Genomic DNA, 54,872 nt, shown 5'->3' with positions numbered 1-54,872 from the left:
GGTGGCCTTTCTAACCCGGTGCCCCGGCTTGATCTCCCGGAACTTCCATTCCTTCAGCTCCTCGAGGTTGAGGAGGTGCCATATCCTCTCGCTCGCATCGGGGAGGAAGGGCTCGAGGAGTATGCCGAGGGCCTTGACTATCTGGAGGGAAACGTTCACGGTCGTGGCCGTCCTGACGGGGTCCACCTTTGAGGTCTTCCACGGCTTCCTGTAGTCGAAGTAGCGGTTGCCGAAGATGGCCAGCTCCATGACCCTCTTCAAAGCGTCCTTGAACCTGTACCGGGCTATTAAATCTCCCGTCTCCTTCAGGGCCCTTTCGATCTCATCGAAGGCCCTTTCGTCGAGCTCGTCCATCTCACCCCTCTCGGGTACGATTCCCTCGAAGTAACGGTTGGCGAAGCTCAGGGCCCTGTGGACGAAGTTTCCGAGGTTGTTCACGAGCTCTTCGTTTATCTTGCTCTTGAAGTCCGCGAAGTTGAAGTCGCTGTCGTGTGTTTCGGGCATTATGGCGGTTAGGTAGTAGCGCAGGTAATCCGCCGGGAAGACGTCAAGGAACTCGTGAACCCATATCGCCCAGTTCCTGCTCGTGGAGAACTTCCTGCCCTCGAGGTTGAGGTACTCGTTCGACGGAACGTCGTAGGGCAGGAGCCACTCGGCCTCCACCTCCCCGTCCCGGTATTTTCCGTAGGCCATCAGGAAGGCCGGCCAGAATATGGCGTGGAAGGGCACGTTGTCCTTGCCCAGGAAGTGTATCACCCTCGTCTGGCCGTCGAGGTTCAGCCAGAACTTCTTCCACTCCCCCTCCCTTCCCTGCCTCCTGAAGTGTTCGACCGTTATCGAGACGTAGCCGATGGGGGCCTCGAACCAGACGTAGAGGACCTTGCCTTTAACGTCCTCATCATCCACCGGAACGGGTATGCCCCAGTCGAGGTCCCTCGTGATGGCCCTGTCCTCGAGGCCCTCCTCTATCCACGCGAGAACCGTGTTCCTGACGTGGGGCTTCCAGTGTTTCTGAGCCTCAACCCACTCCTTCAGTTTTTCCTCAAAGTCCTTCATTCTGATGTAGTAGTGGGCGGAATCCCTGAAGGTTATCGGGTTGCCGCAGATGTTGCAGCGCGGGTTGATGAGCTTTTCCGGGGTCAGGGGGCGTCCGCAGACCTCGCACTGGTCCCCCCTCTGGTTTTCGGCACCGCAGTAGGGGCAGGTGCCCACCACGTACCTGTCGGGCAGGAACATCCTGTCGTGCTCGCAGTAGGCCTGTTTGCTGACCTTCTTGACCAGATGGCCGTTCTCAAGGGCCTTTAGAAAGAACTCCTGACTTATCCTGTAGTGAACCGGTAGCTCGGTCCTGCCGAAGTGGTCAAAGCTTATCTTGGCCCTTTCAAAGGTGGTCTTTATGTGCTCGTGGAACTCGTCCACTATTTCCCTCGGGCTTCTGCCTTCCTTGAGTGCCCGGAAGGTTATAGGGGTGCCGTGTTCATCCGTTCCGCATACGAAGAGAACCTCTTCACCCTTCAGCCTCAGGTAACGCACGAAGATGTCCGCCGGCAGGTAAGCTCCGGCCAGATGTCCGGCGTGAATGGGTCCGTTAGCGTAAGGAAGGGCGGAAGTTACCATGTACCTGACCATTTCAACCACCGTCCCGGGATGTTCCCGGCCCCTTATAAGACCTGCGGGTTTTAAACATTACGGTGGGTTATTAAATAGGAAAAAAATATGCATGATTTAACATATTGCCAAAAAGGTTTAAGGGAGCTCCTCCAACGCTTCCCGGTGGTGGCATGAGGGCTAGGATAGTAGAGCGCTTCAGGTTCGAGGCCGCCCACGCGGTGGTGATAGACGGAAAGCCCGAGGAGATTCACGGTCACACCTTCCACCTCGAGGTTGCCGTCGGGGGAGAGATGAAGGGAGGCTACGTTATGGACTTCCTCCTGCTGAGGAGGATAGTGAACGAAGCGATCGAAAAACTCGACCACAGGAACCTCAACGAGCTCTTCGAGAACCCCACAACGGAGAACATCGCCCTCTGGATAGCCGGGGAAATCGGGGAGGGCCTTCCCGAGGGTGTAAGGGTCGAGAGGGTAACCCTCTGGGAGGGAGAGGACAACGGCGTGGAGCTGGAGTTTTAGGGCCTCAGGCCCCTTCCTCCCCGACTGCTTCGGTTCTCACGAGGTTGTTTGAAGATTCGAAGGATACCTTCCCGGGCAGGGGGATCGTCATGGGCACCGCCTTCCTCTTCTCTTCGTCGGCCTGCCAACTTATCAGGTCCCCCCTTGAAACCTCGAGGGCCTTAACCAGCCCGACCGGTCCCTCGATTACGTACCTCGCGGGATTATCCGGGATGTAGAGGCGCCATCTTCTGGCCCTCCTGAAGTCAACTACCCTCCTCGAGGAGTCGAGCCAGATCACGTCTATATCGCTGAGCATGAAAAGGGTGTGGATCGAAGCGCTGGCCCTCGTCTCAGCCGGAAGAAGGAATACGAGGGCGTAATCAACGTTTTCGACAAGCATCAGGCCCCTGAACCGCCTGAAGAAACTGTCGGCGAGCCTGACCTTCCCGTGCCACACCCTGCCTCTGGTCTCGTTTATTATCATGGTTAAAGAATCGGAAGGGGAGTTGATAAATTTTTGGGAAAGGAGGGAAACTAAAGCTCCCCGTTCCGGGCTTTTAGGCCAAGTTCAAACCCCCTGTGCAGTGCCTTCAGGTTGATCTTTTCGGTTCCCTTCGGAACCGCATCGACGACGGCCCTCTCCATGGAGTCCTCCTTGACCAGCCCCGTCCACGCCGTGAGGATCCCGAGGGTGAGTATGTTCATCGTGAGGCTCAAACCCGTGGCCTCTTCCGCAATCTCCGTCAGGGGAAGGGCAACCACGTTTAGCCTCTTCTCGAAGTCGAGATCCCTCCGGGGGACGAGTTCCTCCTCGATTATGACCCTCGCCCCCTCCTTCAGCGTCCGGAGGTACTTGCTGTAGGCTTCCTGAGAGAAGAAAACCGCGTAGTCGGGCTCGAGGGTCTTGGGATAGTCTATGGGCTCGTCGCTTATGACCACCTCCGCCCTGCTCGCTCCTCCCCTTGATTCCGGCCCGTAGGCCTGAGTCTGAACCGCGTAGAGGTTCTCGTAAACGGCAGCCGCCCTTCCGAGGATGACGCTGGCGAGTATGACGCCCTGCCCGCCGAAACCGCTGAAGAGCACTTCCTTCCTCATTCTTCCCACCCCATGGCCTTCTTTGCCCTCCGTTTGTAGGCCTCGTATTCCCTAACGAGGCCCGGCCTGTCCCTGTCCACGAACTCGCCGATGACGACCTTGCCCTCGAGCTCCTCTGGTTTCATCTTCCTCGCCTTCGCCAGAGGCACGGTTATCTTCTGGTACCAGCGGAGCAGTTCGGGAGCCGTTTTCATCCTGTTCCTCCTCCCGAAGCTTATCGGACAGGGCGAGAGGAACTCCACGAGCGTGAAGCCCTCCTTCTGAAGGGCCTTCTTGATGCTGTTGATGCCCTGAAGGTAGTTGAAGACGCTCCACCTTGCGACGTAGTTGGCGCCCGCGGACACGGCCAGGCCGGCTATGTCAAAGGGGTTTTCGAACTGCCCGTAGGGAGCGGTGGTTCCGCGGAGGCCCTTCGGGGTGGTTGGAGCCACCTGCCCGCCGGTCATCCCGTAGGTGAAGTTGTTGATGAGGATAACCGTAACGTCGAGGTTCCTCCTGATGGCGTGAATCAGGTGGTTTCCGCCGATGGCCGCGGCGTCGCCGTCGCCCATGAAGGCTATAACCTTGAGATCGGGATTTGCGAGCTTTATGCCGGTTGCAAAGGCCAGTGCCCTTCCGTGGGTCGTGTGGAGGCCGTCGAAGTTCACGAAGCCGGGAACCCGGGAACTGCAGCCGATTCCGCTGACCCAGACCATGCTATCCGGATCCAGATTGAGATCGTCTATCGCCCGAAGGGTGTACTGTAAGGCCGAACCTATCCCGCAGCCCGGACAGAATATCGTCGGGAGCATGTCCTTCCTCAGGTACTTATCGCGAATCTCGTAAGCGGACTTAAGGTGCATCATCCCACCACCCTCTCAACTATCTCCATCGGGGTGTGAACCTCACCGCCGATCTTTGGTATGGGCTCAACGCCGGCCTTTCCGTTCGCCCCCTCCCTGACGAGGTGGTAGAGCTGGCCGAGGTTCATCTCGGGGACGTATATCCTCTCGACCCTCTCCGCGAGCTCCTCGATCATCTCGAAGTCGAAGGGCCATATGGTGTTGAGCTTGAGCATCCCGGCCTTAACTCCCCTCTCCCTGAGAACCTTAACCGCCCTGAGGACGGAGCGCGAGACTATTCCCGTGCTCACTATCGCCACGTCCGCATCCTCGAGCATGAACTCATCGTAGGAGAATATGGCCTTCCTGTTGCGCTCCAGCTTTCCGATTATCCTCCTGATGAGCCTCTCGTGGACTTCAGCCTCCACCGTTCTGGGCCTTCCCCTCTCGTCGTGGGTTAAACCCGTGACGTAGGTCCTGTAGCCCTTTCCGAAAATCGGCATGGGTGGAACGCCGTCGCCGTAGGGGTCCCCGAAGGGAAGCCTGGCATCCTCCTCACCCGCGGGAAGCCTGCGGTTAACGATCTCTATCTCGGAGGGCTCCGGGATGTAAACGCGCTCGCGCATGTGGGCTATCTCCGCATCGGCGAGGAGAACAACGGGAGTTCTGTACTTCTCGGCCAGATTGAATGCCCTTATCGTGAAGTCAAAGGCCTCCTGAACGGTCGACGGGCTCAGAACTATAAGGGAGTGATCCCCGTGGGTTCCCCAGATGGCCTGCATAATGTCCCCCTGAGAGGCCAGAGTCGGCTGGCCCGTCGAGGGACCGCCGCGCTGAACGTCAACGAGAACGAGCGGCGTTTCGGTCATGACCGCGTAGCCGAGGTTCTCCTGCATAAGACTGAAGCCCGGTCCGCTCGTTGCCGTCATAGCCTTTGCTCCCGTCCAAGAGGCGCCTATCACCGCCGCTATGCTCCCTATCTCATCCTCCATCTGTATGCTTACACCATCAACGAGAGGCATGTAGAGTGCCATGGCCTCGAATATCTCGCTTGCGGGCGTTATCGGGTAGCCCGCGTAGAACCTGCAGCCGGCCAGAATGGCGGCCCTTGCTATGGCCTCATCACCCTGAATGAAGTCCGATTTCCCAACCGGAAAAGGATACCTCATGATATCACCCCTCTCTCGTAACCGGCCCTGAAGGCCCTTATGTTTATCTCCTCGGTTCCTCTGGGAACGCGTCTCCTTATCGCTTCCTCGACGCTCTCCTTCTTCACCACCCCGGTTTTCGCCACGAGGTAGCCGAGGGCCACCATGTTGACGGTCAGGGCAAGCCCGGTGCTCTCCTCGGCCAGCCTCGTGAACGGGGCACCCACGTGATCCCTTTCGGGTTTCACGAGGTCTGTATCGACGATCAGGAGTCCGTCCTTCCTGAGCACGTCCTTTGCAGTCTCGTAACCGAGCTGGGCGAGTGCCACCAGAACGTCCGCTTCTGTAACCATGAGGTCGTAAATCGGCCCCTTCGATATTATGACGTCCGATATGGAGTGACCGCCCCTGCTAGCCGAACTGTAGTCCTGCGTCTGGAGAACGTTCAGGCCCTCTATGGCCGCGGCCTCTCCAAGTATGACCCCGGCCAGAACAACGCCCTGACCGCCTATTCCGGCGAACCTTATCTGCATGATCATCCCTCCCTGAGTCCAAGCCTCTCCTGAACCTCTTCGATGATGCCGTTGAGTTCATCCGTGAACTCGGGTCTCTTCCTGCTGACGATCTCCCCAACGATGAACTTCCCCTCGAGCTCCTCTGGTTTCATATTCCTCGCCCTGGAAACGGGCACCGAGTTCTTCAGGAACCAGCGGAGCATCTCGGCGGGTTCCTTCATCCTGTTCCTCCTTCCGAACTGGACGGGGCACTGGGAGATGACCTCCACGAGGGAGAACCCCTTAACCTGAAGGGCCCTCTTGATGCTCTCTATGAGCTGGTAAACGTGAGCCGTGGTCCATCTGGCAACGTAGCTCGCTCCAGCGGCGGCCACGGTCTCGGCGATGGGGAGCGGGTGCTCAACGTTCCCGTAGGGGCTGGTGGTGGTCTTCGCTCCCACCGGCGTTGTCGGTGCCACCTGTCCGCCCGTCATCCCGTAGGTGAAGTTGTTCACGAGGATAACCGTGATGTCCACGTTCCTCCGGGCCGCGTGGATGATGTGGTTTCCGCCAATGCTCGCCAGATCACCGTCGCCGCTTATAACGACCACCTTCTTATCCGGCAGGCCGACCTTGACGCCCGTTGCAAAGGCTATGGCCCTCCCGTGGGTCGTGTGAAGGGTGTCGGCAAGGAAGTAGGGCGACGCTATCCACGCCGAGCAGCCTATCCCGCTGACCACCACGAGATCCCTCGGGTCGATCTTCAGGGCATCGACGGCGTTGGCGAAGGCGTTGAGAACCGTTCCACCGCCACAGCCGGGACAGAGTGCCGTGGGAAGGGCCTCCCGCCGGAGGTACTTAACCATCGGGTAAGTGGAGTAAATCTTCTTGACCATCAGGCAACACCCCTTATCTCGCGGAGTATTTCGTCAACCGTTAGCGGCACGCCACCTATCCTGTTTACCCCCCGGACGAGAACGTCGTCGTTAACGTAGCGCTCAACCTCGAGCCTCATCTGGCCGAGGTTCATCTCGGGAACGAGTATGGCCCTGACGCGCTTTCCGAGCTCCCTCATCCTCTCCCCGGGGAAGGGATGGACCGTCTTCGGCACGAAGAGGCCGGCCTTTATGCCCTCCTCCCTCGCCCTGAGGACGGCCCCGAGAGCGGGCCTCGCCGTTACCCCCCAGCTGACGACGAGCACCTCGGCATCGTCGGTGAAATGCTCCTCGTTGCGCTCATAAACCGAGCGGTTCTTCTCAATCTTCCTGTGGAGCCGTTTAACGAGCCTGTCGTGGACCTCGGGGGTGTAAACGTCCCTCAGGCCGTTCTCCATGTGGGTGGAGCCCGTTACGTGGGTGAAGTAACCGTGACCGAAGAGGGGCATGGGTGGAACGCCGTCGCCGTAGGGGTCCCCAAAGGGAAGCCTGGCATCCTCCTCACCCGCGGGAAGCCTGCGGTAGGTTATCTCGACCTCGGAAACGTCAGGTATCCTCACCTGCTCCCTCGTGTGGGCCAGAACGCCGTCAAAGAGGAAAACCACGGGGGTCCTGAGTCTCTCAGATACGTTGAAGGCCCTTATGATCTCCCAGAACGCGTCCTGAGCGCTGACCGGGGAGATGGCAACGATCGGATGGTCGCCGTGGGTCCCCCACCTCGCCTGAAAGAAGTCTCCCTGAGCTCCCTTGGTCGCCTGCCCGGTGCTTGGCCCGCTCCTCTGGACGTCAACGAGAACGAGCGGTGTTTCGGTCATGACCGCGTAGCCAAGGTTTTCCTGCATAAGACTGAAGCCCGGCCCGCTCGTTGCGGTCATGACCTTGAAGCCCGTCCACGAGGCACCTATCATGGCCGCTATGCTCGCTATCTCATCCTCCATCTGGAGGTAGTAGCCGCGAAGCTTCGGGAGCTCCCGGGCCATGGTTTCGGCGATTTCACTTGAGGGGGTTATCGGATAACCCGCGTAGAACCTGCAGCCCGCGAAAAGAGCCCCGTAGGAGAGGGCTTCGTTGCCCTGAAGGAAGTAGTTTCCCGGTTTGTAGAGCTTCCTCAGGAGCCCGAGCTGTTCGGGCTCGTCGCCTCGGACGATCATAACTCACCACCTTACGGATATCGCGAAATCCGGGCAGAGGAGCTCGCAGAGCTTGCACTTGACGCAACGCTCAGCCTTGACCGGAACCGGATAATGAACGCCCTTTTCACTCAGCTCCTCGCTCCACTCGAAGACCTTTCTCGGACACATCTCAACGCATATTCCACAGCCCTTGCAGAGAAAAGTGTCCACGTCGATCTCAACCACGCCGGTGGCCCTGCCCGTAACGAGGTAACCCTCCTTTTCAACAGCGGTTTTTGAACCTTCGGCCATAAGCATCACCCGTGACCCGTTTGATGATTTTACGTTTGTCAAAATTTAAAGGTTTCGCTTATGTCCTTAAGGGTTCACCACAAAAAACGAAATCCGGCCGAAGAGGGGAATAAAAGGGTCTACCACGTCACCAGCTGCCAGTCGAGGAGGCCCTTCTCCACGATGTAACTCCACCTTTCCCTGCACTCCGGGCGGAGGTTCTCGAGGTAGCTCAAATCCTGAGTGGCGGAGAACTTCTTTATGGCCCTTCCTATGACCCTGTCGTACTCCGTGAGGCAGTTGTGGGGGCCCCTAACGGAACCGGCTCCAACGGGATCGCTGAGGATCCTTTTGTCGGGAAACCTCTTCTTCGCCCAGATGAGGACATCGACCGCACTCCAGAGCCACGGCGGGCGGTACTCGTTCCTCTCCCAGAGCCTTTCGTAGAGGGTTCCCCTCTGGATGTCCGTTATGTTTATCGAGAAGGTGTCCGTGTAGGGTTCCGCCCTGAGGATGCTCTCCCTGACGTCGACCATGCCGTCGCGCTCGGAGAGGAAGATGGGCTTCAGCAGGAGGTAGGTCTTAACCCTCGCACCGGCCTTTCTAACCGTCTCCGAAGCCCTCACGAAGTCGGAGAAAGTGTTGCCCTTGTTGATCGAAACTTCCGCCACGTCGTCGCTGGCGGTTTCGAGGCCTATCGCAACCTCAAAGTGCCTGTCAGGGACCACATCAGCGAGCTCCCTCACGGCATCGTAACGGACCAGCTCGCTCCTGCTCTCCACCACTATCTCCTCGACGTTCTCCATCCCAGAGAGGAGTTCAAACATCCTCCTCCTCGTTTCAGGTTTCAGCTCGCCGTTGTCGAGGAAGGAGCCGGAGGTGAAGATTCTCACGGCAAAGGGCCCCTCCCTGCCCTCGATCTTCCTCAGGGCTTCCCTCAGGTAGTTAACCAGCTCGTCCTGACTCCACTTAACCTTTGGAGCATCAGCCGGGTAGGAGCACATGTAACAGGCCTTGCCGATCCTGAAGCGATAGCATCCAACGGTTGGGAGTATCACAAAGAGCGCCGTTCCGGGTCTTCCGGCGACGTTGTCTTCGGCAGTCCAGTAGGTCATTCTCTCACCTGAAGCCGGCTGGGGGTCAGGGTTTTTAAATGTGAGGTAGATTCAACCCCATGCCAAGAATATTCGTAACGAACGACGACGGGATATACTCAAAGGGCATCCGGGCGGCGGTTGAGGCCCTAAAGGATCTCGGCGAGGTTTACGTCGTTGCCCCGCTTTTCCAGAGGAGCGCCAGCGGCAGGGCCATGACGCTTCACAGACCGCTCAGGGCAAAGCTCGTTAACCTCCCCGGGGCGAAGGTTTCGTACGGTCTCGACGGGACGCCGACGGATTGTGTCATCTTCGCCCTCGCCCGCTTCGATGACTTCGACCTTGCCATAAGCGGCATCAACCTCGGCGAGAACCTCAGCACGGAGATAACCGTCTCGGGCACGGCATCCGCGGCCATAGAGGCGGCCACCCACGGGATTCCGAGCGTTGCCATCAGCCTCGAGGTCGACTGGAGGAAGACCCTCGGAGAAGGCGAGGGGATCGACTTCTCAACCGCGGCGTACTTCCTCAGGAGAATCTCAAAGAGGATCCTCAAGAGAGGCTTTCCCGAAGGGGTCGACATGCTCAACGTGAACGTGCCGGGGAATGCAACGCCAAGCACGAAAATAGCAGTAACGAGGCTCGCGAGAAGGAGGTACAGACCGACGGTCGAGGAGAGGATCGACCCGAGGGGGCATCCCTACTACTGGGTGGTCGGAAGGAAGTGCGAGAAGTTCGAACCCGGAACGGATAGCCACGCCCTCAAAGTGGAGAGAAAAGTCAGCGTCACGCCCATAAACATAGACATGACCGCCCGCGTGGATCCGGAGGAGATAAAGGAACTCCTTTAAGATTCCCCGAAGATCCTCCCGGCGAACCACTTCTCGTCGAAGGGCCTCAGGTCATCGTAGCCCTGCCCGACGCCGACGAAGAGTATTGGCGCGCCTATAACGTGGCTTATGCTCAGGGCTGCCCCGCCCCTCGCATCGGCGTCCAGCTTCGTGAGGATCACCCCGTCGATTCTGACGGCGTCGTTGAACTGCCTCGCCTGTTCGACCACCGAGTTGCCGGCCAGACTGTCGCCGACGAATATCACCAGATCGGGCTTCGCAACCCTCGCTATCTTTTTCATCTCGTCCATGAGGTTCCTGTTAAGTTCGTTCCTTCCGGCGGTGTCTATGAGGACAACGTCAACGCCCCTCGCCCTGGCGTGCTGAATGGCATCGTAGGCAACCGCCGCGGGATCGGCGCCGTAGGAGTGCTTTATGACCCTCACCCCAAGGCGCTTTGCATGCTCCTCGACCTGCTCTATAGCTCCGGCCCTGAACGTATCGCTCGCCGCTATGACGACGCTCAGACCATTCTTCCGGAGCCAGTGAGCGAGTTTGGCTATGGTGGTAGTCTTTCCCGAGCCATTGAAACCAACGAAGGCTATAACGAAGGGCTTCTCCTCCTTCGACCTGATCATCTCCAGAAGGTCTATCCTATTTTCGGGCGTGAGGACCTCGAGGACAGCCTCTCGAACGGCCTTTTCGACTATCTCCCTTTTGTTCGTCCCTATCCTGACCTTCTGACCGACGAGCTTCCTTTTTATCCTCTCCTTCAGCTCCTCGACGGTTTCGAGGGCTACGTCCGCCTCGAGCAGCTCTATCTCCAGATCCCAGAGGGCGTTCTCAACGTCCTTTTCGCTTATTTCAGTCTGAGAAACCTTATCCACAAAGGAGTTTAACTTCTCCCTGAGTTTTCCCAGCACCTTCATCACCCAATGAGCGAAGACTTAGTCATATATAATTATTATGAACTCCCGGGAAGTGACCGGCCCGGGCATCCTGGTAAACCTCAGTGCTTCCTGACGTAGGTTCTGCTCTCGACGACCCTTCCGCCCTCGAACCTCATAACGTCGATCCTCTCGAAACCGACCGTCTCCCGCCTGTACGCCACCAGATAATCGAGGAGCTCTCTCAGACGGTAGCGGGTTATCGAGTCCTTCACGTACCTGCGCTCGTAGAGCAGGACGAGTCTGTCCCTGTGGGAGGAAATCCACTCCCTCAGCGTTTTCCTATCTGCCTTCGAACGCGAAAGGGGGTCAATCAGCAGGTAAACGTCGAATCCATCGTTCTCAAAGGGGGAACCCAGGTAAACCTCGCCCTCTATCCGAAAGGGCAGGCCTTCGGCGAGTATCCTCTTGCCCCTCTTCGCCCAGGAGTTCAGGTACACCCTCGCGATCCTCTTTCCATCTCCGGTTATTAAAACGACCCCCTCATCGAGCCCGGCGATCTCCTTCAGCATGCTCCTCACTGAAACTCCCGGGGAGGGGTTAAAAATCCTTTCCATCTCTGGAAGTCAAAATTGGTATGGCAACATGCATCCTATTCTGCTTTTATGCTGTAAGTCCATGAAGAAGACCGTAAATGTTATATAAAAGCTAACGTATGTTGAAGTATGGTAACAATGGACAGAATCTTGAAAGAAGAGCTTTTACGTTCCATAGGGATTTTTCCTTATATTTTTGTTGGAATTGGCTGGTGGTATCTGCATACAAATCAGAGCTATCCACTCTACCTAAATGTTGTGCTACCCTTAGTTATTACTCTCCTAACCGTCCCGATTCGCGTTTGGTACAGGAGGAGAAAATTGGGTGGGGGTGAAAAGAAATGAAGAGTAAGCCTATCCTACCACTTCTCGGATTTATCCTCTTTGGGTTCAGTTGCTATATAGAAAAGAGTCTGTTACCTGAGATACTCAATAGCTTTCCCCTTGAAATCGCAGTCTTCATAGTAGGGGTTTTATCTTTCATACTGATTTCCTTCCTTTTCTATAATCGATTAGAGGAGATTAAAAAAGGCCCGAGAAACTTCCTTTGCTTTTTGCGTTAACTTCCCTGCTATTCTTAACTCGGAGGATTTATATTGGCTACGGCATCATGGAATTGGCTTTGGAGCTGTTTGTTTTGAATTTAATAATTTTTCTATGGATTGCATTTTCAAAAAATGTTCAGAGGAGAGTTGCTGCTCTATCACTTATCAGCATTGCCTTGATTGGTGTTATATTTATAATTTCAACCCAGATAGAGTTTTCAGACCCAAAAATTATTCTCGAGGAGGTAAAATTAAAGTTTGAGAATTCAAGGGGATATGAAGTTACCATTCATGAAACTGCATCGGTTCTTGGTAAAAGGGAATCGAATGTTTACAGATACACATTCAAAAAGCCAGACCTGTTCAAAATCAAATATGCAAATAAAACTATAACCTGCAACGAGTCCAGTTCTTCATATGAGCATCTAAGGGAGATTGAAATAACGCATATACTTTCCTACTTTGAGAACGCAAGAGTCTCTGAGGATTTAAAAGAATATAAACTGACGGCTCATCAGGGCAATACTACGCTTATATTGACCATAAGAAAGGCTACATTACTGCCGATGGAGTTTGATATTGTGTCCCATAGCTTTAATTACACCTTGGTCTTTCGAGAATTCAAGATTTATTAAAAGTTGTTGAAGTTGATGGAATAGGAGAAGAATGTAGCGACGGTGTTTATGTTAAAGGAAGGGTCCAGTTCAGGGAAATAAAAAAGTTCAAAGGGTTACCAGTGGAAGTACACCTCATAACTCGCCTTATCGTTGTTCTTGTACCAGTACTTCGCGCCCTCTGCACCGTACACTCTGACGTACGGGGGTTTGGAATCGGGGTCGGAGATTCCAGAGACCCTGTAGAGTGTTACGCTCACATCTGCCTTTATTGTTTCGCCGCCAAGTCCAAAGGTGAACGTAACTGATTGCACTTTCCATGCAGTATCACGGGGTTTCAATACAGTATTGTGGGTGTTCTCTATAAAGTTTATCCACGTTGGGGACTGATGGATCGTCCCGGCGTAGCTCGGAACAGGAGGTACTGAATCCATGCTTATGGCCCCTTCAGCTAAGTTCATTATCCATTGGGGAACTATCACATACTCTATCACCGGCCAATCTGGAGGCCCGAGGTAGTATGCATCGATTCTGTATTGGACGGTTGCCAAAACCTCCCTTTTCCTGTAATAGGAGCAATTCGTGTTGTCCAGAACAACGTGGTCGTCAAGGTTTGCCAGTGCAATTTTCCTGCCACCCTTCCTCCACCCATTAGGATCCGGGTCTTGGAGGTAGGGGACATTCTGGTAAAAGGTATCGTACCACAGTCCCGTTGGTTCAGAATCTACCCCCGACGAGATATGCCACTCAACTTTGGTAAAAGGAGCTGCATGGATAACACCAGCCGGTAATGGCTTGGCATCCGCACCCGAGTCTATTGGTGTTGCACTGTACAGAATACCGTCAGATTCCTTCAGGGTTATCCCTTTGCTCCTGAGGTCTGATATTATCTTTGATTTGCTCTCCTTTAGTTTTTTCACAGCCTCTTCACCGATGACTTTTTTGGTAAGGTTCATGCTCAGGTGCAGTCTGGTTACCGGCTTCCGGGGTTCGAACACGAGGAATCGTCCCCCGGAGTAAAGGGTACTCCCATGTACCCCCACAATGGACACGAAGTATTCCCTATTCCTGAACACGGTCCTTGTGACGGGTTTGTAATCCCCGTTAACGTATTGCACACTTTCTTGAACTCCCACGGGTATCCTGTCTATTTTCAACGATACTGAAGCCGACCCCCTAATACGCCTGACCAGTACAACCCGGGGTTCGGGTGAGTTGTAGTCAATCACCGAGACTATCAGCTCGCCGGTGAACGGCTTTCCATCGAGATGAGGTTCAATATTAAACGTTGCCAGCCCCACGGGTTTTCCTTGGAGCCAGTCGTAGTACAAAGAATAGAGTTCTGGTGAGTCTCTGGTCGAAACTCCCTGACTGGCCGGAACAATGGCAAGAATAACAAAAACCACGACACTCAAGACAATAACCTTCTTCCATCTCATTGGGCTCACTTCCCATTACTTTCTCACAATACATTATTTTTGTTTATAATACATAAAACTTTCTGTAGTTATATGTACACTACACTGGGTGACCCTCCACTTTAACATAAGCACCACCCTAAGTTGTAACAGTATAAAAAGCCTGCAATTCACACTTTCTAAGTTTTGATAACCCAGAGGGGACCTCCCGGAAAACCATAAAGTATATATCCCATTTCCCGATATATGCTTGAAAACTTCCGGAGGATTCCACATGAAGAAGTGGTTAAGCCTGTTCTTAATCGGTCTCTTAGCTTTGAGCGTGGTGGCCAGCGGGTGTATTGGCAGTGAAGAGACCACCACAAAAACCAACGGCAAGATTGCCGTCGTCTATGACGTCGGCGGAAGGGGGGACCTGAGCTTCAACGATATGGCCTACCTCGGCGCCAGTAAGGCCGCCAAGGATTTCAACCTCGAGCTCGTTGAGCTCCAGAGCAACACCGAGGACGACTACGCCAAGAACCTCGAGACGCTCGCCAAGCAGGGTGACAACCTCATCATCGTGGCCGTTGGCTTCATGATGACGGACGCGGTCAAGAAGGTCGCCTCGGAGTATCCGAACCAGAAGTTCGTCCTCATAGACGGCTACGATGAAAACATGCCGGACAACGTCAGGATGGTGCTCTTCAAGGAGAACGAGGGCTCCGCGCTCATTGGAGCACTCTCCGGCCTTATAGCGGCCAACAGCGGTAAGGACAAAGTTGGAATCGTTCTCGGAATGGAGATACCGGTTCTCTACAAGTTCGAAGGCGGTTACCGCTTCGGCGTTGCATGGGCCGAGGATTACTACAAGCAAAAAACCGGGAAGGAAGTTAAGATAAACATCCTCTACCAGTACACCGGAACCTTCAACGACCCGGCGAAGGGTTATCAGGCCGCAAAGGCCCAGCTCGATCAGGGTGCATGGGTTATCTATCAGGTGGCAGGTGGAACCGGTATAGGCGTTTTCAACGCCGTCAGCGAGTACCTCAAGGCCCACAACCAGCAGATGGGGCCGCCCTTTGCGGTTGGTGTTGACTCCGCTCAGGACTGGATCAAGCCCGGGGCCATCGTCGCCAGCATGATGAAGCGCGTTGATGTGGGCGTTTACAACGCCGTTAAGGACGCCGTTAACGGCGAGTTTACGGGCGGCGTCGTGGAGCTCGGACTCAAGGAGGGCGGTGTAAGCGTCAGCACCGTTGACGATGTCATGGAGATGTTCAACTCCCTCCCGGAGGACACCCAGAAGCAGAAGCTCAAGGAGCTTGGGTTCAACAGCAAGGACGAGCTCAAGAAGTACCTCGAGGACACGAGGAAGCAGGTCCCGGACTGGATCTGGCAGGCAGTGGACGAGCTCAGGGACAAGATAGTCAGCGGTGAGATAACGGTCCCGATGGCCACGAGCAAGGAGGAGATCAACGCCATCAGGAACGCCAACACGTGGCAGGAAATGATGAAGTCCACTGGTTGATCCCTTTCTCTTTTGTTTTGTTCTAACCCGGGGGTGTTCCAATGGAAGAGACTCCTATAGTGGAGATGAAGGGCATAGTTAAGGTTTATCCCGACGGTACCAGAGCGTTGAAGGGTGTTGACCTGACCGTTTACAGGGGCGAGATCCTCGGTCTGCTCGGTGAGAACGGTGCCGGAAAGACAACCCTCATGAAGATCCTCTTTGGAATGCTTCACCCGACTTCTGGTAAAATCTACATCCGGGGAAAGGAGACCCGGTTTAGGAGCCCGGCCGAGGCCATTGCGGAGGGCATCGGGATGGTCCACCAGCACTTCACCCTCGTGGAAGTTTTCGACGCCCTCCACAACATAATCCTCGGAATGGAGGGCCACGGGCTCTTTTCGAAAATAGACGTCGATAGGGCCCGCGGGAAACTTCAGAGGTTGATGGAGGATTTGAACTTTAAGGTGCCCCTCGACGTTCCGGTGGAAGATCTCCCGGTTGGCGTTCAGCAGAGGATCGAGATACTGAAGATGCTCTTCAGGAACGTTGATGTTCTCATACTGGACGAGCCGACGGCGGTTCTCACCCCGATAGAGGTCGAGGAGCTCTTCGCGGTTCTGAAGAAGTTGAAGTCCGAGGGGAAGACGATAATCTTCATCAGCCACAAGCTCAACGAGGTAATGGAGCTTACGGACAGGATTACGGTCATCCGGAAGGGAGAGGTGGTCAGAAGCGTCAGGACGAGCGAGGCGACGCCACAGCTCCTCGCGAGGTTGATGGTGGGCAGGGACGTCGTCCTCAGGATCAACAAGCCGCCGAAGGAACCGGGGGAGGCAATACTCGAGGTTAAGGACCTGTGGGTCAGGGGCGACCGTGGTGAGGATGCGGTTAAGGGGCTCACTTTTCAGGTCAGGGCCGGAGAGATATTTGGAATAGCGGGGGTGGAAGGCAACGGGCAGACCGAACTCGTGGAAGCCATCACAGGACTTAGAAAGCCGGAAAAGGGCAGGATACTCCTAAACGGTCAGGACGTTACCGGCAGGACTCCCCGGGAGCTTTACGATGCAGGAATGGCGCACATCCCGGAGGACAGGACGCACATGGGCCTGATCCTCGACATGACCGTTACTGAAAACTCCATCCTCGGCATGCAGTGGAGGGAGGAACTCCAGCGCTGGAAGGGGACGATAGACTGGGGTAAGGCGAGGAACCACGCGAGGAAACTCATAGAGCAGTTCGAGATATCGGCCCCCGGCGTGGAAGCCCCTGTTAAAAGCCTCAGCGGTGGAAACCAGCAGAAGCTCATAGTGGCGAGGGAGGTTAGCAAGCGGCCGCTACTCGTTATAGCGGCACAGCCCACGAGGGGCGTTGACGTCGCCTCCACGGAGTACATAAGGAACTACCTGATAAGGCTCAGAAACGAGGGGAAAGCCGTCCTCCTCATCTCGGCCGACCTCGATGAGGTCCTCCAGCTGAGCGACAGGATGGGGGTTATCTACGAGGGTGAGTTCATGGGGATCGTGAGGCCCGGGGAGGTTAGCACTCAGGATATAGGGATGATGATGGGGGGAATACGCTATGAAGAACTCAGGAAGTGATTTAATCGAGCGCCTTAACCTGAAACCGCTCATCGAGAGTCTGATAGCAGTTCTCATAGGCTTCCTGATAGGTGCGATAGTGCTTCTGGCCTTCAACTACAGCCCGTTAGAGGCCTACTACTGGCTCCTCGTGGGTGCCCTCGGATCGAAGGACGACATAGCCAGCACCCTCTCCTACGCAACGCCCATAATGATGACGGCACTGACCTTCGCCATAAGCGCCAGAACGGGGATCTTCAACATCGGTGCCGAGGGTTCCTTCTACTTCGGTGCCATAGCCGCGGTGATCTTCACCAGCATCTGGGGGAACATGTGGTTCGGCCTCGTGATGGGCATGCTCCTCGGCGCGCTCTGGAGCCTTCCCGCAGCCTTCCTCAAGGTCTACCGCGGCGTTCACGAGGTTATATCCACGATAATGCTCAACTGGATCGCGTGGTTCTTCGTCCTCTGGCTCGTCGTCGGCCCCTACGCCAACCCCAGCGATCCCAATAAGACGATAAGGATCCCTGAAAGCGCCAGACTGCCCCTGATAGGCAACACGGACCTTTCAATAGCCTTCGTGCTGGCGGTCGTGGCGGCGGTCCTTTCCTACTACCTCCTCTGGCACACGGAGTTCGGCTTCGGGATGAGGGCGAGCGGTATAAACTCGAGGGCCGCCAGATACGGCGGGGTTAACCCCGACAGGGCAGTGATATGGTCCTTCGTGATAGGTGGTATCATGAGCGGTCTCGGCGGGGCCATGAAGATAATGGGGGAACCCCCAACCTACGCCATAAGTCAGGGGATGGCAAACGTCTACGGCTTCGGTTTCGACGGAATAGGCGTGGCCCTTGTGGGAAGGAACCACCCCCTGGGCATAATCTTTGCGGCCGTATTCTTCGGGATGCTCCGGGCCGGAACCTCGCTCATGCAGGCCAGAGCCATGGTGCCCCTCGAGATCATCAGAGTCATACAGGGCATCATAGTTATCACCGTGGCCATTCCGGGACTGTACGACCTGATTAAGAAGAGCCTGAGGAGGGGAGGATGATGGATGCAGGATCCGTGATCTCGATCCTGATAAACTCCTTCATGGCGATGGTGCCCATAGTGCTCACGAGCGTTGGTGCGGTCTGGAGCGAGAGGGCCGGTGTCGTCAGCATCGGCTACGAGGGAGTGCTCCTCATGAGCGCTTTCTTCGGGGCAATGGTAGCCGAGATCACCGGACACGCGACGGCCGGACTCATCGGAGGAATGCTGACCGGCGCCCTCTTAGGGATGCTCCACGGTATCCTGACGGTTTACCTCAAAGGTGACCACGTCATTCCGGGCATAGGAATCAACCTGCTCGGGATGGGCGTCGTTCCCTTCGGTATAATCGCCTACTGGGGAACGGCCGGCCAGCATCAGGTGGCGGTTACCCTGTGGAGCTGGGACACCAGATACGGAAAGGTAAGCCCCATGGTTCTCGTGACGGTGGCAATAGCGCTCGTAACGTGGTGGGTTCTATTCAGGACCCCCCTCGGCCTCCGCGTCAGGGCTGTCGGCGAGAATCCTGAAGCGGCCGATGCTCTCGGTATAAACGTCGAAAAGTACAGGTTCTGGTCAACCGTCTACGGGCACACTCTGGCGGGCCTTGGAGGGGCCTACATGAGCGTCGCATGGCTCGGGATCGTTCAGAAAACGATGTCGGCAGGAAGGGGCTTCATAGCACTGGCGAACATGGTGTTCAGCGGCTGGAACCCCCTCACCGCTCTGCTCGGTGGCTGGCTCTTCGGCTTCTTCGATACTCTGGCGACGTGGCTGGCACCCCTCCACGTGGTCCCGGGACAGTTCATCCTGATGCTGCCCTACGTGCTGACCCTCATAATCGTGGCGGGGATAATCGGAAAGGCCAGACCGCCGAAGTGGGATGGAAAACCCTACAGGAGGGAGTGAACCCTCCTTTCATTTCTTCAGGATGACCCCTATGATGGTTCCCAGAAGGACGCCCGTTACGAGCGAGAGCAGGACGTAATCGGTAACGTCGCTTCTCTGGACGGGTTTCTGCTGGGGGGCTTCTCCCCCGAGGGCTCTGATTATGGCCGCGCTGTTCTCGATAAGCACCTCGGTGTAGGGCTCGTCCTTCCAGAAGACCTTTATCTCAGCCGTCGGCCTGCCGCTCTTGAGTGAAAGCTCCTTGACGGCGTCTTTCAGCTGGTCGGGGCTTTCCACGGCGTAGACTATTAAGTCCGATCCCTCCGCCTTGGGAACGAGGTCCTCCACCCCTAAGGCCGGGACCTCCTCCTCGGGTTTTATCGAAGCAACCGCCTTTATCCCGAGCCACTCCAGAGCGTACTGATCCGGGGGCATCTGAATGACGGCGGTGTGGTTTGCATCCACAAGCGCCCTGTAAGCCTTTACGATGGCCTCCACTCTATCCCTGAAGTTTTGATAACCGGAGGCGTAGATTTCCGCTCTATCGGGATCCACCTTTTCAAGGGCTCCCTCCGTGGCTTCCGCCATCGCCAGCGCGTTGTAGGGATCGAGCCAGACGCCATGGGGGTTGTCCTTGTTGTTGTACCAGTACTCCGGAAGGTACCTGAACCCATGGCGCTCGTAGTCCTCGATGAAGAGCGTTTCAGCGGTTATGGTTCCCTCCGCCTTCAGTTCGGATATCCTCTTCTCCACGGGCAGGTGGCCGCCCGTTGTAACTATAACACTGGCCCTCTGGAGGAGCTCTATCTGGCTCGCCGTGAGCTGGTACTCGTGGGGATCGGTTCCGGGTGGGATCAGGTAGACAACTTCCACAGAGTCGCCGAAGGCGTCCTCGACTATCGAAGCTATCGGAGCTATGGTGGCAACCACTAAGGGCTTCTCAGGGGAGGCCCCCGCGAAGGGAAGGGCTCCAAGGAGGACAAGGAGGATTACCAGAGATTTCGCCCGCGTTCCCACCACCTCCCCCATCATTCCCGGTCGTTCCCGTTTCTCCGGATGTGGGGCTTGCCGATGGCTATCGTGAACCCCCTGAAGCTGTCGTCCTTTCTGTTGAACTCCATGGCCAGCGGGAGACCGTTGTCCTCGTTGAAGACTATGCGCACTATCCTCGCCCGTGAGTGATCGTTCAGGTAGTCCTCCTTGAGGTCCTCGTACTCCTCGAGCACCCCCTCTATATCCTCGCTGTACATTTTGTAGATCTCACCGGCGTAGACGCTGTGGTTCCTGATCTCCTCAACCATCTTCTCCCTGTCCAAACTACCACTCCCTCAGGCCTTACGCCAGCCGGCCCCTTCGAACTTAAAAACGTTTCTCCTCTCGGCCATGCGGAGGGCCTCTTCAATCCTCTCCCCCGGGATGACTATCCCGTGGAGCTCCTTGAAAAGCCCGATGATTTCCTCCGTGGTCAGGACTTCCTTCTCCTCGAAGAGGTTGTTAACGAGGTTTATCATGTCCTCGACGAAGTTCCATGGGAAGATTATCCACGCCCACTCTATCTCCTCGCCGTAGTAGTCGGGCTTAAAACGGGAGCCTTTTATGGTGAGGAGCGTTGCGACCCTTATCTCCGATGGTCTCTGGCCCTCCACGTAGTTTCTGGCCAGGGTCAGGCTCTCCCCCGTGTCGCTTATGTCATCGACTATCAGAACCTTCTTTCCTGAGAGGTCGTAGTTGCTGCCGTACCTCAGCTTTGCCTTTCCATCGGGGGTGGCGGTGACCCCCCAGTGCTCGACCTTCAGACTGACGAGGTCCTTTACCCCGAGGTAGTCGCAGTAGAGCCTCGCGGCGACCCAGCCACCCCTTGCGAGACCCACCACAACGTCCGGCTTCCAGCCGTCCTCCAGAACCTTCCAGGCGCCTCCCTTTGCCCACCTTTCTATGTCCTCCCAAGAAGCGAGATAGGCCGGAAACTTCTTCATTTGACTTCCCTTAACGGAGCGGGGGGGAGGGTATATTTAAGCGTTACGCCCCGTGAATAAAGCGGAAGAAGGGGAACTCACACCCGGATACGCTTCCACACCGTCCCCTTTGGCGTATCCTCAAGCTGGATTCCAAGCTCCCTGAGTCTGGCCCTTATCTCGTCCGCCAGCTCGAAGTTCCTTTCCCTCCTGAGCCGGGAACGTACCTCCACGAGCAGCTCAATGAAGGCCTCCTCGTTCTCCGCCTTCCGCTCCCGGAAGTAGTCCTCGAAGAGGCCGAAGATCTCGCTTACAGCCTTAAAGAACTCCATGGCCTTCCTCAGAATGCTCTCCTTGGGCCTTTCGACGTCGCTCAGGTACCTGTTTACGGCAGTGCTCGCCTCGAAGACGGCCTTCAGGGCTTCGGCAGTGTTGAAGTCGTCGTCCATAGCCTCGTAGAATTTTTTCCTCGCGTTCCTTATGGATTCGTAGGCCTCAAACTCCTCCTTTTCCCACCTGAACGAAATATCCGCCTCCTTCATGGCCACGCGGATGTTTTCGAGGGTGTTGTAAAGCCTCTCAAGGTTGTTCTTCGCGTGTTCCATGCCCTCCTCCGTGTAGTCGAGGGGCGAGCGGTAGTGCCTCTGGAGGACGAAGAGCCTTATCACCTCGGGATCGTAGCGCCTGAGCATCTCCCTTACCGTGACGAAGTTGCCGAGGCTCTTGCTCATCTTCTCCCCGTTCACCATCAGGAAGCCCGTGTGAAGCCAGTACCTTACCCACTCGTGGCCCGTGCAGGCTTCGGTCTGGGCTATCTCGTTCTCGTGGTGCGGAAAGATCAGGTCGTTGCCGCCGCCGTGGATGTCGAAGCTCTCACCGAGGTACTTGGTGCTCATGGTTGAGCACTCTATGTGCCATCCGGGCCTTCCCTCCCCCCACGGGCTCTCCCACTTCGGTTCACCGGGTTTGGCCTTCTTCCAGAGGGCAAAGTCCTCGGGGTTCTTCTTTCCCTCGCCGGGCTCCACTCTGGCGCCCTTTCTCAGGTCCTCGAGCCTTATCCCGCTGAGCTTTCCGTAATCCCCGAACTTCCCGACCTCGAAGTAAACGCCGTCGCTTCCCTCGTAGGCGTAGCCCTTCTCCTGAAGTTTCCTCACGAAGTCTATGATGTCATCGATGTGCTCCGTAACGCGCGGGTAGACGTCGGCCGGCTTAACCCTCAGGGAAGCCATGTCCTCGAGGAAGTAGCGCAGGAACCTCTCGGCGAGCTCCCTGGGATCCTCCCCCGTTTCCCTCGCCCTCCGGATGATCTTATCGTCTATGTCCGTGAAGTTCATCACCATCAGAACGGTGTAACCGCGGTGCTCGAGGTACCTCCTGATAACGTCGAAGGCTATGTAGGTTCTGGCATGACCGAGATGAGTGTAATCGTAAACCGTCGGGCCGCAAACGTACATCCTGACCTCCCCTTCCCTGATCGGCCTGAACTCCTCCTTCCTCCGGGTTAAGGTGTTGTAAACCCTTATGGCCATTCTTCCACCACCGGACCGGGTTTCTCAACGCGTTTTATTAGGTTTTAGGTCTGCCGGAATTCGAAACCTGCAAAAGCTTAAAAACCACATCCTTCAATCGGGGTTAGAGCGATAAAGGAGGTCACGCCCATGGAGGTTCAGAAGGGAGACGTCATAAAACTCCATTACACCGGGAAGATCAGGGAAACTGGTGAGGTGTTCGACACAACTTATGAGGAGGTCGCAAAGGAAGCCGGGATATACTCCGAGAAAGGCATCTACGGCCCGGTTTCCATAGCCGTCGGTGCAGGTCACGTTCTCAAGGGGCTGGACGAGGCTCTCGAAGGTCTCGAGGTGGGGAAGAAGTACGAGATAGTGGTTCCGCCCGAGAAGGGCTTTGGAAAACGCGATCCAAAGCTCATAAAGACGTTCACCCTCGGACAGTTCAGGAGGCAGGGAATAAGCCCCTTCCCGGGAATGCCCGTTGAGATAGAGACCGGGGGCGGAAGGAAGCTCCGGGGCAGGGTTCTGACGGTAAGCGGTGGCAGGGTGAGGGTGGACTTCAACCACCCCTACGCCGGAAAGCACCTCGTCTACGAGGTTGAGATCCTTGAAAAGATCGAGGACCCGATAGAGAAGGTCAGGGCCCTCATAGAGCTCCGCATGCCGATGGTGGATAAGGACAAGGTCATCATAGAGATAGGCGAGAAGGACGTTAGCGTTGACTTCTCCCAGGTGGCCGGAGAGGTTGACAGAAACACCCTCGTCCTAGGGGAGATCCTGCTCGAGAGCGACCTGAAGTTCATAGGCTACGAGGAGGTCACCTTCAGGCCGGGGGTGGAGGAACTCCTAAAACCGCCCGGAGAAGAGGGGGAGACCGCTGAGGAAACCGAAAAGCCGGAGGAGAAGGACGGCGAAGAGAAGGAAGAGAGCGAAGGGAAGGAAGAAACCGGGGAACCGGAAGTGGAAGGGAAGGAAGAAGGCGAGGAAAGCGGTGAGTGAAAGGCTTTTATTCCCTTCCCCCAACTTTTCTCCATGAGGCTCAGAAGGAACCCGTGGGTTCTCTACATCTCGATGATGCCCTTCATCCTCCTGCTCCGCCACGCCGGAGGTGGAATCTTCCGGTGGGCGGGCTATAACCTCCTCTTCTACTTCATCCTCCCTCTCCCCCTTTCCCTCGCCCTCGGCTTCAAACCGGCCGAGCTCGGGATAACCGCCGGCAGGGGTGGTTACAGGTGGGCCCTGCTGCTCTTCCTCCTCACGGTTCCCCTGAGCCTCTACGGGACCACGGTGCCTTCCATGAAGGCCTACTACCCGAACTTCACCTACTCGAACTGGACCGATTTTTTCCTGAAAGAACTGGCCATCGGGGTGATAATGTTCTCTCACGAGGCATTTTACCGCGGGTTTCTCCTCTTCCCTCTCGCAAAGAAGAACGAGTGGATCGGGATACTGGCCCAGAACGTTCCCTACACCCTCGCCCACATCGGCAAGCCGGAGGTTGAGGTTCCCTACTCCTTTGTGGCCGGGATAGTTTTTTCAAAGCTCGACCTCAGGAGCGGGAGCTTTCTGCCGAGCTTCCTGCTCCACTGGTCTGGGTCGGTCCTCTTCGATCTGCTCTGCGTCCTCCTTTGATGCATAACTTAATCATAGGATTAAAGGAAAGGGTTATAAAAATCGGGCCTTAGGGGGCTAAGGTGAGGGTATGGACCTGGGGGAGAGACTAAAACTCTACGTCATAACCGACAGGCGGCTGAGGGACGAGGTATCGACCGTCCGGGACGCTCTGGAGGGGGGAGCAACCGCGATCCAGATGCGCATAAAGGACGCCCCCACGAGGGAGATGGTCGAGGTCGGGAAGAAGCTCAGAAAGCTCACGCTCGATTACGATGCCCTCTTCTTCGTGGACGACAGGGTGGACGTTGCCCTCGCCGTGGATGCGGACGGCGTTCACCTGGGGCCTGAAGACATGCCCGTCCCTCTTGTGAGGAAGATCGCCCCCGGTCTCATCATCGGGGCCTCCGTTCGCACCCCGGAGGAAGCTCTGAGGGCCGAGAGGGAGGGGGCCGATTACCTCGGCGTGGGGGCGGTGTTTCCCACGAGCACGAAGCCGGACGCACGTTACATAGGCCTCGACGGCCTCAGGGCGGTCCTGAAGGTGACCCGACTCCCGGTGGTGGCGATAGGCGGGATAAACCGCGAGAACGTGAGGGACGTTGTAAGGCTCGGCGTTAGCGGGGTGGCGGTTATCTCGGCCGTGGTTGGGGCCCCCGACGTTAAGAGGGCCACCATGGAGCTCAAACGCGAGGTGATGGGATGAGAACGGCCCTGACGATAGCCGGGAGCGACAGCGGGGGAGGGGCCGGAATAGAGGCCGACCTCAAAACCTTCGCCTCCTTCGGCGTTCACGGGCTCGTTGCTGTAACGGCCGTAACGGCCCAGAACACCCTCGAGGTGCGGGCAATCCACGGCGTACCCCCCGAGGTGGTGGCGGGCCAGATTGAGGCGGTGGTTGAAGATATCGGCGTTGATGCCGCAAAGACCGGGATGCTGGGCAACGGGGCCATAGTCAGGACCGTAGCTGAGGCAGTTGAGAAGTACAGCTTCCCTCTGGTCGTCGATCCCGTCATGGTAGCAACGAGCGGAAGGGCACTGCTCGAGGAAGACGCCGTGGAGGTGCTCAAAAATCGCCTGATACCCCTCGCCTCCGTGGTAACCCCCAACGTCCCGGAAGCCGAGCGCCTCACAGGGATCGAAATAAAAGGCCTGGAGGATGCCAGAAGGGCGGCGAGGTTCATCGTGGAGGAGCTCGGGGCGGGGGCGGCGGTGGTGAAGGGTGGACACCTCCGCCTCAACGAGGCGGTGGACGTTCTCTACCACAACGGGAGATACAGAGAATACAGGGGACCCCTTTTGAGGGGCTGCACCCACGGGACCGGCTGCTCCTTCTCGGCGGCGATAACCGCGAACCTCGCCCTTGGAAGGCCACTTGAGAAGTCCGTTCGGGAGGCAAAGAGGTTCGTTACGATGGGCATAAGGTACGGGATCCCCCTCGGCCACGGCCCCTGCCCGGTGAACCAGAACGCATGGCGGGACGTTCCAGCCCTGAGGTGGCGGATTTACGAGGAACTGAGCTTGGTGATGGAGAAGGTGGGCGATAACGCCATCCTCGCATGCTCCCCTCCCATGCCCTATGGAGCAGACCGGGAGAACGTGGCCGTCCTGAGGAACGGGAGGATAACCTTCGGTGCCCCCGAGGACATCTTCGACCTTCTGCTTCGAGAGGCGAAGAAAAAACCGGGAACGAGATGCCTCCTTCTCCTTGAGGGTAAGCCCATCTTCGGAACCTCGGCACGGGAGGTCCTTGAGAGGGCAGGGCTGGAATCTCGCCGATAGTTTTATCAACGTTACGGCCGTTATCTCAACGGTGGTTCGATGGAGGATCCCTACCTCTGGATGGAGAACCTTGAGGACGAGCGCCTTCTAAGGCTTGTGAAGGAGGAGAACAGGCGCTTCAGGGAGTTCGTGGGTGACCTGAGCGTGGAGCTGTTCCCTGAGGTCTGGAAGTACTATTCCATGCCCACTCTCTACGATGCGAATCTCACGGAGAGGGGAATTCTGGCGATGTACCGGCGGGGAAAGGAGCAGGTCATTCGATGGCTTGAAGGGGAGGAGGTCGTTAACTCCAGAGAACTCGAAAGGAAGATCGGAAAGGAGGTCCTTCTGCAGGGTTTCAACGTCGACAGGAAGGGGCAGTTCCTTGCCTACAGCTTCTCGATAGGCGGTGCCGACGAAGGAACCACCCGGATCGTGGATCTCGAGAGCGGAGAACTCATAGACGAGCTCACCTCCGTCTGGAACGTGACGTTCACGGAGGAAGGATTCTACTTCTCCCGCTTCTACAGACATGGAGAAACGCCCGACGGCGTGAAGGCACCCGCTGTAAGGCTCTTCTTCAAGGACGGGAGCGGGGAGAAAATGGTCTTCGGCGAGGGCCTCGGTTCCGGTTACTTTCTCTCGCTGAAGAAGAGCACCGACGGGAAGTGGGCCCTCCTGACGGTAACCTTCGGCTGGAACCGGGCGGACGTGTACGCTGGACCCATTGAAAGACCCGGGGAATGGAGAAAGGTCTACTCCTCCGATGTTCCGGCCACACCGATCGATGTCCTCAACGGCCGGCCCTACATCCTCACGAAGGAAGGGGGGGGTCTGGGAAAGGTCGTCCGCATCGAGGATAAAGGGGTGGAAGTGATTCCCGAGGGCGATTTTCCGCTTGAGTGGGCCGTTATAACGCGCGGGAGGATCCTAGCCGGCAGACTCGTGCACGCCAGCCACCGGCTCGAGGTTTACTCCCTCGAAGGGGAGAGGCTCGACGAGATAACCTTCGAAACTCCGGGCAGCGTTTATCCTCTCGACGGCGACGGGGAGAGGGTTCTTTTAAAGTACGAGAGTTTCACAGTTCCCTACAGGCTCTACAGCTTTGATGGAAATCTCAAAACTCTGGAGGAAGTTAAAGTCGAGGGCGACTTCACAGTTGAGGAGGATTTCGTACCTTCAAGGGACGGCACGAGGATCCACTACTTCCACGTGAAGGGAAGGGGAGACGAAAAGAAGGTCTGGGCCTTCGGCTACGGCGGTTTCAACATCTCCCTCACGCCAAGGTTCTTCCCGCAGGTCATACCGTTCCTCAAGCGCGGGGGGAGCTTCGTAATGCCCAACCTCCGCGGTGGTTCCGAGTACGGCGAGGACTGGCATCGCGATGGAATGAGGGAGAGAAAGGAGAACGTCTTTGAAGATTTCATAGCGGTTCTCGAGAGGTTCAGGGGCAGGGGTTATAGAATCGCCGCGTGGGGCAGAAGCAACGGGGGGCTGCTCGTTTCCGCAACGCTCACCAGAAGGCCCGACGTTATGGACGCGGCCCTGATAGGCTACCCGGTCATAGACATGCTCAGGTTCCACAGGCTCTACATCGGGAGCGTCTGGATCCCCGAGTACGGAAACCCCGATGATCCGAAGGACAGGGAGTTTCTCCTGAGGTACTCCCCCTACCACAACGTCAGGCCCGCCAAGTACCCGCCAACCCTGATATACACGGGCCTTCACGACGACCGCGTCCATCCCGGCCATGCCTTCAAGTTCTTCGCCCGGCTGAAGGAGCTCGGTGCCCCGGTTTACCTGCGGGTCGAGACGATGAGCGGCCACATGGGAGCATCGCCCGAAACGAGGGCGAGGGAACTGACGGACCTTCTGGCCTTTGTCCTCAGGAACCTTTAATTTTTTAAAACCTCGAAAGGTTCCTACATCGAAATGTTCTTATATCGAAAAGTTGAAGATCGGGGGGAACGATGAGCGACGAACGGATCTCAACGGGTATCCCGGGACTCGATGCCATGCTCCACGGGGGTCTGATACCGGGGAGGGCCTACCTCGTGAAGGGTGCCCCCGGAACGGGGAAGACCACTCTGGCGATGCACTTTGCCATGGCGGGAATAGCCAACGGCGAGGACGTTCTTTACGTTACCCTTGAGGAGCCCATCGATAACCTGAAACCGGACATGAGCAGAATGGGTTTCAGGGTGAACGACATAAGGCTCACCATCATAGACGCGACCCCGACCTCCGAACGCTACGTCCTCGTTAATGATTTCTTCGAGTCCTTCGCGAGCAGTATGGAAAAGATGACGAAGGCCATACTGGAGGAGCTCCAACTCAGGCCCTACAGAAGGATCATCCTCGATCCAATAAGCATGCTGAAAATCACGTCTCCAGAGGAGAAGGATTACAGAAGGGCCTTCCTTGGTTTCGTGAAGAGCATGAGCAAGAGGGGAATAACGGTTCTCATGACGTCGGAGTTACATAAAACGGACATCGAAGAATACCTCGTCAGCGGCGTTATGGAGATGAGGGCCTTCGACATACAGGGGACGCTCTACCGCGGGCTGAGAATCCTGAAGTTCAGGGGAAGCAGCTTCGATCACAGTATGAGGCCCTATGAGATAACCAATAGGGGAATAGTCGTCTACAAGGATCGGATTATCTCGCTACCCTGATATCATGGCCATTATCCTTCTGTGGAGCTGCTTTATCATCTCCCTCCTGTCCTCCATCAGGACCACGTCGCTCGAGCCTATCGCCTCGAGGTTGAAGGCAAAGGGGCTCGGAAGTTCGTGGTGCTCCACAACGATCCTTACCCTACCCTCCCCCACCAGATTGAGGAAGAACTCCGCGTTCTCAACGTCCATGCTGTCCTCGGTTATCTCCCTGTAGGCCTCCCTGAGGAGGGGAAATCCGGGATGGTTCTCCCTGAGGACCTTCAGCAGTGTAACCGCCATGACCTGCTGTCTGCCAAGCCTCTTCCTCCGCCCCACGTACCTCCTGAGGATGAGCAATCCGCGGTTGGCAACGTGACGGAAGCGTCTCTTCAGGAGCTCGGTGTTGTCAAGGGCGTTTTTGAGAACCTCCCGGAGGTCCGCGATCCTGAAGAGCTCCAGCAGTTCCTCCTCAGTCAGCCTTTTATCGGAAGGTAGGATAAGGGCGAAACCGTTGTCGTTTATGGCAACTCCAACGTTCGTTCCCTTCCTCTCGCTCACGAGGTACGCAAAGGCCCTGCTCAGGGCATCGTTGGCCCTCCGTCCTATCAGGGTATGGAAGAAGTACCTGTTGCGTTTATCTCCGAGAACCTCCTCCACCAGAACCGTTCGCTCATCCGGGATAGTTGAGTACTTCTCCTGCTCACGGAAGTAGGCCAGAATGGCCCTCGCGGCCCTTAGATCTATGCCGTACTTCTTCATCAGGAAACGCTCGGCCCGGGGGTTTTTGAGGAGCCCGGCTATTTCCCCCCTAAAGCGCTGAACGTCAAGGGCCAGATCAAAGCTCAGGGGGAGCATCTCCGAGAACCACGCCGGAATCGTGGGCTTCGCCCCCTCGCGGGGGACCACGTATATCCTGTTCCCCCTGCTCCTTAAGAACTCGTAGGTTCTCCCCCCCAGAACGAAGACGTCCCCTGGCATCAGTCTTTCCGCAAACTCCTCCTCAACCGTCCCGATCAACTGTTTATCGACTGTGTAAACCCTGATCTTTGCCTCGTCGGGTATCGTGCCCGTGTTCATGTAGTAGATCACCCTCGTCATCTTACCGCGCCTTCCGAACTTCCCGTCCTCGAGCCATATCTTTGCGTAGACCTTCCTCTCCTCGAGCCCCACGTATTCACCCGCTAAATAGCGCAGAACGCTCATGAAGTCCTCAAAGGGAAGATCCCTGTAGGGATAGGCGCGCTTCACTACTCTGTAGGCTTCTTCCACCTCCCATACCCTGTTTAGGGCCATTCCGAGGAGGTGCTGAGCCAGAACATCGAGCGGATTCCGGGGTATCCTTACCCTGTCCAGCCTTCGGTTTCTGGCGTTGTGGGCCAGAACCGTAACCTCGACGAGGTCATCCCTATCAAGGGCCAGTATTATGCCCCTGCTGACGTCGTGCAGCCTGTGGCCCGACCGTCCTATGCGCTGCAGGGCCCGGTTGACGCTCTTCGGTGAGCCTATGAGGACGACGAGGTCTATCGTTCCTATGTCTATACCGAGTTCAAGGCTCGTTGAAGTGACGACGGCCCTCAGCTCGCCCCTCTTGAGCTTCTCCTCCACATCGAGCCGGACGTCCCTCGAGAGGCTTGAGTGATGCGCCTCTACAAGGCCCTCGAACTCGGGATAGCGCTTCTTCAGGTTGTATGCCACCCTCTCGGCACCGCTCCTCGTGTTGGTGAAGATGAGCGTCGTCTTATGCTTTCTTATGAGCTCCGCGAGGCGCCTGTAAAGGGCGTTGCTTAACGTTCCCGCATCGGTGTAGATGAGATCGTCCACCACGCTCTCAACCCTTATTTCGGTCTGCTTGGCGAAGCTTACGTCAACTATAAGACCCGGTCTGGGCTCCCCGTTATCGTCGAAGCCAAACACGAACTTCGCCACTTCCTCAAGGGGATGGATCGTGGCGCTAAGCCCTATCCTCACGAAACCCTCCTCGCTCCAGCCGGCGAGCCTCTCGATGCTGAGCGAAAGGTGGGTTCCCCGTTTGTTCTCGGCCAGCGCGTGAACCTCATCCACGATGAGGTACCTTACCGTCCTGAGCCTCTCGCGGAACTTGGGTGCGTTGAGGGCTATCGCGAGGCTCTCGGGTGTTGTTATTAGAATGTGGGGAGGCCTCTTCAGCATCCGGGATTTTTCATAGCTCGACGTATCGCTCGTTCTTATCCCCACCCTGATTTCGGGGAGTTCCTGACCGAGCTCTTTCGCGACTTCCCTTATCTCCCTCAGGGGGACCTCGAGGTTCCTTTTGATGTCGTTGTTAAGGGCCCTCAGCGGTGAGACGTAGAGCACGTAGATTTTATCCTCGAGCCTTCCCTCCCTGCCCAGGAGTATGAGCTCGTTTATCGCCGATAGAAAAGCTGAGAGGGTCTTTCCGGAACCTGTGGGTGAGGAGATGAGCACGTTTTCACCCTTATGGATTTCCACGACGGCATAGCGCTGGGGAGGGGTGAAGGTTCCGAACTTCCCTTTGAACCACTCCCTAACCGGCTCGCTCAGTATTTCGAATATCTCCTCGTCCCCGTATTCCCTCTCGGCAAAGCGTATCCTCTCTTCCCCCATCGGTGATCGTTCTGGTTTTTGGTTTTTAAACTATTCGGTTAATCTAATAAACTTTTTAAGCCCAATGGAGAACCAAATTTGGTGGAAAGATGAAGCCCCTGGAAAGGATCGTAAAGGAGTTCAACGAACTCCACGGGAGCGAGGCCCGGGCGAGGATACTCAGGGTGGAAGGGAGAGAAGCCATCATCGAGTTCTCGGGCTCGTTCTGTGCGACCTGCGGCCTGTACGACTACTTCGAGGACATAAAGTGGGAGGCCATGGACTTCGGGCTTAAGATCGAGCCCGTGGAGGTTCTCAAGGGTGAGATGGACGGCTTCGAGCACGGGAGGTACGTGATCAGGTACAGGATCCTCGAATAAAGGTTAAAAATCCCCCGCCGAAGTCAGGGACATGAATCCCCTCCTCCCCTGCCTGCTCATAGTCATCCTGTGGGACGGATACTTCTTTCTCGGTTACCTCAAGGGTCTTTTGAGGGGTTACGCAACGAGGGACTGGACCCCCCGGGTTTCCATACTCATCCCGGCCTACAACGAGGAAAAAAACGTCCTTAAAGCTCTTGAATCGGCCCTTTCACAGGATTACCCCGATTTTGAGGTTATCCTCGTGGACGACGGGAGCGACGACGATACCCTCAGGGTGGCACGCTCCCTCACCTCCCCCCGGCTCAGGGTCTACAAGAAGGAACACGGCGGCAAGGCGGAGGCCCTCAACTTCGGTCTCTCAAGGGCATCGGGGGAGGTAATCGTAACCACGGACGCGGACAGCAGCCTCGAGCCGAAAGCCCTCAGGGAACTCGTGAAGCGCTTCCATTCGGACGATGTCCTCGGCGTCGGCGGGAGCGTCAGGGTGAGGGGAAGCTCCTTCCTCGAGATGGCCCAGGATGTCGAGCACCTGAGGATAGCGATGTTCAGACAAGCTAAGGAGCTCGAGGACCTGAGCCTCGCCCCGGGCCCCGTAGCGGCCTTCAGGAGGGAAGCTCTGGAGAGGATCGGGGGTTTCGTTGATGATGCCGTCGAGGACTACGCCACTACAAAGGCCGTTAAAACCCTCGGAAAGGTCGTCTACGCTCCACGCGCAAGGGTCTGGACCGAGATGCCGAAGAGCCTCTCGACCCTCTGGAAACAGAGAAAACGCTGGTTCCTCGGCGATCTGAAGAACCTCGGCGGCGGCTTCACCAAAGAGCTGACCTTCCTGCTCCTCTCGGATGTCGTGGCGCTTTTCGACCTGCTCATTCCCCTCCTTCTAATTACCGGTCGGCCCGGGCTCTTCGTCCTCTGGTGGTTGTTTGAGACGGCCACGATGCTTCCGGCCACGCTCTTCGAGGGCGGGAGGATCCTGAACCTCCTCCTCTTCCCGCTCCTTCTGTGGTTCTGGGCGGTCTTCTACCTCGTTCTACACCTCTACGGCTATGTCTCCCTTTTACTGGGGAGGGCCTGAGGCGGACACAGGCTTTTAAAGTCCCCGTCAAAGGTTCCAGAGGTGGTGAGGTTGAAGTTCAGGTTCGAGATTAAGGCGCGGGATGCCGCCGGAAGGATCGGAAAGCTTACCGTCAACGGCAGGACCGTGGAGACCCCGGCCATAATGCCGGTTATCAACCCGAAGCAGATGGTGGTAACGCCGGCCGAACTGAAGGAGATGGGATTCGGGATACTGATAACCAACTCCTACATAATCTACAAAACGCCCGAGCTCAGGGAGAGGGCCCTCGAACTCGGCATTCACCGGCTTCTCGATTACGATGGCATCGTCGAGGTCGATTCCGGCTCCTTCCAGCTCATGCGCTACGGGGACGTTGACGTTACGAACAGGGAGATAATCGAGTTTCAGGAGAGGATTGGAGTTGACGTGGGGACGTTTCTCGACATTCCAACCCCGCCGGATGCTCCAAGGGAAAAGGCCGAGGAGGATCTAAGAACAACCCTCGAGAGGGCCAGAGAGGCCGAGGAGATCAAAAATATCCCGATGAACGCCGCGGTTCAGGGGTCGAGCTACCCGGACCTCAGAACCCGCGCCGCCAGAAAGCTCAGCGAGATGAACTTCGAGATACACCCGATAGGTGCCGTGGTTCCTCTGATGGAGAGCTACCGCTACAGGGACCTCGTCGATGTGGTAATAGCCTCAAAGCTCGGCCTGAGGGCAGACAGGCCGGTACACCTCTTTGGAGCCGGCCACCCGATGATATTCGCCATGGCGGTGGCCATGGGGGTGGACCTCTTTGACTCGGCCAGCTACGTTCTCTACGCCCGGGACGACAGGTACATGACCCCCGAAGGAACGAAAAGGCTCGAGGAGCTGGAGTACTTTCCCTGCTCCTGTCCCGTATGCTCACGCCACACTCCCCAAGAACTCCGCGAGATGCCAAAGGAGGAGCGCACGAGGCTTCTGGCCCTTCACAACCTCTGGGTGATACGGGAAGAGCTCAACCGGGTGAAGCAGGCAGTGAGGGAGGGAACCCTGTGGGAGCTCGTTGACGAGCGGGCGAGGGGGCATCCCAAGCTCTTCGCGGCCTACAAACGCCTGCTCGAGTACCGCGAATACCTTGAAAAGAACGAACCCGTGACCAAGCCGGGCGCCTTTCTAAAGGTAAGCGAGGAGGCCATGAGGTGGCCAACGGTTTACCGCGCCAGAAAGAGGGCAGAGAGAGTTGCCGAAAGGTTCCCGGAAAGGATAAACCACCCGGTGTTCGGCGAGATTCCAAAGTACCTGAGCCTCAGCTACCCCTTCGCCCAGAGCGAAGGCGAGGAGGACTTCACGATAGAGAAGCTCTCAGGGGATGAGGTCAGGAACTACATTATGGCCATAGCGGAGTACCAGTTCGGAAGGGGAGCCGGCGAGGCCTTTAAGGACGCCTCCGTGGAGCTTTCGAGGAAGACCGGCATGCCGAGGCAGATAAAGGCGGGAGGAAAGCACCTCGCAACCTTCAGGGCCGAAGACGGGCTTCTGACCCTCGGCATAGAGGGAGCGAGAAGGCTCCACAGGGTTCTCCCCTTCCCGGGGATGAGGGTGGTCGTGAATGAGGACGCGGAGCCCTTCGCAAGGAAGGGGAAGAACGTGTTCGCCAAGTTCGTGGTGGATGCCGACGAAGGGATCAGACCCTACGACGAGGTGCTCGTGGTAAACGAGGAGGACGAGCTCCTCGCCACGGGGCAGAGCCTTCTCAACGGCGAAGAACTGAAGGTTTTCCGGAGCGGTCTTGCGGTTAAGGTTCGCAGGGGGATAGGGGGGTAAAATTTATAACCCCCACCCTTTCTCCTATTTCGGGCGGGCCCGTGGTCTAGTCTGGTTATGACGCCACCCTTACGAGGTGGAGGTCCGGGGTTCGAAGCCCCGCGGGCCCACCAGCTTCTCCCATAGCCTTCGAAGGGCCTTACGGGGAACCTCGAAACGATGCCATAAGGTTTTTATCCTTCCCCACGTTTACCTCACCGTAAAACCCGGGGAGGCATGATCATGGGGGTTGAAAAGGTTCCCAAATACGACATCCCGACCAGGAAGGTTGACTACGTTTTTATCGAGCTCGACCGGATGAAGCCCCACGAACAGCTCGTCCAGAAGGAACTCGAGGCGTTTATTGAGAGCGTCACCGGCTCCGGGATCTTCTGGAAGCCCATGCTCCTCGCAAAGGTTCCGGGGGAGGATCTTTACCTCATAGTTGACGGCCACCACCGCTGGGCCGGACTGCAGAGGCTCGGCGCCAAACGCGCCCCATCGGTGATCCTCGACTACTTCAGCGACGACGTCAAGGTTTACACGTGGTACCCGGCCTTCAGGGGGAGTCTCGAGGAGGTCATCGAGAGACTCAGGAAGGAGGGCCTCGAGGTCGTAGAGGACCCGGAAGCGGAGGAGAAGGCCGAAAGGGGAGAGATAGCTTTCGCCCTCGTTGGAGAGAAGAGCTTTGCCATACCCGGATCACTCGATGAGCAGAAAAAGGTCAGTAAAGTACTCGACGAAATGAGCGTTGAGGGAAGCATTGAGCTCATCTACTACGGTCTCAAAGAGGACGCGAGGGAGGACATGGCGAAGGGTGAGATAGATTACGTCTTCATCAGAAAGGCCCCGACCAAGGAAGAGGTGATGGAGCTCGTCAAGCGCGGCGAGGTTTACTCCCCCAAGACGACCAGACACGTGCTGCCCTTCAACCCGGACAAGATAGACGTCAAACTCGAGGAGCTGTTCTGAGGGTTTTCCTTTCTTTATCTTCAACAGGATAAAGGTGGCGGGAATGCTCAGGGGGCTTTTATTCGACGTTGACGAGACGCTCGTCTACTACGAGGGCTACGATCACAGGGAATGGTACGAGGGATGGGTTCTGCCGGAACTGAGAAAGAGGGGAATGGGGCTCGACTACGAAACCTACAGAAAGACGGTAACCGGTGAGCTTCCGAGGACCTACGTGGAGCGCTTTGGAGTGGATCCCGTGGAGTTCTGGAAAACTGTTGATAAAGCAAACCTAAAATACCGCATTGAAGCTGCAGAAAAAGGGAAGATAAAAGCCTTCCCGGATGTTAATGCTTTAAAAGAGCTCAAAAGAAGGGGATTAAAACTCGCTGCCGTCAGCAACGCCTCTCAGGACTGCGTGGAGTTTGTGCTGGACCTTTTCGACCTGAGGAAGCACTTCGACGCAGTTTTCGGAAAGGACTACTCGAACCTCGACGGCGTCAAGCCCAGCCCCTATCTAATCCAGAAGGCCCTTAAAGCTCTCGGATTGAAGCCCGAAGAGGCAATTGTGGTGGGGGACAGTTATCACGACGTGCTGGCCGGAAAGGGGGCCGGGGTGAAAGTGATCAACGTCACCCGCTTCGGGAAGGTCGAGGGAGCGGATTACTACGTTGAGGACCTCACAGAACTGATCGAGCTCGTAAAGAAAATTATGGGGAGTCAGTCCCCGTAGAACTCCTTCTCAAAGAAGGCCTAAATACCAAACTTCTCCTCGATGTAGGCCCTTAAAAGCTTCTTCGTGGCGAGGAGGCCCTCGATGTGCGTCCTCTCCATTCCGTGGCTTGCATGAACCCCCGGGCCCACGAGTGCCACCCTGACGTCCCAGCCAGCCCTAAGGGCGGCGGAACCATCGGAACCGTAGTAGGGGAAGACATCCACCACGTGGGGAACGTCGCGTTTCTCCGCCAGTTCGATGAGCTTCGTCGTCATCCCGTAGTCATAGGGACCGCTCGAATCCTTCGCCGCTATCGAAACGGCCGTCTCCTTGCCGGCGACCCCTTCACCAACCACGCCCATGTCCACAACGAGGAGCTCCTTCATGCTCCCGGGATACCCAGCAGAGCCGCCGTGACCAACCTCCTCGTAGGGCGAGAAGAAGAACGCCACGGGAAGGTCCCCAAGGGCGGATTTGAGATCGAGCATCAGGTCTATGAGAACCGCAACGCTCGCCTTATCGTCGAGGAAGTGAGCTTTAATGAAGCCGTTGACGTACTCAAACTTTGGATCAAAGGCTATGAAATCGCCGGGCCTGATGCCGAGCTTTTCAGTGTCCTCCTTCTTTTCAACGAGCTCATCGAGCCTTATATACATGTTTTCCTCTGTACGTTCCTTTTTGGCAGCCTCCCTGTTCACGTGGACGCTGGGGTTCCTTAGGAGGAGCGTTCCACGGTAGCGCTTTCCCGAGCGGGTGATTGTCGTGCAGTACTCACCCTCGAAGGCGGGAAGGTTCAGGCCACCTATTCTCGTGAAGCTCAGGTGTCCGTCCGGGAGGATTCCCCTCACCATCGCGCCGAGCGTGTCGACGTGAGCGGCCACCACGAGCTCCGGTTCGGGATGGTTCCCGGCCACGAGTGCACCTTTGTTCGTGTAGTACGTTCCTATCCCCTTCCCGTTCAGTAAGCTGGAGATCTGCTCCATAACCTCTCCCGTGTAACCGGTTGGGGAAGGTATCTCCAGAATCTCCCTGAGGAGGTTGACCACGCGTTCCATAGTCCCACCACCGAAAGATAGTGGAACCGTTAAAAAAGCCATCGGCTCATGGAAGGGTCAGGGAAGCAACGGCGAGGAAAAACACCAGTACAAGGAGCGTCAGAACCACCGTCACGCCTACCGCCTCCTCCGCCCTGAGGTCGTAGTGGGAAAGTATAACGTTCGCCATTATCGCCGGGGGCATGGAGGATTCCACGAGGACGGCAACGTACACATCACCGGAACCCCTCAGGGTCAGGAAGACGAAGAGGAACGGAAGAACGCTCCTGAAGAGCCCGACTTCAATCAGATGCCTCCACCTGAACTCCCTCAGGTTCATTATGGTGCCAAAGTACACCAGAAGCAGGGGTATGCTCCACCAGCCGATGGATTTGATGGGTTCTATCAGCCACCCCGGAAGACTCACCCCGAGAAGAACGAGGAAAAGGGCCAGAAGGTTTGCCACCGTCGGAGGAAACTTTAGGGCCCCGAGGAAGCTCTTCCTCAGCGAGGCCTTACCGCTCGAGTAATGGGCGGCTATGAAAGTCGCCAGTGGAAGGACTACGAGGCTGTTCGTGGTTGAGTAGAGTATGGCGGGAGTTATGTCATCGAGGAAGAGGCTCGCTATCGGAAAGCCCATCGCGGCCGTGTTGGGATAGGTTGAGAGTATCATGAGCGCCCCGGCCCACCTTTCATCGGAGACGAAAAGGCGGACGTAGGCGTAGGAGAAACCGAGGCTCAGGGCTATCACAAGGAAAACGTAGACGAAGACGGGCTTTATGCTTATGAGGTAATTCAGGTCCTTGCTGGCCACGTTGCCGAAAACGAAGAGCGTGAGGAGGAATCTGGTTGAGAACAGGTTGAGCCACCTGAATACGTCATCCCTCTTTATGAGTCTCTTAAGAACGTAGCCGAGGGCTATGAGGGCGAGCATCTCGTAGACGTCCATGGTTGAGACTTAGATTTAAGCGTTAAAACGTTTTTGGCACACAGGCCGATAAATTTATATATACCTCTCACCCCAGTTTAGTACAGAAAAATATACTACAAAAACCTGTACCCGGTGGTAGCATGGAAAACGATCTGAGGGCCCAGCTTGAGGAACTTAAGAAACGTCTGGAAGTGCTGGAGGAGAGCATAGATCCCGTGGACGAGATAATGCTCTCCCTCAAGACGCGCCTCAGACTGAAGCTCGAAGGGGGGACGCTCCCGGAGGTTGACGAGGAGAAGGCGGCAAAAATCCTGAAGGCCCTCGCCAATCCCGACAGGATAAGGATACTGAAGATGCTCTCCCGTGAGGACATGGGCTTCAAGGAGATAAAGGAAGCCCTGAAGGTCGAAAGCCCAACCGTTTCCCATCACCTGAAGCTCCTCGTAAGGACGGGAATGGTGAGGAAAACCGGTAAATACCGGATATCGCCCGACGGACGTTTGTTTTTGCGCCTGCTTGAGATAATAACCGCACTGGAGGTGGAAGAATGAGTTTTTACTGGAACCACAGAGCATTTGCCCATGAGAGCCCGAGGTTTAAACTCGCCGGGTATCTGAAGGCTATCGCGGCGGTGCTCCTCATCATCTGGCTTTTCAGGGACCCCCTCAGGCTTGGAAAATACAACGACTGGCTGGTTTATTCAATAGTTGCGCTCCTGTTTGCCTTCGAACTGCTGAGCGTGGGAAGGTGGTTCGGGGTAACGGTTAGCGGGGTAATCTTCGCCCTCGCCAAGGGCTCCTTCTGGACGAGCGTCTTCCTGTTCTTCGGCCGGTGGCTGGGAATGTCCGAAGAACTTCATGGTTACGCCGGAACGGCCTTTGCCTACTCGGTGGTCCTCGCCATAGCCGGGCTCCTGCTGGCGAAGTTCGACGAAAAGAGCCTCGATCTGAAGGTGGAGAGAAAGGCCTACGAGTTCAACGGGGCGGAGTTTGGCAACATCGGGCTCGAGGGGACCGGAAAGGCCTACCCGGTAAAGTTCGGGCGGAAGAGGGTTGGCTACGTCGTGGACGGGAACGTAACACTCCACGCCGAGACCCCCATCGGGAGGATAACCAGAAAACTCCTGAGCCCCTTCGTGGTCTGGACGGAGCGTGACATAGCCGGAAGGAAGGCTTCGGCAGATCCGGCCTTCGTGGAAAGGACGAACGAGCTCCTGAAGGTCGGGAAAATCTACCGGAAGGATAAGAAAGGCAACGCTGTCGATCTGGGGATAATCAAGGTCTACGAGGGCGAGGGCTTCGAGTACGTCAGGCTTCCCTTCATCGAGGTCATTGAAAGCCCCACGGGGGAAGAGGTCAGAATAGGCCCCCTGAGGTTCCGCGAGGGCACTCCTGAAACGATTCCCAAGGAGGCCATAACGGTCAGGGAGCTTCGCAACGGCTTCCAGCTGACGAAAGTGGGCGACAGGCTGATGGTCCAGACGGAGGAGTACTCCATCGAGGTCGAAGGCGAGAGGGTAACCTACAGAAGCGGGGACGAGGTGCTGAGCCTCGGCGAGACCGTTTCCCTGCGCTCCAGTGACATATCCGTGGTTGTCGGCAGGGGAAGGGCGAAGATACGCATAGGGGATGCGGTGATCTCCGCCCGGGAAGGGAGCGTGAGGATAAGGGCCGGCGGAAAGACCCACTACCTGAAGAACCCCGGAGCTTACAGGCTCGTCATGGACAAAGCCCGGGAAATAGTCGAGGAGCAGAGCGCCGGTTTGATAGAGGGCCTCGGAATAGACAGGACGCTGCTCCGGAAGCGCGTGAGGGAACTCCTCGACGAGCTGACCGGATACCTCGAGTAACGTCCCTTCGATTTCCTTTTTTGGATGATGTAAGCGGAGGGAGGGGGATGATGTTCGAGAACGTTGAAGAGGTGGAATTGAGGGGCATCAACGCCCGGATGAGGGTTGAGGGATGGGAGAGCGATATCGTGGAGGTTAACTACGTCACCCACGGCAGGGTTAAGGTGAAGACAGAGCTGAAGGGAAGGAAGCTCATCGTAAGGGAGGAACCCGAAAGGAGGATTTTCGGCCTGAACTCCGGAGGAGCCGAGATAGAGGTAAAACTTCCGGTGAATGTCCCTTTGAAGGTCAGGAACGTCAACGGAACCGTCATCATAAGGGGGTGCAGGGCGGAGTATCTGGACACCATCAACGGCGAAATCGATGCCCGGTTTACCATTGCCGGCCCCCTCAGGGCCAGAACCGTCAACGGAAGGCTTAATATCGTCCTGGAAGAGATCGAAGGGGACATCGATGTGAGCACGGTAAACGGGGACGTGAACATTCGGCTCTCGGACTTCTGCGATGCGAGGATAAGCGTTAGGAGGGTCAACGGTAGCGTGCGGTTCGTTGGAATCGATCCGGAGGAGCCGTTGATAGGCTCCGGAACCTACAAGGTGGAGGTGAAGACCGTAAACGGCAGCGTGAGTGTTGAGCTTGCACCCCAGCCATAGCGGGTGAAGGGAATGAAAGGACCCGGCAGGAACTTCTGGCTCTTCGCCATCGGACGCTTTGTCAGTGAGCTCGGCTGGGCGGTGCAGGAGGTTGCGCTGCCCCTCTACGTCCTCGACAGAACCGGAAGCGGAACGGTGATGACCCTCTTCGTTCTGGCCGATGTAATCCCCTCCATGATAGTCATGCCCTTCGCGGGTGTCGTGGGTGACCGCTACAACAGAAAGAGACTCATGGTGGGTTTTGACCTCGCGAGGGGCCTTCTCCTTTTTGGCGTTGTGGCCCTCAACTTCCTCGGGGTATACCAGCTCCTCCCCGTTCAGGTTATCATGGCCCTCATGGGAACGTTCTTCGGCGCCGCCACGAGCGCGATGTTCCCCGATCTTGTGGAACCGGACGAGCTTGAGAGGGCCAACTCAACCGTCAGCTCTTTCTCCGTGATAGCCTGGCTCGTAGGCCCTGCCCTCGGTGGGGTTATCTACACCCTCGGCGGGATAAGGCTGGCCATACTGATAAACGCGGTCAGCTTCTTCGGTTCCGGTCTGTTTGAGGCCCTGATACGATACGAATGGAAGACGAGGGGCCTCGAAAGTGCCCGGCAGGTAGTGGAGGACTTGAAGGAAGGTCTCGCGTTTCTGCGTTCCAGCCGTTACCTCATGGTGCTGCTCGGCTTCATCCTCTTCATAAACGCCGTTGACCGGCCCCTTAGCGCGGTCATAATGCCCTACGCCTTCAGGGTCGTCCTCAGGTTTACGGGCAGACAGTTCGGACTGCTCGAGAGCGCCTTCATGGGCGGCATGCTCCTCGGGAACTTCATCGTGGCGGTGAAGCTCGGAAAGAAAGCCGGGAGGTATCTCTTCAAGGCGCTGGCCATCAGCGAACTCCTGATGCTGAGTTTCGTGGGGCTCATCTCCCCGCTGATAGCCATCCCCCGGGATTCCGCGTTTATGGTACTGGCAACACTGGGGGTGCTCTTAGGCGTAAGCAGCGCGATAATCAACGTCCCCCTCAACGCAAAGGTTCAGCGGGCGATCCCAACGGAGCTCAGAAGCCGGGTGTTCTCCGCTCTGGCCCTTCTTGCGAACGTCTCGGCACCCCTTGGTCTCATCGTGGTGGGTCCACTGGTCGATCGTTACGCCGCCTGGAAGGTCACCCTCGCCATCTGGGTGGTTGAGGCCGTCGTGATAGCCTGCTATTACGTCAGATACAGAAAAATACTGCTGGAAGACGGTGAAAAGGGGGAAGCCGTCACTGAAAGTTCTTAACCTCCCTCAACTTCCCCTCCCTCTTCTCGATGGCCCTTGCCATCAGGAAGAGGAGATCGCTGAGCCTGTTAAGGTAAACGAGTGCGTCATGGCCGATACCGTACTCGAGGACGAGCTTTGCGACCCTCCGCTCGGCCCTCCTCGTAACGGCCCTGCAGACGTCAAGCTTTGCACTGGCGACGGTCGACCCCGGAAGGACGAAGGACTTCAGCTGAACTTCCCCCTCGTACCTCTCTATGAGCTCCTCGAGCCACTGGATATCCCCGGGCTCAATTTTCCTGTAACTTCCCCTGCTGGCGAGTTCCGCCATGATATCGTAGAGCCTGAGCTGGATCCTCTCGATGGTAGCCCTCATGTCCTCCGGGAGGTGGTGCTTTGCCTCCCCGAGGAAGCTGTCCAGCTCGTCTATGGTGCCGTTGGCCTCGATAATCGGGGAGGACTTGGCGATCCTGTCCCCCGTAAAGAGACCCGTCAAACCCTTATCTCCGGTTTTGGTCGTCACGGGCATGGTACCACCCTCGAAGTTTCGGCATAGGATTTTTATCCTTTTGGGGCCGGAAAGAAAACTATTTATAGGATCTCCACCATCCCCTCCCGGTGGTTTCATGAGAAAACAGGCGCTGGTTATATTGCTGGTACTTATTCTGGGTGCTGTACCCTCATGGTACGTTAAACCGGCTGCGGCAGATACGTACGTCCCGATCGTGGAACTAAACCAGAACTTCGATGATTATGCCTACCACGGCGATATCGTGACCACGGGCGTGGTGACCTACGTGGACGAGGATGGCTTCATGATCCAGAACGGGAGCGGTCCCTACACGGGCATCTACGTCTACACCAAATACTATAACGAAGGCGATCCGGTCCAAGAGGGAGACGTGGTTGAAGTTAAAGGTTACCCGAAGTACTACAGCGGTCTCCGGGAACTCTCGGTGAGTTCCAGATACAACGAATATTACAGCGTTATCGGCAGTTCTTCCCTCCCCGAGCCCTTCGTCATACCCACGGCCAACTACAGCGATTCCAGATACCAGAGCGTTCTGGTTAAGTTCGTGGACGCGAACATCACCGGAAGAGCGGACAGCTGGTACACCAAGCTGTGGATAGACGACGGAAGCGGTGAAGCCTACGTGTTTTCAGACGAAAACCTCCCGGATGAGCTTGAACCGGGGGCCCGGTTCAAGTACTTCATCGGGGTCATCTACGTTTACGTTGACAAGAACAAGAACAGTATTTACGAGGTTCATCCGGTTGAGTACCTGCTCTACAACCCTGATGTCAAGATAGAGAACGTTGAGCACGGGCCCTTCCTGAAGGACGTTCCAACGAAGGTCAGCGTTACGGTGGTCAACAACGGTAGCAACACCGCCAACGTAACGTTCTCAGCTGCCTTCGAAGGGGTTACCGTTTACTCCACGGAATTCACACTGGAGGGAAGCGAAAAGAAGGTCGTCGAGTTCTACGTGACGCCCTCAACCCTTGGTAGCCACACCCTGAAGATCACCGTGGAGGAGAGCCAGAAGGTAATACCCGTTAAGGTCATCCTCAATCCGTTTCAGGTCTCCTACGGCATCACCCCCTACTACGAGAGGCTTTACGTCAGGGAGATGGCCAACGTAACGCCCCTATACGAGAACTTCACCTCCCTCGTGGAGGAGCTCACCTCCTGCGGCGTCAACCTCGGGGACATCGAGGGGAAGGTGAAGGAGATCAACGCCACGATGAACGAGATCGAGAAGGAGTACTCGATCTACACCACCCTGAAGAATCTTCTCATAGAACAGGAACCCGGGCTGAAAGTCTACCATTACATGCTTATGGTCCACGTAAGAAAGGCGGCACTGCTGAGCAGGAAGGTGCAGGATGACCTCGAGTTCGTCCTCCCCATCCTTCAGAAGACCTACGACAAGGTGGAGCCGAGCTGCCATCCGGTCGTGCCCGGAAACGAGACCTCGAACCAGACGAACGTAACCCCCTCAAACCAGACCAACGTAACTCCCTCAAACCAGACGAACGTTACTCCCTCGACCAACGTAACCATCAGGATAACCAAAGTTCTGATAGACGCCTCCCACGGCCAGTACTACAACCCGACCAAGACGGACCAGAACGGCATGTCAACGCTCATTGACAACATCAAAAACGAACTCGGCTGGATAGTCGAAGTGAACACCGAGCCCATAACCTACGAGAAGCTCAAGGATTACGATGTGCTGATAATCACCAATCCGAGCGAGGACATAACCGACGAGGAAGCGGCAGCCATAAAGCAGTTCGTGGAAGAGGGAGGAGGCCTGTTCATACTCGGGGATAGCTACTACGGCCACGTCTACTACAAGAGCCTCAACAGGGTCGTGGGCGATTACGGAATCAGCTTCAACAACGACGAACTCATGGACGATGACGTCAACACCGGAAGGGCATGGTTCCCGCTCGTCGGCGTGTACAACCTCGACCACCCGGCCATGAAGTTCCTCACGGAGGAGGACCAGCTTTACTACAACGGCGACACGCTAACGATTACCGGAAAGGCAGTCTGGCTCATCAGGGGTTACGAGACGTCCTACTCCGAGGACGAAGACGGCAACATCGTCTACGAGAAGGGTTCGAAGCCCGTCGTGGCCGCGGCCGTGGAAGCTGGAGAAGGAAGGGTGGTTGCTTACGGTTCGAGCAGGGCCATAAGCGACGCCTACTACGGCCACTACATAAACACCAACTGGCCCTTCGTCAAGGGCGTCCTGCTCTGGCTCGCCCACGAAGAGTGAGTCCCTTTTATTTCTCTTTTGTTAGACCTCCTTAGGCGGCACGAGGATCCCGAGCTCGGTTATTACGCCCCTAACGTACCTCCATGGGGTAACGTCGAAGAGGAAGTTCCTCACCCGGTAGCCCATCCTAACGTAAGGCCTTTCGACGATCTCAACCTCCTCCGAGGTCAGCCGGGGATGGACCTTGAAGCTCTCCGCGGCAACGTAGAAGGGAACCCCAGCGTCGTGGCAGGCCAGCGAAAGGAGGTAAGTTCCGGCCTTGTTAACAACGGCTCCATCGCGGGTTACGCTGTCCGCACCAACGAGCGACAGCGTGGCCTCCCGGGTGAAGAGACCGAGCTGGGCGTCAGTTATCACCTCGAAGGGAACTTCCATGGCCTCGAGCTCCCGCGCGAGGGCGAGACCCTCGAAGTCGGGGGAGCTCTCCGTCAGCACAACCCTGAAGTGCCTCCCCTTCTTCCTTGCGGTTTTAAAAATCTCGAGAACCGCTGACGAGAAGGAGTGCGTGATGACAACCTCGCCTTCGTCTATCAGCTCGCTCCCTATGTTGCCTATCTCCCTCCGGGCTTCCTCCCCGAGCCTGATGAACTCCATGGCTTTAGCCCTCACGAACTCCGGGTTCTCCGTCACGGGTACGAAGCGTGAGAGGTTGTAGAGGGAAGCCATGGTGGGGTTCACGGCCGGGATTTTACGCCTCATCTCCTCGAGAGCCTCCCTGAGCTCATCGCCCTCGAGGAGTTGGGATAAAAGCACATAGGCCTCAGCACCCCTTCTGGCGAGCCAGCTGGCGCCCTTTATGCGCTCGGCGCGCATTTCCTCGAGTATCGAGAGAACTTCCGGCGGAATCATGCGGACACGCCCCCGTTACTCCTCAAAGCGAACCCCCAGGGATTCCATGAAGGCCCTTGCCCTTTCTATCTCCTCCTCGCTTTCCGAGAAGATTATTATCCCGATGTACCTCCCGAACCCCTTGGGGGAGGAGTGGATCCTCACGTTAAAGCGCTTCAGGGTCTCCCGCAGGACGGGTGCGAGCTTACTTTCGTCGGTTACCTCTGCCAGTAGCTTCCTCTGGGTGAACCTCCCGGCGCCGAGCTCCGGCAGAACTTCCTTTTCGAGCATGGCCTTCATCTCGCGGGGCATTCCCGGAAGGACGAATATTTTAACGCCGTTATGCTCTATGAAGGCTCCGGGGGCGGCCCCTTCGGGGTTCTCAAGGGGCTTCGAACCTTCGGGCAGGTAGGCCATCTTCCTCCGGGCCTCGTTCAACTCCGGGTCGTCTATAAGACCCCTCTCGTGCAGCTTCCTGTAAAACTCCGCGATCCTCTCGAGGCAGGGCTCGCAGAGCACCAGATTCCTTCCAAGGGCCCTTGCAACCCCCAGCATCGTAACGTCATCGTGGGTCGGTCCCAGACCGCCGGAGATCACCAGAACGCGGGGCTTCCTCCCGAGGATCTCCTCGATGACGCCGGCGATCTCCTCAACGTCGTCCCCCACCGTCGTCTTCCTCCTCACCACGTAACCCTTTTCCGTGAGCCTCTTCGCTATGAAGGAGGAGTTGCTGTCAACGGTGTTCCCCGTGAGCAGCTCATCGCCCACGGTGAGTATCTCGGCCAGCATCGTTCCCACCACCAATCCTTCCGGCCCTGGGTTTATAACCCCTGCGGAGCGCCGGCTTTCACCGCGGGTGAAAACAAGGCTTAAGTATTTTACAGCCATAAAACCCCCGGTGATAGCGTGAGGGTTAAGGTGGGGATCAACGGTTACGGAACCATAGGCAAGAGAGTCGCCTATGCCGTTTCAAAGCAGGACGATATGAAACTCGTGGGCGTTACAAAGACAAGGCCCGATTTCGAAGCATACCGGGCAGAGGAACTCGGAATCCCGGTTTACGCCGCGGACGAGAGGTTTTTACCGGGGTTCGAGGAGGCAGGTTTTGAGGTCGCGGGAACGCTTGAGGACCTTCTCAAGGAGGTTGACGTTATCGTGGACGCAACCCCCGGGGGAATGGGGGCCAGAAACCGGGAGCTCTACGAGAAGGCTGGAGTAAAGGCAATCTTTCAGGGCGGTGAAAGGAGCGAAGTTGCCCAGGTTTCCTTCGTGGCCCAGGCGAACTACGAGAGGGCCCTTGGAAAGGACTACGTTAGGGTCGTTTCCTGCAACACGACCGGCCTGAGCAGAACCCTCTCTGCCCTTCTGGAGTACATCGACTACGTTTACGCCGTCATGATTCGAAGGGCCGCCGACCCGGACGACAGCAAGAGGGGTCCGGTGAACGCGATAAGGCCGAGCGTTGAGGTGCCCTCCCACCACGGTCCGGACGTGCAGACGGTCATTCCGGTGAACATAGAGACGACGGCTTTTGTTGTGCCCACAACCCTCATGCACGTCCACAGCGTGATGATAGAGCTGAAGAAACCCATAGAAGAGAGGGACGTCATCGATATTTTCGAGAACACGACGCGCGTGCTCCTCTTCGAGAAGGAGAAGGGCTTCGAGAGCACCGCCCAGCTCATCGAGTTCGCCCGGGACCTTCACCGCGAGTGGAACAACCTCTACGAGATAGCCGTCTGGAGGGAGAGCGTGAGCGTTCGCGGAAAGAGGCTGTTCTACATTCAGGCCGTTCATCAGGAGAGCGACGTCGTTCCCGAGAACGTGGATGCCATAAGGGCCGCCTTCGAGCTGGCGGACAAGCGGGAGAGCATAAGGAAGACGAACAGAAGTCTGGGGATCCTGAAGTGATTCGGGCGTTTTCCCCAAATTTTAAATGTCTTAACGTAGAAACCCCCTCCGTGGTAGCATGGAGCGGGAGGAGTATCTGATCGTCCTCGGGGTGGCCCTCCTGACGTTCTTCTTCCTCTTCCCCAACGAAAACCTCAGTGGAACTTTCTGCGAGGGTGATAGGGGAACACTCGGTGATTATTACGTAAGCGTTCAAAACGGCTTTTTGAGGGTCTCCAGCGACGGGCAGGAAGTTTTCGTGGCGAGGGGTGAAAGCGTTATCCTGAGGAAGATCCAGCCGGACTACTCCTTTTCAGAGGGCTGTTATACCCTGAACATCAGGGTAAAACCGAAGATGACGCTCTACCTCTTCATCCTCGGGGTCGGGGTCATAGGGATTGCCTTCTACTACATGGCATTCCTGAAATACCGCTAAATCCCGAGCCTCTTCATGACCTCCTCCTTGCCGATTCCCACAACGAGCAGGTCCTTCTCCCTTCCGGTTTCTCCCCTGACGATGCTCACCTTCGCATCTAAAAGCCCGGAAAGGAACTTCACGAGCTCCCTGTTGGCCTTTCCCTCAACGGGCGGGGCCTTTATCCTGACCTTCAGCCTCCCACGCCACTCATCTATCCCCTCTATTCGGTTTTCCTTTGCCTTCGGCTGGACGTAAACCCTGAGGATGACCCCGTCTCCGGTCTCCTTTATGAAGGCGCTCATTCCAGACCCTCCGGCCCGTATTTCCATACCACCTCCGGCGGGAAATCGCCCCGCTTAAGCCCCTCGAGGATCTCTCCGGCGACACGATGGGCGAAGTCGAAGGTTTCCCTCTCGATGAGACCGTAGTTGAGCGCCATCTCAAGCTCGTCCTCGTCGAGCAGGAAGGCCCTCCCGTCCGGGAAGACGAAGACGTCAAGGAAAAGATCCAGCATCTCCAGAGTGTTTCCCTCGCGCTTCGTGTAGGCCAGCACGTCCACGTAAAGCCCCTTGAAGTCCCCCCGGTCGTAGACCTTCAGGACGTCGTAGTTCTTCCCGACGAAGGCGAAGTAAACCATGGTGTAGCCGTTTTTGATAACCTCGACGCCGTTCACCCTGAGGGGGGCGAGCATGCCCTCGAACCGGGATTTTGCCACCACAACATCCCCGAGGTCGGCTATGACCTCGTCCTCCCGTTCAAGGATCCTGTCGGGAACACGGCGGTAGATCAGGTGGATTTTCATGGAAAACACCAAAAAGGGAGTATTATCCAAAAATAAGCTCCCTCAGCTTTCCGGGTAGTTCTTCGATCGCAACCCTGATCTGCTCCCTCGTGTCCCTATCTCTGACCGTCACCTTTCCGTCCTCTGGTGTCTGGTTGTCCACGGTGACGCAGTAGGGCGTTCCTATCTCGTCGTACCTCATGTAGCGCCTCCCAACGGTGTCCTTTTCGTCGTAAACCGCTATGAAGCCGGCCTTCTGGAGGGTTCTGAAGACGTCGTAGGCTATGCTCTTAAGCGGTTCCTTGGCGACGAGCGGCAAAACGGCCACCTCGATCGGGGCCATGTCCTTCTTGATCTTCAGGTAGGTCCTGTCTTCCTCCATAACCAGCGAGTTCTCGAGGAGGAGGTAGAAGGGTCTGTCCACGCCGAAGCTCGGCTCGAGCACGTGGGGAACTACCTTCTCGCCCGCAACCTTTTCCTCGACCTCTTTGATGATGAAGTCCTCTTTCTCGAGCTCGTAGCCCTCTATCGTGATTTTCCCGTCCCTCTCGAGGATCTCAAGCATTCCCCTGAGCTTTTCCTCGTCCCAGCCCCGGATCAGCTCTGCCACCCTCTTCGCGTCCTTCTTCAGCCTCGGTCCAACGCGCTTCATGTTGAGGCCAACTTCGAGGCGCCTCACAACCTTTGGCTCATCGTAGTGGATCATGACGGTAAGGTCGGCACCACTCATCCTCATGTGCCTGCTCAGGTCGTAGTCGCCGCGGTAGGCTATGCCAACGCACTCCACCCAGCCGAAGCGCTCGCTTTTAACTTCTCCATCCCACGTGTCCTTTGAGTAGTGGGCCCTCTCCTCGGGGAGCTGTTGCCTGAAGCGTATGGCCTCCTCCGGGATGCCTATGTCGAGGAGAACGCGCTTGACCATGACCATGTAGTAGGCGAAGAAGGTGTTAAGGAGGTAGCCCCTTCTAACGGCCTCCTCTGCGGTTACCTCTATCTCCCCGAGGTCCTTGAGCTGGTTTTCTATTGGGTAGAGCCTCAAAACCTCTTCCCTGACCTCGTCGAAGTGGGGATGTTCGGTTTCCGCTGGATTGAAGAATATTTCAGCCTCCGCCTGCGTGAACTCCCTGAGGCGAAGCATTCCCTGTCTCGGGGATATTTCGTTTCTGTAGGCCTTTCCTATCTGGAAGACGCCAAAGGGAAGCCTGTTTCGAGCGAAGGCGTTCAGACGCCTGAAGTTCACGAAGATCCCCTGAGCGGTCTCGGGTCTGAGGTAGCCCTTCTGATCACCGTAGGGCCCTATCCCCGTCTCGAACATGAGGTTGAAGTACCACACCTCACCGAGCTCACCGCCGCACTCGGGACAGCGGATGTCGTGCTCCCTTATGAGCCGGGTGAGGTGCCCGGCGCTCAGGCCCTCGGCGTCTATACCGAGCGCTTCTTCGACCACGTGGTCGGCCCTGAATCTGGCCCCGCACTTCGTGCACTCCACCATGGGGTCGACGAACTTCTCAACGTGCCCGCTCGCTATGAAAACCTTCTCCGGGGTTATGTCGGGAGTTTCAAGCTCGAAGAAGCCCTCCCTCCGAAAAGCCTCCCGGATCTTCCCCTCGATCTTCCTCTTTATGCTCGCCCCGAGGGGACCGTAATCGTAGAAGCCTCTCGCACCGCCGTAGATTTCAAAGCTCCCCCACGCAAAGCCCCTCCTCCTCATGAGATCCTGAAGAACATCGTACTTATCGGTTCCCATAACCACCACCTGAGACTGGAGTGGGGGCGTTTCATAAAAAGCTTTTGGAAAAAGGGAAATCAATCCCTTCCCAGAACGAGGACGCTCAGGGGCGGCACCTCCAGAGTACCCGAGACGGCGTAATCCCCGGGCCACAGGACCCGCCATTCTCCCCCGGGAAGGGTGATTTCAGCGGGTTTTTCCCAGCTGTTGGCCACCACGAGAACCTCATCCTCGTGCCCCCTGAAGAAGGCCATCACGCCCCCGCTGGCGGTGTAAAACCTTATGGCACTGCTCCTCAGGGCGGGAACGTTCCGCCTCAGCGCGGCCAGGGCACGGTAGTGGTTAAGCACATCCTCGTTCACCTCATCCCACCTTATCGGGTAGCGCTGTTCGTCGTAGTGTCCTTTATCGCCCAGAAGTCCCCTCTCGTCCCCCTGAAACGTCACAGGAGTGCCGGGAAGGGTGTAGAGGAGCGTGGAGAGGAGTTTGAGCCTCACGATGGATTCGTTGGTCGGCCCCTCCCCGAGGCTCCCCCCGCCGAGATCCGTGAGAACCCTCGAAGTGTCGTGGGAGTCGACGAGGTTGAAGCCCATAGCGGCCACGTTCTCCCCGTAGGAGGCGTAGTACCTGCCCATCATCTTCATGGCCGCTTCCCCGCTCAGGTGACCCCTTGCGTAGTTAAGCAGGATGTCCCTTCCGAGGGCGTAGTTCATCAGCGAGTCGAAGAGATCCCCCTTAACCCACTCCGGAGAAAGCGTCCATATCTCGCCCACCAGATAGGCATCGGGATGCTTCTCCTTTACACGCTCCCTCATCTCGGAGAAGAACGTCTCAGGATCGAGGAGATCGCCCGGCGTATCGACCCTTATCCCGTCGAACCCGAAGTCGAGCCAGTAAAGTGCGGCGTTTATCAGGTACTCCCTGACCTCCGGGTTGGTCGTGTTGAGCTTCGGCAGACTGCCGAGCCCCCACCAGCCCATGTAGGCGTTTCCATCGCCCAGAAGGAAGGGCCACTGCTTTACGATGAACCAGTTCCAGTAGGGGCTCCGGTTTCCATTCTTCCAGACGTCGAGGAAGGCCGGGTTTCCGATGCCCGCGTGGTCTGGCACGAAGTCGAAGATGACCCTCATGCCCCTCCTGTGGGCCTCGTCGAGAAACTCCCTTAGTTCATCTTCGGTCCCGAACTTGGGATCGAGCCTGTAGTAGTCGTAGGTGTCGTAACCGTGGACGCTCCCGGAGAGGAATATCGGGTTGAGGTATATTATCGTGACCCCGAGGCTTTCCAGGTAGTCGAGCTTCTCCGTTATCCCCTTTATGTCCCCCCCGAAGTACTGGTGACAGCAGTGAAGGGGTGTAATTGGATCGCTCCAGTTCGAGAGCAGGGGTCTTCCGGGATGAACCTGGTTGAGGAGAAGCTCGTCGTGGTCGAGGGATAGAGCATCGTTGCTCTCGTTGCCGTTGTTGAACCTGTCGGGGAATATCTGGTAGGTTATCCCGTTGCTCACCCACTCAAGCTGGGGGAACCTGTCGACGCCGTCGAAGTTGAAGAAGGGGTTCTCGCTCGTGTTGAGGATCGCGAAAAGGCCACCATCTGTGGAATTCACGAGGATGTAATACCTCATGGGGCTAACGAAAGGCACCTCTGCCCTCCACATCTCCCCCGAGTCCCACCAGAGCTGGCGCTTCATCGTGTAGTTTCCAGCGTCCGTTACGAGCAGTGCCGAGCTCACCGTCTCCTTCCCGGCCTCAATCCTCACAACTGTCCTGTTGTCGGCAACGCTCAGGTAGGCGGGGTCTTCGGGATCAAAGCGGACGTAGAAACCGGGGCTTCCCTTAACGATCCTGACGGCGTTCTTCCCGCCGTAACCGTCGTTTGCATACCCGTCCGCTTCGGGGTCGTAGGGCTTTCCGGTGCCGTCGTCGGACATGTCCCTGACCCACTGGCCGTTGATGAAGTACTTGTACTCGTACTTTCCGGGTTTAAGGCAGACCGTTCTGCTCCACGTTCCATTTTCCTCCTTCATCGGCCACTCATTCCATCCGTTGAAACTCCCCCGAAGGCTGACCGACTCCACCGTCCCGTTCTCCGGGTGATAGGTGAACCTGACGCCAACCATTCCGGCCGGACACCCCTTCCCGGATCCGGTGTAGAGGGGGGTGTAGTTCCCGGAGGGAAGGCCGACCCCGGGCCGGGCCGCGGCGGAAGTCGCTTCGGAAGGCGTCTCCGGGAGGTTTCCGGTGGAGATGCAGCCGCTCACCACCGCGGTAAGGAGGAGAAGGAAAATCAGCAAACCCGTCCTTTTCATGATACCACCATATTCACCACGGGTGATACCTTTATATAATCTCCGGATTCCCCCGGAGCCAGACCGCGGGGAGGGGGAAAGAGTTATAAACCGTTTCTCTCGTTATCGTTACGAACTTTGATTATTTGGAGGTGCGCGAAAATGGCGGAAAGACCACTTGACGTTATTCACAGGTCGCTCGACACGGACGTGCTCGTGCTCCTGAAGAGGGGTTCCGAGTTCAGGGGCAGGCTCATCGGTTACGATATCCACCTGAACATCGTCCTTGCGGATGCTGACCTCATCCAGAACGGTGAGGTCGTTAAGAGTTACGGTAAAATCGTTATCAGGGGAGACAACGTTCTGGCCATCTCCCCCGTTGAGGTTGAGTGAAGTGAGATCCAGCGGGTGGTAACGATGGGAAGCGGGACTGCACCAAAGGGCAGGAGGAACCACACTCCAACCCACATAAAATGCAGGCGCTGTGGAAAACGCGCCTACAACGTTAAGAAGGGCTACTGTGCCGCCTGTGGCTTCGGAAGGAGCAGGCGCATGAAGAAGTACAGCTGGTCCCACTCCTGGAGAAAGAAGAGAAACCTCCGCTACTGATTTTATTTTCTTTTTGGCCCGGTTAGATCAAGCGCCACCGCAACCCTTATTAAGTCAAACCCCCTTCTCCCCGTTTAGAGGGACGTCTTAATGATTCGCCTCAACGAACACCAGCGCCGCCTCTGGGAACTGGCGTGGCCGGCCATAACCGGGAACATCTCCCAGACCCTCCTCAACCTGGTGGATATGATGATAGTGGGCCACCTCGGTACCCTCGCCCTTGCAGCTGTGGGTCTGGCCGGTCAGGTGAGCTGGTTCATGATGCCCATCATGATCGCCATCTCAACGGGAACCCTCGCGCTCGTAGCGAGGTTCGTGGGTGCGAGGGACGAGGCCAGCGCAATCTTAACACTTGAACAGAGCCTTTACCTCTCGTTTCTCCTCGGGGTTCCCGTTACCCTCTTCGGATGGTTCTTTGGGGACGATATCCTCAGGATAATGGGTGCAAAGCCGGACGTGATTTCCCTTGGCTACGGGTACATCAGGGTGTTGTTCGCGTTCTATCCAATTAGATTCGCCGGTTTCACGGCATTCTCCGCCCTCAGGGGTGCCGGGGACACGAAAACGCCCATGAAACTCGGCATTCTGATGAACGCTGTAAACGGGGTCCTCGATTACCTCTTGGTGTTCGGAAAGCTCGGCTTTCCAAGACTGGAAGCGGTCGGTGCGGCGTGGGCATCGGGGATAGGGATAACCACCTCCTTCCTCATCGGCCTCTACCTCCTCTGGAGCGGAAGGCTGGTGCTCCACTTCAGACCGAGCTGGAGCTTCCATCCGGACATGGCAAGGCGCATTCTCCGGATAGGTATACCGGCGATGATAGAGCGTGGCATCTTCAGTTTCTACAACTTCCTTTACATGAGCATAGTAACCCGCTTCGGAACGGTGCCCCTTGCCGCCCATCAGGTTGGCCTCAGGGTCGAGAGCATAGCCTACATGCCGGCTTTCGGCTTCAACGTGGCAACCTCCGCCCTCGTCGGCCAGAGTCTCGGTGAGGGAAAGCCTGAAAAGGCCGAAAGGATAACCTACGAAGCCCTCAAGATGGTGGGGCTCTTCATGGCCGTTATGGCCTTCATCCTGATAGCCTTCCCCCGCTACCTCGTGATGCCCTTCGTGAGCCCGACCGATCCGAACCGTCTGGATGTTGTGAGACTCGCAGCAGTGTACCTGACGATCGTCGGGATAAGCGAGATACCCCTCGGATGGCTCTTCGTCCTCAGCGGCGCGCTCAGAGGTGCCGGGGACACGAAAACGCCGATGTACATAACGGCGGTAAGCAAGCCCCTCTTCCGCCTGATCCCGGCTTACATCCTCGGCTTCGGCGTTACGATTGGGGGGATTCACATCGGTGGTCTCGGCGTTGTTGCCGCGTGGGTGGCCATGAGCCTCGAAACCTTCACCACCGCGGGGCTCTTCTGGTGGGCCTTCAAGAGGGGAGGATGGAAAAGCGTAAAGGTATGACTAAAGGGCCGAGACGTGGAAGAGGGCCTCCATAAGCCTTCCAAAGGCGTAGCTTAAGAAGGCCGCCCCAAGGCCCGTGGTAACCATCTCGACGACCTTCTTCCTCACGGATATTCCCGAGAGGAGCGATATCAAAGTCGCCACTACGGCGAGGGCAGAACCCGCGAAAAGCACGGACAGGGGGAGGGCCACGAGGGAGCTTGAGGCGAGGAAGTAGGGGGTAACCGGAAAGACCACGCCCAGCAGGTAGGAAAGGCCCGTATACAGGGCCGCCCTCACCTCGTTCTCCTCGGCCTCGGGAAGGAGAAGGCCCATAACGGCTTCACTGTTGCTGGAGAGCTCTCTGGAAACCTCCCTTGCCACATCCTCGGGCATTCCCCCCTCAACGAGCCTCTCGACGAGCTCTTCCATTACCCTCTCGGGG

The 54,872-nt window shown here is 56.8% G+C and carries 57 protein-coding genes and 1 tRNA gene (2 of these 58 cut by a window edge); 30 read left to right on the top strand and 28 right to left on the bottom strand.

Going from position 1 to position 54,872, the window contains the following annotated elements; all coding sequences use genetic code 11:
• Positions 1-1,629, bottom strand: the 5' portion of a protein-coding gene (metG, locus tag A3L12_RS05380; RefSeq protein WP_088882662.1) for a methionine--tRNA ligase. The gene continues 573 nt to the left of window position 1, outside the view; the window shows 1,629 of its 2,202 coding nt (coding positions 1-1,629); it begins with the start codon at positions 1,627-1,629; the stop codon falls past the left edge of the window.
• A gap of 152 nt (positions 1,630-1,781) precedes the next feature.
• On the opposite strand from metG, the gene A3L12_RS05375 reads away from it, so the two are divergent.
• Complete coding sequence (locus A3L12_RS05375; RefSeq protein ID WP_088882661.1) at positions 1,782-2,129, top strand: 6-carboxytetrahydropterin synthase; 348 nt, start codon at positions 1,782-1,784, stop codon at positions 2,127-2,129.
• A 4-nt stretch (positions 2,130-2,133) separates the two neighbouring features.
• On the opposite strand, the gene A3L12_RS05370 is transcribed toward A3L12_RS05375, so the two are convergent.
• From A3L12_RS05370 to A3L12_RS05330, 9 genes are all read right to left on the bottom strand, one after another.
• Positions 2,134-2,595 (bottom strand): DUF192 domain-containing protein, encoded by a 462-nt coding sequence (locus A3L12_RS05370; RefSeq protein WP_088882660.1) that lies wholly within the window; start codon positions 2,593-2,595, stop codon positions 2,134-2,136.
• Between the two features lie 50 nt (positions 2,596-2,645).
• Positions 2,646-3,206: a 2-oxoacid:ferredoxin oxidoreductase subunit gamma gene (locus A3L12_RS05365; protein WP_088882659.1), complete on the bottom strand. Its 561-nt coding sequence runs from the start codon at positions 3,204-3,206 to the stop codon at positions 2,646-2,648.
• Complete coding sequence (locus A3L12_RS05360) at positions 3,203-4,048, bottom strand: 2-oxoacid:ferredoxin oxidoreductase subunit beta (RefSeq protein WP_088883227.1); 846 nt, start codon at positions 4,046-4,048, stop codon at positions 3,203-3,205. The genes A3L12_RS05365 and A3L12_RS05360 overlap by 4 nt, the downstream gene beginning before the upstream one ends.
• Complete coding sequence (locus tag A3L12_RS05355) at positions 4,048-5,196, bottom strand: 2-oxoacid:acceptor oxidoreductase subunit alpha (protein ID WP_088882658.1); 1,149 nt, start codon at positions 5,194-5,196, stop codon at positions 4,048-4,050. The genes A3L12_RS05360 and A3L12_RS05355 overlap by 1 nt, the downstream gene beginning before the upstream one ends.
• Positions 5,193-5,708 (bottom strand): 2-oxoacid:ferredoxin oxidoreductase subunit gamma, encoded by a 516-nt coding sequence (locus tag A3L12_RS05350; protein WP_088882657.1) that lies wholly within the window; start codon positions 5,706-5,708, stop codon positions 5,193-5,195. Before A3L12_RS05350 ends, A3L12_RS05355 begins: the two co-directional genes overlap by 4 nt.
• 2 nt (positions 5,709-5,710) lie before the next feature.
• Positions 5,711-6,565, bottom strand: coding sequence for a 2-oxoacid:ferredoxin oxidoreductase subunit beta (locus A3L12_RS05345; RefSeq protein ID WP_088882656.1), 855 nt, complete (start codon positions 6,563-6,565; stop codon positions 5,711-5,713).
• Positions 6,565-7,755 carry a 2-oxoacid:acceptor oxidoreductase subunit alpha gene (locus A3L12_RS05340; RefSeq protein ID WP_088882655.1) on the bottom strand — a complete coding sequence of 397 codons (1,191 nt, stop codon included), beginning with the start codon at positions 7,753-7,755 and terminating at the stop codon, positions 6,565-6,567. The genes A3L12_RS05345 and A3L12_RS05340 overlap by 1 nt, the downstream gene beginning before the upstream one ends.
• 3 nt (positions 7,756-7,758) lie before the next feature.
• Entirely contained in the window at positions 7,759-8,034 is a 276-nt protein-coding gene (locus A3L12_RS05335) for a 2-oxoglutarate ferredoxin oxidoreductase subunit delta (protein WP_394335071.1), read from the bottom strand.
• A 113-nt stretch (positions 8,035-8,147) separates the two neighbouring features.
• Positions 8,148-9,122, bottom strand: a complete 975-nt coding sequence (locus tag A3L12_RS05330; protein WP_088882653.1) for an archaeosine biosynthesis radical SAM protein RaSEA — start codon at positions 9,120-9,122, stop codon at positions 8,148-8,150.
• Positions 9,123-9,181: 59 nt separating this feature from the next.
• Between A3L12_RS05330 and surE the strand changes: the two genes are divergently transcribed.
• Positions 9,182-9,952 carry a 5'/3'-nucleotidase SurE gene (gene surE, locus A3L12_RS05325; RefSeq protein ID WP_088882652.1) on the top strand — a complete coding sequence of 257 codons (771 nt, stop codon included), beginning with the start codon at positions 9,182-9,184 and terminating at the stop codon, positions 9,950-9,952.
• Here surE and ftsY read toward each other — a convergent pair.
• Together ftsY and A3L12_RS05315 are read right to left on the bottom strand one after the other, a co-directional pair.
• Positions 9,949-10,854 carry a signal recognition particle-docking protein FtsY gene (gene ftsY / locus A3L12_RS05320; protein WP_088882651.1) on the bottom strand — a complete coding sequence of 302 codons (906 nt, stop codon included), beginning with the start codon at positions 10,852-10,854 and terminating at the stop codon, positions 9,949-9,951. The two genes, surE and ftsY, sit on opposite strands and share 4 nt — an antisense overlap.
• Before the next feature lie 86 nt (positions 10,855-10,940).
• Positions 10,941-11,390 (bottom strand): hypothetical protein, encoded by a 450-nt coding sequence (locus tag A3L12_RS05315; RefSeq protein WP_088882650.1) that lies wholly within the window; start codon positions 11,388-11,390, stop codon positions 10,941-10,943.
• A 153-nt stretch (positions 11,391-11,543) separates the two neighbouring features.
• Between A3L12_RS05315 and A3L12_RS08300 the strand changes: the two genes are divergently transcribed.
• The gene (locus A3L12_RS08300) at positions 11,544-11,759 is read left to right on the top strand and encodes a hypothetical protein (protein WP_157726704.1); all 216 of its coding nucleotides are present in this window, start codon (positions 11,544-11,546) and stop codon (positions 11,757-11,759) included.
• 271 nt (positions 11,760-12,030) lie between these two features.
• Positions 12,031-12,594, top strand: coding sequence for a hypothetical protein (locus A3L12_RS05305; RefSeq protein ID WP_198300027.1), 564 nt, complete (start codon positions 12,031-12,033; stop codon positions 12,592-12,594).
• Positions 12,595-12,689: 95 nt separating this feature from the next.
• On the opposite strand, the gene A3L12_RS05300 is transcribed toward A3L12_RS05305, so the two are convergent.
• Positions 12,690-14,012 (bottom strand): hypothetical protein, encoded by a 1,323-nt coding sequence (locus A3L12_RS05300; protein WP_088882647.1) that lies wholly within the window; start codon positions 14,010-14,012, stop codon positions 12,690-12,692.
• 253 nt (positions 14,013-14,265) lie between these two features.
• Here A3L12_RS05300 and A3L12_RS05295 point away from each other — a divergent pair, with 253 nt between their 5' ends.
• From A3L12_RS05295 to A3L12_RS05280, 4 genes are read left to right on the top strand one after another with little or no spacing between them, the layout of a single operon-like run.
• A complete protein-coding gene (locus A3L12_RS05295) occupies positions 14,266-15,501 on the top strand; it encodes a BMP family protein (protein ID WP_088882646.1) in 1,236 nt (411 codons plus the stop codon).
• A 41-nt stretch (positions 15,502-15,542) separates the two neighbouring features.
• Positions 15,543-17,081 (top strand): ABC transporter ATP-binding protein, encoded by a 1,539-nt coding sequence (locus tag A3L12_RS05290; protein ID WP_088882645.1) that lies wholly within the window; start codon positions 15,543-15,545, stop codon positions 17,079-17,081.
• A complete protein-coding gene (locus tag A3L12_RS05285; protein ID WP_088882644.1) occupies positions 17,062-18,111 on the top strand; it encodes an ABC transporter permease in 1,050 nt (349 codons plus the stop codon). The genes A3L12_RS05290 and A3L12_RS05285 overlap by 20 nt, the downstream gene beginning before the upstream one ends.
• Positions 18,111-18,998: an ABC transporter permease gene (locus A3L12_RS05280; protein WP_088883226.1), complete on the top strand. Its 888-nt coding sequence runs from the start codon at positions 18,111-18,113 to the stop codon at positions 18,996-18,998. The genes A3L12_RS05285 and A3L12_RS05280 overlap by 1 nt, the downstream gene beginning before the upstream one ends.
• A gap of 9 nt (positions 18,999-19,007) precedes the next feature.
• Here A3L12_RS05280 and A3L12_RS05275 read toward each other — a convergent pair whose 3' ends face one another.
• The 4 genes from A3L12_RS05275 to cysS form a co-directional block, all read right to left on the bottom strand.
• On the bottom strand, positions 19,008-20,006 hold the full coding sequence (locus tag A3L12_RS05275; protein WP_088883225.1) for a metal ABC transporter solute-binding protein, Zn/Mn family: 999 nt from the start codon (positions 20,004-20,006) through the stop codon (positions 19,008-19,010).
• The gene (locus A3L12_RS05270) at positions 20,006-20,293 is read right to left on the bottom strand and encodes a hypothetical protein (protein WP_088882643.1); all 288 of its coding nucleotides are present in this window, start codon (positions 20,291-20,293) and stop codon (positions 20,006-20,008) included. Before A3L12_RS05270 ends, A3L12_RS05275 begins: the two co-directional genes overlap by 1 nt.
• Positions 20,294-20,305: 12 nt before the next feature.
• On the bottom strand, positions 20,306-20,953 hold the full coding sequence (locus A3L12_RS05265) for a phosphoribosyltransferase (protein WP_088882642.1): 648 nt from the start codon (positions 20,951-20,953) through the stop codon (positions 20,306-20,308).
• Between the two features lie 77 nt (positions 20,954-21,030).
• Positions 21,031-22,461, bottom strand: a complete 1,431-nt coding sequence (cysS, locus tag A3L12_RS05260) for a cysteine--tRNA ligase (RefSeq protein WP_088882641.1) — start codon at positions 22,459-22,461, stop codon at positions 21,031-21,033.
• A 129-nt stretch (positions 22,462-22,590) separates the two neighbouring features.
• Between cysS and A3L12_RS05255 the strand changes: the two genes are divergently transcribed.
• The 6 genes from A3L12_RS05255 to A3L12_RS05230 all read left to right on the top strand — a co-directional run bounded on the left by A3L12_RS05255 (position 22,591) and on the right by A3L12_RS05230 (position 28,490).
• Positions 22,591-23,442, top strand: coding sequence for a peptidylprolyl isomerase (locus A3L12_RS05255; RefSeq protein ID WP_088882640.1), 852 nt, complete (start codon positions 22,591-22,593; stop codon positions 23,440-23,442).
• Between the two features lie 33 nt (positions 23,443-23,475).
• The gene (gene mrtA, locus A3L12_RS05250; protein ID WP_088882639.1) at positions 23,476-24,075 is read left to right on the top strand and encodes a CPBP family archaeomyxosortase MrtA; all 600 of its coding nucleotides are present in this window, start codon (positions 23,476-23,478) and stop codon (positions 24,073-24,075) included.
• Between the two features lie 70 nt (positions 24,076-24,145).
• Complete coding sequence (thiE, locus tag A3L12_RS05245) at positions 24,146-24,760, top strand: thiamine phosphate synthase (protein ID WP_088882638.1); 615 nt, start codon at positions 24,146-24,148, stop codon at positions 24,758-24,760.
• A complete protein-coding gene (gene thiD / locus A3L12_RS05240) occupies positions 24,757-25,836 on the top strand; it encodes a bifunctional hydroxymethylpyrimidine kinase/phosphomethylpyrimidine kinase (protein WP_088882637.1) in 1,080 nt (359 codons plus the stop codon). Before thiE ends, thiD begins: the two co-directional genes overlap by 4 nt.
• A gap of 39 nt (positions 25,837-25,875) precedes the next feature.
• Entirely contained in the window at positions 25,876-27,714 is a 1,839-nt protein-coding gene (locus A3L12_RS05235; RefSeq protein ID WP_088882636.1) for a prolyl oligopeptidase family serine peptidase, read from the top strand.
• Positions 27,715-27,785: 71 nt separating this feature from the next.
• Positions 27,786-28,490 carry an ATPase domain-containing protein gene (locus A3L12_RS05230; protein ID WP_088882635.1) on the top strand — a complete coding sequence of 235 codons (705 nt, stop codon included), beginning with the start codon at positions 27,786-27,788 and terminating at the stop codon, positions 28,488-28,490.
• Here A3L12_RS05230 and A3L12_RS05225 read toward each other — a convergent pair.
• Positions 28,482-31,076, bottom strand: coding sequence for an ATP-dependent helicase (locus A3L12_RS05225; RefSeq protein ID WP_088882634.1), 2,595 nt, complete (start codon positions 31,074-31,076; stop codon positions 28,482-28,484). The genes A3L12_RS05230 and A3L12_RS05225 overlap by 9 nt on opposite strands.
• Positions 31,077-31,165: 89 nt before the next feature.
• On the opposite strand from A3L12_RS05225, the gene A3L12_RS05220 reads away from it, so the two are divergent.
• The 6 genes from A3L12_RS05220 (at position 31,166) to A3L12_RS05195 (ending at position 35,967) form a co-directional block, all read left to right on the top strand.
• Positions 31,166-31,435 carry a hypothetical protein gene (locus tag A3L12_RS05220; RefSeq protein ID WP_088882633.1) on the top strand — a complete coding sequence of 90 codons (270 nt, stop codon included), beginning with the start codon at positions 31,166-31,168 and terminating at the stop codon, positions 31,433-31,435.
• 31 nt (positions 31,436-31,466) lie between these two features.
• Positions 31,467-32,513 (top strand): glycosyltransferase family 2 protein, encoded by a 1,047-nt coding sequence (locus tag A3L12_RS05215; protein WP_088882632.1) that lies wholly within the window; start codon positions 31,467-31,469, stop codon positions 32,511-32,513.
• Positions 32,514-32,564: 51 nt separating this feature from the next.
• Entirely contained in the window at positions 32,565-34,304 is a 1,740-nt protein-coding gene (gene tgtA / locus A3L12_RS05210; protein WP_088882631.1) for a tRNA guanosine(15) transglycosylase TgtA, read from the top strand.
• Between the two features lie 35 nt (positions 34,305-34,339).
• Positions 34,340-34,417, top strand: a tRNA-Val gene (locus A3L12_RS05205).
• A 109-nt stretch (positions 34,418-34,526) separates the two neighbouring features.
• Positions 34,527-35,255 (top strand): L-serine kinase SerK, encoded by a 729-nt coding sequence (gene serK / locus A3L12_RS05200; protein ID WP_088883224.1) that lies wholly within the window; start codon positions 34,527-34,529, stop codon positions 35,253-35,255.
• A 43-nt stretch (positions 35,256-35,298) separates the two neighbouring features.
• Positions 35,299-35,967 (top strand): HAD family hydrolase, encoded by a 669-nt coding sequence (locus A3L12_RS05195; protein ID WP_088882630.1) that lies wholly within the window; start codon positions 35,299-35,301, stop codon positions 35,965-35,967.
• Between the two features lie 20 nt (positions 35,968-35,987).
• Here the strand turns inward: A3L12_RS05195 and A3L12_RS05190 are convergent, their stop codons facing one another.
• Together A3L12_RS05190 and A3L12_RS05185 are read right to left on the bottom strand one after the other, a co-directional pair.
• On the bottom strand, positions 35,988-37,004 hold the full coding sequence (locus A3L12_RS05190) for a M42 family metallopeptidase (protein WP_088882629.1): 1,017 nt from the start codon (positions 37,002-37,004) through the stop codon (positions 35,988-35,990).
• 46 nt (positions 37,005-37,050) lie between these two features.
• Positions 37,051-37,932: an AEC family transporter gene (locus A3L12_RS05185; protein WP_088882628.1), complete on the bottom strand. Its 882-nt coding sequence runs from the start codon at positions 37,930-37,932 to the stop codon at positions 37,051-37,053.
• A gap of 122 nt (positions 37,933-38,054) precedes the next feature.
• Between A3L12_RS05185 and A3L12_RS05180 the strand changes: the two genes are divergently transcribed.
• From A3L12_RS05180 to A3L12_RS05165, 4 genes are read left to right on the top strand one after another with little or no spacing between them, the layout of a single operon-like run.
• Positions 38,055-38,465, top strand: coding sequence for a helix-turn-helix transcriptional regulator (locus tag A3L12_RS05180; RefSeq protein ID WP_088882627.1), 411 nt, complete (start codon positions 38,055-38,057; stop codon positions 38,463-38,465).
• On the top strand, positions 38,462-39,763 hold the full coding sequence (locus A3L12_RS05175; protein WP_088882626.1) for a hypothetical protein: 1,302 nt from the start codon (positions 38,462-38,464) through the stop codon (positions 39,761-39,763). Before A3L12_RS05180 ends, A3L12_RS05175 begins: the two co-directional genes overlap by 4 nt.
• 47 nt (positions 39,764-39,810) lie before the next feature.
• Positions 39,811-40,416, top strand: a complete 606-nt coding sequence (locus tag A3L12_RS05170; RefSeq protein ID WP_088882625.1) for a DUF4097 family beta strand repeat-containing protein — start codon at positions 39,811-39,813, stop codon at positions 40,414-40,416.
• A 12-nt stretch (positions 40,417-40,428) separates the two neighbouring features.
• Positions 40,429-41,679 carry an MFS transporter gene (locus tag A3L12_RS05165; protein WP_088882624.1) on the top strand — a complete coding sequence of 417 codons (1,251 nt, stop codon included), beginning with the start codon at positions 40,429-40,431 and terminating at the stop codon, positions 41,677-41,679.
• Here A3L12_RS05165 and A3L12_RS05160 read toward each other — a convergent pair.
• On the bottom strand, positions 41,663-42,187 hold the full coding sequence (locus A3L12_RS05160) for a cob(I)yrinic acid a,c-diamide adenosyltransferase (RefSeq protein ID WP_088882623.1): 525 nt from the start codon (positions 42,185-42,187) through the stop codon (positions 41,663-41,665). The two genes, A3L12_RS05165 and A3L12_RS05160, sit on opposite strands and share 17 nt — an antisense overlap.
• A gap of 97 nt (positions 42,188-42,284) precedes the next feature.
• Here A3L12_RS05160 and A3L12_RS05155 point away from each other — a divergent pair, with 97 nt between their 5' ends.
• Positions 42,285-44,447 (top strand): DUF4350 domain-containing protein, encoded by a 2,163-nt coding sequence (locus A3L12_RS05155; protein WP_088882622.1) that lies wholly within the window; start codon positions 42,285-42,287, stop codon positions 44,445-44,447.
• A gap of 21 nt (positions 44,448-44,468) precedes the next feature.
• Here the strand turns inward: A3L12_RS05155 and A3L12_RS05150 are convergent, their stop codons facing one another.
• A complete protein-coding gene (locus A3L12_RS05150; RefSeq protein WP_088882621.1) occupies positions 44,469-45,296 on the bottom strand; it encodes a translation initiation factor IF-2B subunit alpha in 828 nt (275 codons plus the stop codon).
• A gap of 15 nt (positions 45,297-45,311) precedes the next feature.
• Complete coding sequence (locus tag A3L12_RS05145; protein ID WP_088882620.1) at positions 45,312-46,064, bottom strand: molybdopterin-binding protein; 753 nt, start codon at positions 46,062-46,064, stop codon at positions 45,312-45,314.
• 117 nt (positions 46,065-46,181) lie between these two features.
• Between A3L12_RS05145 and A3L12_RS05140 the strand changes: the two genes are divergently transcribed.
• Together A3L12_RS05140 and A3L12_RS05135 are read left to right on the top strand one after the other, a co-directional pair.
• A complete protein-coding gene (locus tag A3L12_RS05140) occupies positions 46,182-47,186 on the top strand; it encodes a phosphorylating glyceraldehyde-3-phosphate dehydrogenase (protein WP_088882619.1) in 1,005 nt (334 codons plus the stop codon).
• 58 nt (positions 47,187-47,244) lie between these two features.
• Positions 47,245-47,601: a hypothetical protein gene (locus A3L12_RS05135; RefSeq protein ID WP_088882618.1), complete on the top strand. Its 357-nt coding sequence runs from the start codon at positions 47,245-47,247 to the stop codon at positions 47,599-47,601.
• On the opposite strand, the gene A3L12_RS05130 is transcribed toward A3L12_RS05135, so the two are convergent.
• From A3L12_RS05130 to A3L12_RS05115, 4 genes are read right to left on the bottom strand one after another with little or no spacing between them, the layout of a single operon-like run.
• Positions 47,598-47,885 (bottom strand): DUF167 domain-containing protein, encoded by a 288-nt coding sequence (locus tag A3L12_RS05130; RefSeq protein ID WP_088882617.1) that lies wholly within the window; start codon positions 47,883-47,885, stop codon positions 47,598-47,600. The two genes, A3L12_RS05135 and A3L12_RS05130, sit on opposite strands and share 4 nt — an antisense overlap.
• A complete protein-coding gene (locus tag A3L12_RS05125; RefSeq protein ID WP_088882616.1) occupies positions 47,882-48,385 on the bottom strand; it encodes a DUF402 domain-containing protein in 504 nt (167 codons plus the stop codon). Before A3L12_RS05125 ends, A3L12_RS05130 begins: the two co-directional genes overlap by 4 nt.
• Before the next feature lie 22 nt (positions 48,386-48,407).
• Entirely contained in the window at positions 48,408-50,111 is a 1,704-nt protein-coding gene (gene glyS / locus A3L12_RS05120) for a glycine--tRNA ligase (RefSeq protein WP_088882615.1), read from the bottom strand.
• A 59-nt stretch (positions 50,112-50,170) separates the two neighbouring features.
• Positions 50,171-52,399, bottom strand: coding sequence for an alpha-amylase family glycosyl hydrolase (locus tag A3L12_RS05115; RefSeq protein WP_088882614.1), 2,229 nt, complete (start codon positions 52,397-52,399; stop codon positions 50,171-50,173).
• Positions 52,400-52,540: 141 nt separating this feature from the next.
• Between A3L12_RS05115 and A3L12_RS05110 the strand changes: the two genes are divergently transcribed.
• The 3 genes from A3L12_RS05110 (at position 52,541) to A3L12_RS05100 (ending at position 54,448) form a co-directional block, all read left to right on the top strand.
• A complete protein-coding gene (locus A3L12_RS05110; RefSeq protein ID WP_088882613.1) occupies positions 52,541-52,771 on the top strand; it encodes an LSm family protein in 231 nt (76 codons plus the stop codon).
• Positions 52,772-52,795: 24 nt separating this feature from the next.
• The gene (locus A3L12_RS05105; protein WP_088882612.1) at positions 52,796-52,987 is read left to right on the top strand and encodes a 50S ribosomal protein L37e; all 192 of its coding nucleotides are present in this window, start codon (positions 52,796-52,798) and stop codon (positions 52,985-52,987) included.
• Between the two features lie 90 nt (positions 52,988-53,077).
• Positions 53,078-54,448 carry an MATE family efflux transporter gene (locus A3L12_RS05100; protein ID WP_088882611.1) on the top strand — a complete coding sequence of 457 codons (1,371 nt, stop codon included), beginning with the start codon at positions 53,078-53,080 and terminating at the stop codon, positions 54,446-54,448.
• On the opposite strand, the gene A3L12_RS05095 is transcribed toward A3L12_RS05100, so the two are convergent.
• A protein-coding gene (locus A3L12_RS05095) for a VIT1/CCC1 transporter family protein (protein WP_088882610.1) crosses the window boundary here: on the bottom strand, positions 54,449-54,872 show its 3' portion. The gene runs 671 nt beyond the window's last position; only the last 424 of its 1,095 coding nucleotides appear in the window; its start codon lies beyond the right edge, outside the window — the gene reads right to left on this strand; its stop codon occupies positions 54,449-54,451.

It is taken from the genome of Thermococcus sp. P6 (assembly GCF_002214525.1).
Classification (GTDB): Archaea; Methanobacteriota_B; Thermococci; order Thermococcales; family Thermococcaceae; genus Thermococcus.
Note: the sequence above shows the minus strand (reverse complement) of the source record. Positions and strands in the feature narration are given on the sequence as shown.

What these genes read in the sequence shown, in the direction of transcription:
- A3L12_RS05350 (WP_088882657.1), bottom strand. Translation starts at nt 5,708, where the DNA reads ATGCAGATAAGGTTCGCCGGAATAGGCGGTCAGGGCGTTGTTCTGGCC.
- A3L12_RS05135 (WP_088882618.1), top strand. Translation starts at nt 47,245, where the DNA reads ATGGAGCGGGAGGAGTATCTGATCGTCCTCGGGGTGGCCCTCCTGACG.
- A3L12_RS05360 (WP_088883227.1), bottom strand. Translation starts at nt 4,048, where the DNA reads ATGCACCTTAAGTCCGCTTACGAGATTCGCGATAAGTACCTGAGGAAG.
- A3L12_RS05340 (WP_088882655.1), bottom strand. Translation starts at nt 7,755, where the DNA reads ATGATCGTCCGAGGCGACGAGCCCGAACAGCTCGGGCTCCTGAGGAAG.
- A3L12_RS05125 (WP_088882616.1), bottom strand. Translation starts at nt 48,385, where the DNA reads ATGAAAATCCACCTGATCTACCGCCGTGTTCCCGACAGGATCCTTGAA.
- A3L12_RS05225 (WP_088882634.1), bottom strand. Translation starts at nt 31,076, where the DNA reads ATGGGGGAAGAGAGGATACGCTTTGCCGAGAGGGAATACGGGGACGAG.
- A3L12_RS05100 (WP_088882611.1), top strand. Translation starts at nt 53,078, where the DNA reads ATGATTCGCCTCAACGAACACCAGCGCCGCCTCTGGGAACTGGCGTGG.
- serK (WP_088883224.1), top strand. Translation starts at nt 34,527, where the DNA reads ATGGGGGTTGAAAAGGTTCCCAAATACGACATCCCGACCAGGAAGGTT.
- A3L12_RS05145 (WP_088882620.1), bottom strand. Translation starts at nt 46,064, where the DNA reads ATGCTGGCCGAGATACTCACCGTGGGCGATGAGCTGCTCACGGGGAAC.
- A3L12_RS05295 (WP_088882646.1), top strand. Translation starts at nt 14,266, where the DNA reads ATGAAGAAGTGGTTAAGCCTGTTCTTAATCGGTCTCTTAGCTTTGAGC.
- A3L12_RS05300 (WP_088882647.1), bottom strand. Translation starts at nt 14,012, where the DNA reads ATGAGATGGAAGAAGGTTATTGTCTTGAGTGTCGTGGTTTTTGTTATT.
- A3L12_RS05170 (WP_088882625.1), top strand. Translation starts at nt 39,811, where the DNA reads ATGATGTTCGAGAACGTTGAAGAGGTGGAATTGAGGGGCATCAACGCC.
- A3L12_RS05175 (WP_088882626.1), top strand. Translation starts at nt 38,462, where the DNA reads ATGAGTTTTTACTGGAACCACAGAGCATTTGCCCATGAGAGCCCGAGG.
- A3L12_RS05190 (WP_088882629.1), bottom strand. Translation starts at nt 37,004, where the DNA reads ATGGAACGCGTGGTCAACCTCCTCAGGGAGATTCTGGAGATACCTTCC.
- A3L12_RS05155 (WP_088882622.1), top strand. Translation starts at nt 42,285, where the DNA reads ATGAGAAAACAGGCGCTGGTTATATTGCTGGTACTTATTCTGGGTGCT.
- thiD (WP_088882637.1), top strand. Translation starts at nt 24,757, where the DNA reads ATGAGAACGGCCCTGACGATAGCCGGGAGCGACAGCGGGGGAGGGGCC.
- cysS (WP_088882641.1), bottom strand. Translation starts at nt 22,461, where the DNA reads ATGGCCATAAGGGTTTACAACACCTTAACCCGGAGGAAGGAGGAGTTC.
- A3L12_RS05285 (WP_088882644.1), top strand. Translation starts at nt 17,062, where the DNA reads ATGAAGAACTCAGGAAGTGATTTAATCGAGCGCCTTAACCTGAAACCG.
- A3L12_RS08300 (WP_157726704.1), top strand. Translation starts at nt 11,544, where the DNA reads ATGGTAACAATGGACAGAATCTTGAAAGAAGAGCTTTTACGTTCCATA.
- A3L12_RS05335 (WP_394335071.1), bottom strand. Translation starts at nt 8,034, where the DNA reads ATGCTTATGGCCGAAGGTTCAAAAACCGCTGTTGAAAAGGAGGGTTAC.
- A3L12_RS05130 (WP_088882617.1), bottom strand. Translation starts at nt 47,885, where the DNA reads ATGAGCGCCTTCATAAAGGAGACCGGAGACGGGGTCATCCTCAGGGTT.
- A3L12_RS05110 (WP_088882613.1), top strand. Translation starts at nt 52,541, where the DNA reads ATGGCGGAAAGACCACTTGACGTTATTCACAGGTCGCTCGACACGGAC.
- A3L12_RS05220 (WP_088882633.1), top strand. Translation starts at nt 31,166, where the DNA reads ATGAAGCCCCTGGAAAGGATCGTAAAGGAGTTCAACGAACTCCACGGG.
- A3L12_RS05195 (WP_088882630.1), top strand. Translation starts at nt 35,299, where the DNA reads ATGCTCAGGGGGCTTTTATTCGACGTTGACGAGACGCTCGTCTACTAC.
- A3L12_RS05275 (WP_088883225.1), bottom strand. Translation starts at nt 20,006, where the DNA reads ATGGGGGAGGTGGTGGGAACGCGGGCGAAATCTCTGGTAATCCTCCTT.
- A3L12_RS05215 (WP_088882632.1), top strand. Translation starts at nt 31,467, where the DNA reads ATGAATCCCCTCCTCCCCTGCCTGCTCATAGTCATCCTGTGGGACGGA.
- A3L12_RS05185 (WP_088882628.1), bottom strand. Translation starts at nt 37,932, where the DNA reads ATGGACGTCTACGAGATGCTCGCCCTCATAGCCCTCGGCTACGTTCTT.
- A3L12_RS05230 (WP_088882635.1), top strand. Translation starts at nt 27,786, where the DNA reads ATGAGCGACGAACGGATCTCAACGGGTATCCCGGGACTCGATGCCATG.
- mrtA (WP_088882639.1), top strand. Translation starts at nt 23,476, where the DNA reads ATGAGGCTCAGAAGGAACCCGTGGGTTCTCTACATCTCGATGATGCCC.
- A3L12_RS05330 (WP_088882653.1), bottom strand. Translation starts at nt 9,122, where the DNA reads ATGACCTACTGGACTGCCGAAGACAACGTCGCCGGAAGACCCGGAACG.
- A3L12_RS05235 (WP_088882636.1), top strand. Translation starts at nt 25,876, where the DNA reads ATGGAGGATCCCTACCTCTGGATGGAGAACCTTGAGGACGAGCGCCTT.
- A3L12_RS05105 (WP_088882612.1), top strand. Translation starts at nt 52,796, where the DNA reads ATGGGAAGCGGGACTGCACCAAAGGGCAGGAGGAACCACACTCCAACC.
- A3L12_RS05345 (WP_088882656.1), bottom strand. Translation starts at nt 6,565, where the DNA reads ATGGTCAAGAAGATTTACTCCACTTACCCGATGGTTAAGTACCTCCGG.
- A3L12_RS05355 (WP_088882658.1), bottom strand. Translation starts at nt 5,196, where the DNA reads ATGAGGTATCCTTTTCCGGTTGGGAAATCGGACTTCATTCAGGGTGAT.
- A3L12_RS05150 (WP_088882621.1), bottom strand. Translation starts at nt 45,296, where the DNA reads ATGATTCCGCCGGAAGTTCTCTCGATACTCGAGGAAATGCGCGCCGAG.
- A3L12_RS05160 (WP_088882623.1), bottom strand. Translation starts at nt 42,187, where the DNA reads ATGCCCGTGACGACCAAAACCGGAGATAAGGGTTTGACGGGTCTCTTT.
- A3L12_RS05315 (WP_088882650.1), bottom strand. Translation starts at nt 11,390, where the DNA reads ATGCTGAAGGAGATCGCCGGGCTCGATGAGGGGGTCGTTTTAATAACC.
- A3L12_RS05365 (WP_088882659.1), bottom strand. Translation starts at nt 3,206, where the DNA reads ATGAGGAAGGAAGTGCTCTTCAGCGGTTTCGGCGGGCAGGGCGTCATA.
- A3L12_RS05290 (WP_088882645.1), top strand. Translation starts at nt 15,543, where the DNA reads ATGGAAGAGACTCCTATAGTGGAGATGAAGGGCATAGTTAAGGTTTAT.
- A3L12_RS05280 (WP_088883226.1), top strand. Translation starts at nt 18,111, where the DNA reads ATGGATGCAGGATCCGTGATCTCGATCCTGATAAACTCCTTCATGGCG.
- surE (WP_088882652.1), top strand. Translation starts at nt 9,182, where the DNA reads ATGCCAAGAATATTCGTAACGAACGACGACGGGATATACTCAAAGGGC.
- thiE (WP_088882638.1), top strand. Translation starts at nt 24,146, where the DNA reads ATGGACCTGGGGGAGAGACTAAAACTCTACGTCATAACCGACAGGCGG.
- A3L12_RS05165 (WP_088882624.1), top strand. Translation starts at nt 40,429, where the DNA reads ATGAAAGGACCCGGCAGGAACTTCTGGCTCTTCGCCATCGGACGCTTT.
- A3L12_RS05375 (WP_088882661.1), top strand. Translation starts at nt 1,782, where the DNA reads ATGAGGGCTAGGATAGTAGAGCGCTTCAGGTTCGAGGCCGCCCACGCG.
- glyS (WP_088882615.1), bottom strand. Translation starts at nt 50,111, where the DNA reads ATGGGAACCGATAAGTACGATGTTCTTCAGGATCTCATGAGGAGGAGG.
- A3L12_RS05115 (WP_088882614.1), bottom strand. Translation starts at nt 52,399, where the DNA reads ATGAAAAGGACGGGTTTGCTGATTTTCCTTCTCCTCCTTACCGCGGTG.
- A3L12_RS05255 (WP_088882640.1), top strand. Translation starts at nt 22,591, where the DNA reads ATGGAGGTTCAGAAGGGAGACGTCATAAAACTCCATTACACCGGGAAG.
- A3L12_RS05370 (WP_088882660.1), bottom strand. Translation starts at nt 2,595, where the DNA reads ATGATAATAAACGAGACCAGAGGCAGGGTGTGGCACGGGAAGGTCAGG.
- A3L12_RS05265 (WP_088882642.1), bottom strand. Translation starts at nt 20,953, where the DNA reads ATGAAGAAGTTTCCGGCCTATCTCGCTTCTTGGGAGGACATAGAAAGG.
- A3L12_RS05180 (WP_088882627.1), top strand. Translation starts at nt 38,055, where the DNA reads ATGGAAAACGATCTGAGGGCCCAGCTTGAGGAACTTAAGAAACGTCTG.